Source organism: uncultured Veillonella sp., from assembly GCF_963543145.1.
GTDB lineage: Bacteria > Bacillota > Negativicutes > Veillonellales > Veillonellaceae > Veillonella.
Genome location: NZ_CAUTZP010000006.1, coordinates 57,672 through 104,005, shown reverse-complemented (window position 1 = coordinate 104,005; position 46,334 = coordinate 57,672). Strand labels below are relative to the sequence as shown.

44 protein-coding genes (1 of these 44 only partly in view) are annotated in these 46,334 nt (G+C 39.8%); 3 read left to right on the top strand and 41 right to left on the bottom strand.

Annotation, left to right across the window (positions count from 1 at the left end):
- Window positions 1–608: 608 nt before the first annotated feature.
- The 24 genes from secF to ylxM all read right to left on the bottom strand — a co-directional run bounded on the left by secF (window position 609) and on the right by ylxM (window position 19,705).
- Window positions 609–1,505 carry a protein translocase subunit SecF gene (secF, locus tag RWZ05_RS04405; protein WP_314642493.1) on the bottom strand — a complete coding sequence of 299 codons (897 nt, stop codon included), beginning with the start codon at window positions 1,503–1,505 and terminating at the stop codon, window positions 609–611.
- Window positions 1,502–2,776 (bottom strand): protein translocase subunit SecD, encoded by a 1,275-nt coding sequence (gene secD / locus RWZ05_RS04400; RefSeq protein ID WP_314642492.1) that lies wholly within the window; start codon window positions 2,774–2,776, stop codon window positions 1,502–1,504. The genes secF and secD overlap by 4 nt, the downstream gene beginning before the upstream one ends.
- Before the next feature lie 18 nt (window positions 2,777–2,794).
- Complete coding sequence (locus tag RWZ05_RS04395; protein WP_314642489.1) at window positions 2,795–3,361, bottom strand: 5-formyltetrahydrofolate cyclo-ligase; 567 nt, start codon at window positions 3,359–3,361, stop codon at window positions 2,795–2,797.
- Entirely contained in the window at window positions 3,361–3,651 is a 291-nt protein-coding gene (yajC, locus tag RWZ05_RS04390) for a preprotein translocase subunit YajC (protein WP_314642487.1), read from the bottom strand. The genes RWZ05_RS04395 and yajC overlap by 1 nt, the downstream gene beginning before the upstream one ends.
- A gap of 77 nt (window positions 3,652–3,728) precedes the next feature.
- A complete protein-coding gene (gene tgt, locus RWZ05_RS04385; RefSeq protein ID WP_314642485.1) occupies window positions 3,729–4,844 on the bottom strand; it encodes a tRNA guanosine(34) transglycosylase Tgt in 1,116 nt (371 codons plus the stop codon).
- 8 nt (window positions 4,845–4,852) lie between these two features.
- Window positions 4,853–5,878, bottom strand: coding sequence for a tRNA preQ1(34) S-adenosylmethionine ribosyltransferase-isomerase QueA (gene queA, locus RWZ05_RS04380; protein WP_314642482.1), 1,026 nt, complete (start codon window positions 5,876–5,878; stop codon window positions 4,853–4,855).
- Between the two features lie 11 nt (window positions 5,879–5,889).
- Window positions 5,890–7,686 (bottom strand): SpoIID/LytB domain-containing protein, encoded by a 1,797-nt coding sequence (locus RWZ05_RS04375; RefSeq protein ID WP_314642479.1) that lies wholly within the window; start codon window positions 7,684–7,686, stop codon window positions 5,890–5,892.
- A 2-nt stretch (window positions 7,687–7,688) separates the two neighbouring features.
- A complete protein-coding gene (gene ruvB, locus RWZ05_RS04370) occupies window positions 7,689–8,693 on the bottom strand; it encodes a Holliday junction branch migration DNA helicase RuvB (protein WP_314642476.1) in 1,005 nt (334 codons plus the stop codon).
- A 2-nt stretch (window positions 8,694–8,695) separates the two neighbouring features.
- On the bottom strand, window positions 8,696–9,304 hold the full coding sequence (ruvA, locus tag RWZ05_RS04365; protein WP_314642474.1) for a Holliday junction branch migration protein RuvA: 609 nt from the start codon (window positions 9,302–9,304) through the stop codon (window positions 8,696–8,698).
- A complete protein-coding gene (gene ruvC, locus RWZ05_RS04360; protein WP_005387349.1) occupies window positions 9,304–9,798 on the bottom strand; it encodes a crossover junction endodeoxyribonuclease RuvC in 495 nt (164 codons plus the stop codon). Before ruvC ends, ruvA begins: the two co-directional genes overlap by 1 nt.
- 205 nt (window positions 9,799–10,003) lie before the next feature.
- On the bottom strand, window positions 10,004–10,738 hold the full coding sequence (locus RWZ05_RS04355; RefSeq protein WP_314642472.1) for a YebC/PmpR family DNA-binding transcriptional regulator: 735 nt from the start codon (window positions 10,736–10,738) through the stop codon (window positions 10,004–10,006).
- A gap of 9 nt (window positions 10,739–10,747) precedes the next feature.
- A complete protein-coding gene (locus tag RWZ05_RS04350) occupies window positions 10,748–11,320 on the bottom strand; it encodes an RNA methyltransferase (protein ID WP_314642469.1) in 573 nt (190 codons plus the stop codon).
- 124 nt (window positions 11,321–11,444) lie between these two features.
- Entirely contained in the window at window positions 11,445–12,731 is a 1,287-nt protein-coding gene (locus tag RWZ05_RS04345) for a glutathionylspermidine synthase family protein (protein ID WP_314642467.1), read from the bottom strand.
- Window positions 12,732–12,745: 14 nt separating this feature from the next.
- On the bottom strand, window positions 12,746–13,306 hold the full coding sequence (locus tag RWZ05_RS04340) for a hypothetical protein (RefSeq protein ID WP_314642464.1): 561 nt from the start codon (window positions 13,304–13,306) through the stop codon (window positions 12,746–12,748).
- A gap of 11 nt (window positions 13,307–13,317) precedes the next feature.
- Window positions 13,318–13,749 (bottom strand): DUF350 domain-containing protein, encoded by a 432-nt coding sequence (locus tag RWZ05_RS04335; RefSeq protein ID WP_314642461.1) that lies wholly within the window; start codon window positions 13,747–13,749, stop codon window positions 13,318–13,320.
- A 39-nt stretch (window positions 13,750–13,788) separates the two neighbouring features.
- Complete coding sequence (locus RWZ05_RS04330; protein ID WP_314642458.1) at window positions 13,789–14,859, bottom strand: hypothetical protein; 1,071 nt, start codon at window positions 14,857–14,859, stop codon at window positions 13,789–13,791.
- 76 nt (window positions 14,860–14,935) lie between these two features.
- A complete protein-coding gene (locus RWZ05_RS04325; RefSeq protein WP_314642456.1) occupies window positions 14,936–15,589 on the bottom strand; it encodes an NAD(P)H-binding protein in 654 nt (217 codons plus the stop codon).
- A complete protein-coding gene (trmD, locus tag RWZ05_RS04320) occupies window positions 15,586–16,416 on the bottom strand; it encodes a tRNA (guanosine(37)-N1)-methyltransferase TrmD (protein WP_314642455.1) in 831 nt (276 codons plus the stop codon). The genes RWZ05_RS04325 and trmD overlap by 4 nt, the downstream gene beginning before the upstream one ends.
- Window positions 16,417–16,536: 120 nt before the next feature.
- Entirely contained in the window at window positions 16,537–17,034 is a 498-nt protein-coding gene (gene rimM, locus RWZ05_RS04315; protein ID WP_314642453.1) for a ribosome maturation factor RimM, read from the bottom strand.
- The gene (locus RWZ05_RS04310; RefSeq protein WP_314642451.1) at window positions 17,034–17,441 is read right to left on the bottom strand and encodes a YlqD family protein; all 408 of its coding nucleotides are present in this window, start codon (window positions 17,439–17,441) and stop codon (window positions 17,034–17,036) included. The genes rimM and RWZ05_RS04310 overlap by 1 nt, the downstream gene beginning before the upstream one ends.
- A gap of 14 nt (window positions 17,442–17,455) precedes the next feature.
- A complete protein-coding gene (locus tag RWZ05_RS04305; RefSeq protein WP_009352618.1) occupies window positions 17,456–17,683 on the bottom strand; it encodes a KH domain-containing protein in 228 nt (75 codons plus the stop codon).
- 21 nt (window positions 17,684–17,704) lie between these two features.
- Entirely contained in the window at window positions 17,705–17,968 is a 264-nt protein-coding gene (gene rpsP, locus RWZ05_RS04300; protein WP_004695565.1) for a 30S ribosomal protein S16, read from the bottom strand.
- Window positions 17,969–18,027: 59 nt separating this feature from the next.
- Window positions 18,028–19,380, bottom strand: a complete 1,353-nt coding sequence (ffh, locus tag RWZ05_RS04295) for a signal recognition particle protein (protein WP_314642447.1) — start codon at window positions 19,378–19,380, stop codon at window positions 18,028–18,030.
- Window positions 19,370–19,705, bottom strand: coding sequence for a YlxM family DNA-binding protein (gene ylxM / locus RWZ05_RS04290; RefSeq protein ID WP_105086219.1), 336 nt, complete (start codon window positions 19,703–19,705; stop codon window positions 19,370–19,372). Before ylxM ends, ffh begins: the two co-directional genes overlap by 11 nt.
- A 281-nt stretch (window positions 19,706–19,986) precedes the next feature.
- Here ylxM and RWZ05_RS04285 point away from each other — a divergent pair, with 281 nt between their 5' ends.
- Window positions 19,987–21,312, top strand: a complete 1,326-nt coding sequence (locus RWZ05_RS04285) for an FAD-containing oxidoreductase (protein ID WP_314642446.1) — start codon at window positions 19,987–19,989, stop codon at window positions 21,310–21,312.
- Window positions 21,313–21,434: 122 nt separating this feature from the next.
- Here the strand turns inward: RWZ05_RS04285 and RWZ05_RS04280 are convergent, their stop codons facing one another.
- Together RWZ05_RS04280 and RWZ05_RS04275 are read right to left on the bottom strand one after the other, a co-directional pair.
- Window positions 21,435–21,962, bottom strand: coding sequence for an ECF transporter S component (locus RWZ05_RS04280; RefSeq protein ID WP_314642443.1), 528 nt, complete (start codon window positions 21,960–21,962; stop codon window positions 21,435–21,437).
- Between the two features lie 210 nt (window positions 21,963–22,172).
- Window positions 22,173–24,347, bottom strand: a complete 2,175-nt coding sequence (locus RWZ05_RS04275) for a heavy metal translocating P-type ATPase (protein ID WP_314642440.1) — start codon at window positions 24,345–24,347, stop codon at window positions 22,173–22,175.
- Between the two features lie 342 nt (window positions 24,348–24,689).
- Here RWZ05_RS04275 and RWZ05_RS04270 point away from each other — a divergent pair, with 342 nt between their 5' ends.
- Window positions 24,690–25,355: a YigZ family protein gene (locus tag RWZ05_RS04270; RefSeq protein ID WP_314642436.1), complete on the top strand. Its 666-nt coding sequence runs from the start codon at window positions 24,690–24,692 to the stop codon at window positions 25,353–25,355.
- A gap of 11 nt (window positions 25,356–25,366) precedes the next feature.
- Here RWZ05_RS04270 and RWZ05_RS04265 read toward each other — a convergent pair whose 3' ends face one another.
- Window positions 25,367–25,555 carry a hypothetical protein gene (locus RWZ05_RS04265; protein ID WP_314642499.1) on the bottom strand — a complete coding sequence of 63 codons (189 nt, stop codon included), beginning with the start codon at window positions 25,553–25,555 and terminating at the stop codon, window positions 25,367–25,369.
- A gap of 196 nt (window positions 25,556–25,751) precedes the next feature.
- On the opposite strand from RWZ05_RS04265, the gene RWZ05_RS04260 reads away from it, so the two are divergent.
- Window positions 25,752–26,642 carry a LysR family transcriptional regulator gene (locus RWZ05_RS04260; protein ID WP_314642434.1) on the top strand — a complete coding sequence of 297 codons (891 nt, stop codon included), beginning with the start codon at window positions 25,752–25,754 and terminating at the stop codon, window positions 26,640–26,642.
- A gap of 276 nt (window positions 26,643–26,918) precedes the next feature.
- Here the strand turns inward: RWZ05_RS04260 and RWZ05_RS04255 are convergent, their stop codons facing one another.
- The 14 genes from RWZ05_RS04255 to lepB form a co-directional block, all read right to left on the bottom strand.
- A complete protein-coding gene (locus RWZ05_RS04255) occupies window positions 26,919–27,869 on the bottom strand; it encodes a dihydroorotate dehydrogenase (protein WP_314642433.1) in 951 nt (316 codons plus the stop codon).
- The gene (locus RWZ05_RS04250) at window positions 27,869–28,636 is read right to left on the bottom strand and encodes a dihydroorotate dehydrogenase electron transfer subunit (RefSeq protein WP_314642431.1); all 768 of its coding nucleotides are present in this window, start codon (window positions 28,634–28,636) and stop codon (window positions 27,869–27,871) included. The genes RWZ05_RS04255 and RWZ05_RS04250 overlap by 1 nt, the downstream gene beginning before the upstream one ends.
- Before the next feature lie 5 nt (window positions 28,637–28,641).
- Entirely contained in the window at window positions 28,642–31,842 is a 3,201-nt protein-coding gene (carB, locus tag RWZ05_RS04245; RefSeq protein ID WP_314642430.1) for a carbamoyl-phosphate synthase large subunit, read from the bottom strand.
- A gap of 1 nt (window position 31,843) precedes the next feature.
- Complete coding sequence (gene carA, locus RWZ05_RS04240) at window positions 31,844–32,911, bottom strand: glutamine-hydrolyzing carbamoyl-phosphate synthase small subunit (protein ID WP_314642428.1); 1,068 nt, start codon at window positions 32,909–32,911, stop codon at window positions 31,844–31,846.
- The gene (locus RWZ05_RS04235; protein ID WP_314642426.1) at window positions 32,908–34,197 is read right to left on the bottom strand and encodes a dihydroorotase; all 1,290 of its coding nucleotides are present in this window, start codon (window positions 34,195–34,197) and stop codon (window positions 32,908–32,910) included. Before RWZ05_RS04235 ends, carA begins: the two co-directional genes overlap by 4 nt.
- The gene (locus RWZ05_RS04230) at window positions 34,181–35,131 is read right to left on the bottom strand and encodes an aspartate carbamoyltransferase catalytic subunit (RefSeq protein ID WP_314642423.1); all 951 of its coding nucleotides are present in this window, start codon (window positions 35,129–35,131) and stop codon (window positions 34,181–34,183) included. Before RWZ05_RS04230 ends, RWZ05_RS04235 begins: the two co-directional genes overlap by 17 nt.
- Before the next feature lie 351 nt (window positions 35,132–35,482).
- Window positions 35,483–38,050 carry an ATPase gene (locus RWZ05_RS04225; RefSeq protein ID WP_314642420.1) on the bottom strand — a complete coding sequence of 856 codons (2,568 nt, stop codon included), beginning with the start codon at window positions 38,048–38,050 and terminating at the stop codon, window positions 35,483–35,485.
- 12 nt (window positions 38,051–38,062) lie between these two features.
- Window positions 38,063–39,010: a DNA-binding protein WhiA gene (whiA, locus tag RWZ05_RS04220; protein ID WP_314642417.1), complete on the bottom strand. Its 948-nt coding sequence runs from the start codon at window positions 39,008–39,010 to the stop codon at window positions 38,063–38,065.
- A gap of 15 nt (window positions 39,011–39,025) precedes the next feature.
- The gene (locus RWZ05_RS04215) at window positions 39,026–40,375 is read right to left on the bottom strand and encodes a YvcK family protein (protein WP_314642415.1); all 1,350 of its coding nucleotides are present in this window, start codon (window positions 40,373–40,375) and stop codon (window positions 39,026–39,028) included.
- Window positions 40,376–40,387: 12 nt separating this feature from the next.
- On the bottom strand, window positions 40,388–41,302 hold the full coding sequence (gene rapZ, locus RWZ05_RS04210) for an RNase adapter RapZ (protein WP_298695832.1): 915 nt from the start codon (window positions 41,300–41,302) through the stop codon (window positions 40,388–40,390).
- 12 nt (window positions 41,303–41,314) lie between these two features.
- Complete coding sequence (locus RWZ05_RS04205; protein ID WP_314642412.1) at window positions 41,315–42,127, bottom strand: Cof-type HAD-IIB family hydrolase; 813 nt, start codon at window positions 42,125–42,127, stop codon at window positions 41,315–41,317.
- Between the two features lie 310 nt (window positions 42,128–42,437).
- The gene (locus RWZ05_RS04200; protein WP_314642411.1) at window positions 42,438–43,673 is read right to left on the bottom strand and encodes a putative porin; all 1,236 of its coding nucleotides are present in this window, start codon (window positions 43,671–43,673) and stop codon (window positions 42,438–42,440) included.
- 611 nt (window positions 43,674–44,284) lie between these two features.
- The gene (locus RWZ05_RS04195) at window positions 44,285–45,544 is read right to left on the bottom strand and encodes an S-layer homology domain-containing protein (protein WP_314642409.1); all 1,260 of its coding nucleotides are present in this window, start codon (window positions 45,542–45,544) and stop codon (window positions 44,285–44,287) included.
- A 568-nt stretch (window positions 45,545–46,112) separates the two neighbouring features.
- Window positions 46,113–46,334, bottom strand: the 3' portion of a protein-coding gene (lepB, locus tag RWZ05_RS04190; RefSeq protein WP_314642408.1) for a signal peptidase I. Its footprint extends 363 nt past the window's final position; 222 of the gene's 585 nt are visible here — the last part of the coding sequence; its start codon lies off the right edge, out of view; it ends in the stop codon at window positions 46,113–46,115.

The window sequence follows — 46,334 nt, the reverse complement described above, 5'->3', positions numbered from 1 at the left end:
TCAATCATATGATTGATTACCTATCATTGTTCAGTTTTCAAAGATCTGTACCAGTTTCTACCATCTTCTTCCGAAGTGTTTCATCAACTGGCGACTTGATTATTCTATCAAGTCCAGCTTATTCCGTCAAGTACTTTTCAAAAACTTTTTCAGAAGTTTTTTATACTCATCGTTTGCGCTGTGTCCTAACGACTTGTATAAGTATAGCACAAATAAGAGAAACGTCAACACATAAAACCTTTGTTTTTACAATTTCATTTTAAATTCACCACAACAAATCATAAGCTTGCCTTAATTCCTTATTAATTCAGGTTTTCAATTGTATGACACCCTTTTTTCAATCACCTTAGTTCATTTTATTTTTAACTAACTTTCTCTAATTGCTACCCTAACTAAAGCTGTAAGAATATAAAGGTATAGATATCCTAATGTACTTGCTAGTAATACAAGTATTACATTACTGGCACCGACACTTATATCGAAACTTAAGAAATTTGTATTCTCTTTTCCCTTTCACCATGTTCCGTAGAATAAAAAGAACCTCTCTACATTGTATGCTAGAGAGGTTCAATACTTTCACCATTATTATAGCAAAAGCAATTCATATATTATTGTTGATTACGTACGTCGTTTTTGTTACGGCTCTTCCAGATAACCCATATGGATGTGGCTACACAGATAGAGGAGTACGCACCACTAGCAAAGCCGATGATCATACAAAGTGCAAAGTTCTTCGTTGTATCCCCACCAAACACATAAAGAGATACGCAGGCAAACATAACAGTTGCCAATGTATAGAAGCTACGATGAATACTTTGTGCAATAGAGGCATTTGCAAGGTCTGCAAATGTATCAGAACGTTTATGGGTATGTGTATTTTCACGAATGCGGTCAAAGATAACTACAGACTCATTCATAGAATAACCTACAACGGTCAATATAGCTGCCAAAAAGGATGCATCAATTTCCAATTGGAAATAAGAGAATACACCAAGTACCATAATCAAATCATGAAAAATCGCAATCAAGGCAGAGATAGCTACTTTATATTCAAATCGATAAGAAATATAAATCGCTAATGCCAAGAATGCAACGAGAAGGTTTATTAACGCATGTTCTGTTACTTCAGAACCGATAACAGCACCTACTGTTTCAATACGCTTAACAGTATTTTGACCAATATTTTTAGTCAAAGACTCAACAACGGCAGCGCTTTCACTAGATTCAAGATTACGAGTACGAATCATTACATCATTACCAGATGTATCGCCTGTAGTATCACCAGAAAGCTGAATTTGTGCATTTTCAAGATTGTATTCTTTCAAAACATCACGAACTTGGCTAACCTCTACAGGTTGTTCAAATACTACTTCAACAATCGTACCACCTGTGTAGTCGATACCAAAGTTAAAGCCTTTCGTGAATATCGATATTAAGCTAATGATTACAAGGATGGAGGAAATTGCAAACCACCAACGATGATGTTTAACTACGTTTAATGTCATTTGCGTTTACCTCCTTTCAATACTTTTGGTGCAAATGCGTCAGCACTTGTGCTTGGAGAAATATTCGCACCAAACCAGAATGGATGGTTTGTAAAATTACATTCAATTAACATACGTAATAAGAAACGGCTTACAATAATTGCTGTAAACATACTTACTACTACGCCCACACCTAAGCTGATAGCAAAGCCTTTTACAGGGCCAGAACCTAAAACAGTTAAGATACCAGCCGTGATGATAACAGATACGTTCGCATCTGTAATAGTTGCCAACGCACGGCTAAAACCAGCTTCCATGGCTACCCGCATAGATTTACCAGAGAATACCTCTTCTTTGAAACGTTCAAAGATAAGGATGTTCGCATCTACCGCTACACCCATGGACAAGATGATACCAGCAATACCTGGCAATGTCATTGTGGCATTAAAACCTTTGCCCAATACGAGCAATAAGAGCATAACATATACAAGTAACGCAATATTAGCCACGATACCAGATAAGCGATATAAAACAACTAAAAAAATCATGATCATCGCAATACCAGCACTGAAAGCTACTACGGATTTGTCTTTGGAGTCTTGACCTAGAGAAGGACCTACTGTACGCACCTCTAATACATTGATTTTAACAGGCAATGCACCAGAACGTAACAAGATAGCTAAGTCTCTAGCTTCTTCTAAGCTTTGGCTACCAGAGATAGTCGCTCTACCACCTGTAATCGCTTGCTGTACTACAGGATTAGTCAATTCTTGGCCGTCTAATGTAATTGCAATACGACGGCCGATATTTTTTGAAGTCAAGTCAGCAAACTTTTTAGTCCCTTCATCGGTTAATTCAATTGCAACAAGTGGTTGTTTGTTTTGACCTAATTCTTCTTTCGCATCTTTTAAGTCCTCACCAGTCATAACAGTTTGGCCTTGGTCATTTTTAAATTCCAACACCGCTGTTTTACCGATACGTTTAATCGCTTCGTCAGGATCTTTTACACCTGGCAATTCGATGATAATACGACGAGCACCTTCACGTTGTACTAATGGTTCAGATAAACCCATTTCATTAATACGACGCTCTAAGATTTGCTTCGCCCGTTCCACTGCATCATTGTCAGCTTTACCAGTTGCAGAATCCTCTGCTTCCAATACGATATGCGTACCACCTTGTAAATCAAGGCCTTGTTTCAATGAACCTGCTAAAGGTTCAATACAATACGCAAAGGTACCAATGATGACAGCAATGACTACTAAAAACTTGATAATAGCTTTACCGTTCAAAATAGTTTCTCCCTTCTACTATACGCAATGTATGACGCCTTGCTCTGTCACAATTTTGCTCATCCGTTGGTCCAATACATCCATAGGTATTGGTGTATCCCACAATTGTACAGACCAACATACGCCCATAAATGTACTTGGTGAAAGTTCCTTGAGAAATCGATCATAATACCCATTCCCCATCCCCATGCGACCACCTTGACGGTCAAAGCCAGCACCAGGCACTAAAATCAAATCCAAGTCATATGGATTAATAACCTCGTATGGCTCAGAGGGAATGCGTATATTTAACACACCCCGAGTGATAGATTCTAGAGACTTGAGACAAACTGCAATCATAGTCGTCTTATCAGTACATACTGGAACGTATACAGATTTACCATGTTCTAAAGCATGACGAATCACATCATCTAAATTAGCCTCTTTGGGCATCGCCAAATAGGCCATAATGGTATTTGCCGATATATATTCAGGACAATTGACAATCTGCTCTGTCAATAGAGTCGTCCATGTATTACAATCAGCAACGGATAAAGCAGCGCGCTGGGACTTGCATGCCCTTCGCACTGCTTCCTTTGTATTCATTATTTTTCTTCCTTATTTTTCTTGGAAAGTACGTTAGCCACTGCAGTACGAGCAAAGGTTAACTCAACCTTTTCAGATACTTGAACTTTTACTTTTTCATCATCAAGTTCTACGATCTCGCCATAAATACCGCCAATAGTAACGATTTTTTGACCTTTTTTCAAGCTACCTAACAAGTCAGCCCGTTCTTTTTGTTGTTTCTTTTGTGGACGCCACAACAAGAAATAAAAGATTACCACCATTAATAAAATAGGCCAGCTAGTTTGCAGCACTTGTAAAATATCTTCCATGTTATCCTCCTAGTTTAATAAATATGTATTTCTTTTCTAGTATAGCCACCTAACATAGATTTGACTAGACTTAATTATTATTTTTTGAAGCTATCCCAAAATTGCATTCTAAATTGAGGGAACCGATCTTCTAAGATTGCTTGTCGCATTTGACGCATAAATTCTAACAAAAAGTAAAGGTTATGATACGTTACGAGACGCAATGCTAATATTTCTTCCGCCTTATATAAATGGCGAATGTAAGCGCGAGAATAATTTTTACATGTATAGCATTGGCAGCTTTCTTCCAAAGGGCCCCAATCATGTGCAAACTGAGCATTTCGAATATTAAGGCGACCATTCCAAGTCATGGCCATACCATTTCGAGCAACACGAGTTGGATATACGCAGTCGAACATGTCTATACCACGTGCCACGCCTTCTACGAGACAATCTGCAGTGCCAACCCCCATCAAATAGCGAGCTTTATTTGTTGGCAATAGTGGTGTAGTATACTCGAGAACTTCATTCATCAAATCATGCGGCTCACCTACAGATAAACCACCTATACTATAGCCTTCAAAATCCATGGCTACTAGCTCTTCCGCACTTTGTTTGCGTAAGTCCTTGTACATGCCACCTTGAACGATACCAAACATACCTTGACGGTCATGAGCTTTACGAGCCTCTTGGCAACGATGAGCCCAACGGGTCGTACGCGCTGTAGAGCGCTTTACATAATCGTGATCTGCAGGATAGGGAATGCATTCATCAAAGGCCATCGCAATATCAGAACCTAATTGCTCTTGTACCTTGGTAGCCACCTCTGGAGATAGGAACTGTTTAGAACCATCGATATGAGATCTAAAGGTTACACCTTCCTCAGTGATTTTACGCATATCACCTAAACTGAAGACTTGGAATCCACCGCTATCAGTCAATATGGCTTGATCCCAGTTCATAAATTTATGTAACCCACCGGCTTCTTCTATTAGTTCAGGACCAGGCCGAAGGAATAAATGGTATGTATTGCTCAAAATAACTTGAGACCCCATCGCCTTTAATTCCTCTGGCGTCATAGTTTTAACTGTAGCTTGTGTACCTACAGGCATAAACATAGGTGTTTGGAAGGTGCCATGTGGCGTATGCAGTAAACCTGCCCGTGCCCCCGTATGAGGACATGTTTTTTGTAATTCATAAGTAATACTCGCCATGGTCCCTCCTAACGAATAAACATAGCATCGCCAAAGCTAAAGAAACGATACCGCTCTTTTACAGCCTCTTCATAGGCCGCTAAACAATGTTCGCGACCCGCCAATGCGCTAATTAACATTAATAATGTAGATTGAGGCAAGTGGAAATTCGTTACCAACGCATCAATCATCTTAAATTTGTAGCCAGGATAGATAAAGATTTGTGTGGTCCCACTAATCCCTTGCAATACCCCTTCATCATTAGTAGCCGATTCAAGAGTACGTACCGATGTAGTGCCCACCGCAATAATGCGAGAGCCTTTTTGTTTAGCCCCGTTAATACGGTCTGCTGTATCTTGTGACACTACGAAGAACTCACTATGCATTTCGTGATCCTCAATAGTCTCTGCCGATACAGGTCTAAAGGTACCTAACCCAACGTGTAAGGTTACAAACTCAAGCTCTACGCCTTTAGCTTTTATTTTTTCTAAAAGCTCTGGTGTAAAGTGAAGCCCTGCAGTTGGAGCCGCGGCAGAACCTTTCTCCTTAGCATATACCGTTTGATAACGATCTTTATCTTCTAACTTTTCATGAATATATGGAGGTAATGGCATTTCACCAATTTCTTGTATCACATCATCAAATACACCATTGCAAGTGAATTCAATAATACGACCTCCAAATTCAGTCTTATCTATTACGGTTCCACTTAAGCGATCGTCAAACTCTATGACTTGACCAACAGGACATTTTTTACCAGGTTTGACAAGGCATTCCCATCGGTTTTCACCACATGGCGTTAGGAGTAATACCTCAACCTTGCCGCCAGAGCCTTGACGATGGCCATATAATCTCGCAGGTATAACCTTCGTATTATTAAATACGAGAACATCACCTTCGTGGAGTTCTTCTAGCAAATCGTAAAAATGCTCTTTATGCACCACTTCACCCGTTACCTTATCCAAGGTTAAGAGTCGCGCTGTATCACGAGGCTCTACGGGGTGCTGAGCAATCAGTTCCTCTGGCAATTCATAATCAAAATCTGTAACTTTCATCGCAATCCTTATTAGTACATTTTCTTCAATGTAATGCCACTATAGTAGTGACGTAAAATAGTTTGGTAATAATTAGCATCCCCTGGAGTTGCGCGCTTAGCCATTTCTGCAGCGCCCCATTGAGACATACCAAGACCATGTCCCCAACCGTGGCCTTTAATATAAACAGTATCATTATTGCCCGTAAAGTTATGATATGCCTTACCCGTGCCTTTAGCAGGGTTGTGATTTACATAGAAATCAAATAGTGTAGATTTTAAACCTAAAATACTACGCAAGGAATCGCCATCTACCGTCGTCTTCCCAGAAGTGCCTATGAAAGTAGCACTTTTAATACGTCCAGACACACCTCGGTCAGATGTTTGTTGACCAGGTTTGCCAAGCGGAGTCAATTGAATACTCTTCAATTTGCCGACCCCTTTACTTGCTGCATTAAGCTTACTTTCAAGAGCCTGGCGAGAAGTTGTAACAGTCCAATTTGATGTAGATGTGCCAGTACTAAAATCCTTTACCCCTTTCAAGTATGGTACATCACTACCCCATACATTCACGCTATCCTCTGTATAGCCACCGCCATCCGAATGAAATAAAGCATTAATAGGACGTTGATTATATAGCATAACCATCCCCTTTGTTTTATTAACTGCATTCGTAGTAGCTTGCGTTTCACCACTGACACCATTATATACTTGATGATCTGTAGACGTACTCACATCATACAATTTGCCTTTATTTTGTTCCATCGTATGAAGAGCATACGTACGAGCTGCAACAGCTTGAGCCTCTAAGGCAGCTGCAGGCCAAGATGGTACTACCTCTTGTGGCACAACGCCGTATAAATAGTCTTCAAGCGGTACAGAATTGATAACCATCATTGTACCGTTATTAGCGCGTAATGTAAGACCACCACGATAACCTTTGCCTTCAAACAAGAATGGTGCATCACTACTAGTCGGTTTCAATGTAACTACTGTATCAATAGCCTTGCCATTGACAGCGATTTTACCACCTCGAACACCAATTGACGTGCCGCGATTAGCACTTATCGTACTAACTTGACTATTGCCACTATTCAACACCACCATATTAGCTGTAGATGTAACAGTAGCATCAGAACTACGGCTACCTAATAGAACACGTACATTAGGCACATGTTCAATTCGCTCTGTAGCAGGTGTCATCACAGAACCTACTTTATTACGAGTAATCACAGCTGTATTAGCTTGAATACTATCAGCATCCGTTGTTTTTACTACTTTAGGAGTAGTTTTTTTTGGAGCAGCTGTCTTTTGAGCTGTTGGTTTAGCACCCGTAGCTACAGGTTTAGCAACTGGCTTCGGAGCAGTTTTAGCAACTGGCTTCGGAGCCGTACCTGTAGGTTTTGCAGTTGCTGTTGATTTAGCAGTGCTAACTGTTTTAACAGTTGTTGTAGGCTTTGCTGCACTACTTGTTTTAACAGTCGTTGTCGGCTTTGCCACAGTACTTGTCTTTGCCGCAGTACTAGGCTTCGCCATACTTACCGGCTTAGCACTAGATTTTGCTACAGTAGGTGTAGCAGCAGACTTAGAAGTCGTTTTCGCTATAGGCTTTGCAGCTGGTTTCGTTACCAGAGGACGAAAGCTAGATTTCTTCGTCGTAGTTACTTTCGATACATTTGTACTAGATACTGTTGATTTCAGTGTAGGCTTTTTAGCGACTACTACATTTTTATTCTGCAATGTAGCCCCCTGTGCTACAGAAGCACCACCAATATTTACACCTAAAAACAATGTTGCCATTATCATCAATTGTAATCGTTTCGTTTTCATTGTCATTTCCCTGTCTGTGAAATACCTAAATGCTCATAGGCAAGCTTAGTAGCCACCCTCCCACGTGGTGTGCGTCCTAAAAATCCTAATTGCATCAAATATGGTTCATACACATCTTCGATGGTATCTCTCTCTTCGCTGATAGCCGCCGCAATAGTATCAATACCTACTGGACCACCATCATACTTTTCAATAATACACTCCAACACACGTCGATCGATTCGATCAAGTCCTTCTTTGTCTATGTATAAACGTTGTAACGCATCATCTGCAATACTTTGCGTGATAACCCCATCACCTATGACTTGTGCAAAATCACGTACCCGTTTAAGTAGACGATTTGCGATACGCGGTGTTCCCCTTGAACGACGCGCTATTTCGCTAGCCCCAGTTGGCTCAATTCCAATATTGAGTATTTCTGCGGCTCGAGTCACAATAAACTCTAATTCCGGCTGTTTATAATATTCTAACCGATTAATAATACCAAAGCGGTCCCTCAACGGTGCCGCTAAAGCTCCAGCTCGTGTAGTGGCACCGACCAAAGTAAACTTTGGCAAGTCAATGCGCACCGTTCGAGCACTTGGCCCCTTACCGATGATAATATCGATAGCATAGTCCTCCATAGCAGAGTACAATACTTCCTCTACGCTACGAGACAAGCGATGAATTTCATCGATAAATAGTACATCGTGATCATCTAAATTCGTTAGAATCGCAGCCAAGTCCCCAGACTTTTCAATGGCAGGACCAGAGGTTATACGAAAGTTAACACCCAATTCGTTCGCAATTATACCTGCTAGTGTAGTCTTGCCAAGGCCTGGTGGACCATACAGCAAAACGTGATCCAATGCTTCACCACGTTGCTTAGCCGCCTGAATATACACATTTAGATTACCTTTGGCTTCCTGTTGACCTACGTATTCATTAAAGAATTTAGGACGTAGACTATATTGCCATATATCCTCTTCATGCTCGCCATTTCCGACAAGGCGTACTTCTTCGTTCATCCTTATCGTCCTTTCCCAAGCTCAATCAAGCTGACCTTAATCAACTCAGATACATCGCGTTTACCATCATCTAAAGAGTCCACAATATCAGCCACATCCCGCTCAGAGTATCCTAATGATACAAGAGCTTCAATAGCCTCTCCGGCAGCGCCACTAGCAGTAACACCAATTGTCTGAATCGCCGCCGGTGACTCCGTAGAGATATGTGTCATTTTAGCTAACTTATCCTTTAATTCAAGAACAAGTCGCTCTGCAGACTTCTTGCCAATGCCAGGCAATTTAGTCAATTGCTGGACTTGGCCATTGATTACTGCTAATTTGAAAGCCTCCGGTGTCATGCTAGACAAAATACCTAACCCCACCTTAGGCCCTATACCGGAAACAGAAATGAGTAGAATAAATAATTCATATTCTTCTTCCGTCCAAAAGCCATAGAGTTGCATCGCATCTTCACGCACGTTGAGATACGTGAATAACGTTGCCTCATGGCCTTCGATCAATTGTTGACGCGTAGTGGTCGGCACATATACGCGATACCCTACGCCATGTACATCTACGTAACAAGACTCTTTAAAGAGATGTGTTACGATACCCCGTACATACCCTATCATTATACCAACCTCTTCAATCTATCATTGTGAGAACTATGAGCCGTACAGATAGCAACAGCCAATGCATCTGCCGTATCATCAGGCTTAATTTTCTCACGAATCCCCAAAATATTCATAGTCATATAAATAACCTGATTCTTATCAGCCTTCCCATAACCTGTAACAGCTTGCTTAATTTGTAAGGGCGTGTATTCATAGATAGGAATTCGTTGTTGCTCTGCAGCCAATAAAATAACGCCACGCGCTTGTCCCACCTTAATCGCCGTCGTTACATTACGATTAAAGAACAATTCCTCTACGCCAAACTTATCAGGCTTAAATTCCTCTAGAATATCACTTAGGTCATTAAATAAAATTTCCAATCGCTGTGAATCAGTTAATTCCTTAGGAGTTGTAATAGCCCCATAGGCTACCGGTGTTAATTTACTACCCTTCACGTCAATAATGCCATATCCGCATATAGCCGTACCTGGGTCAATACCTATAATTCGCACCTCAACCCCCTTAGTTTAAAAATGAGATAAGCTGTCGCCTACCTCTGTTACATAATCTATTTTATTATAACACAATACCACATCGAAATTCATGAATTTCGGCATAAAATTTTATAAGAAGTCTATTAGTTTTATTAACTTTTACAAAAAATTCTAACATCATCTAGCAATAGAAAAGGAGCACCCCTCCGAGTGCTCCTTTTTATTATTCTTCGTCGTCTGGCAAAATACCGTTGTGATATACGTTTTGTACATCATCAAGATCATCCAATACATCTAGCATTTTTTGCATTTTTACAGCATCATCACCAGTCAATTCAATTGTTGTATCTGGAATCATTGTAATTTTAGCTACTTCTGTTTCAATTCCCGCATCAGCAAGAGCTGCTTCTACAGCATCATAATCTTCAGGAGTAGTATATATTTCAAATACATCATCTTCTGACTTAAGATCTTCTGCACCAGCTTCAAGAGCTAGCATAGTCAATTCGTCTTCGTCATGACCTTCTTTATCGATAACGAATACGCCTTTAGATTTGAACATCCAGCCTACGCAACCGCTTTCACCAAGATTACCACCTTGTTTAGAGAACGCATGACGTACATCTGCGGCCGCACGGTTACGATTATCCGTCATAACCTCAACAGTAACAGCAACACCTGCAGGACCATAACCTTCGTATACGATTTCTTCGTATGCGTTCATATCCGTAGCACCGATACCTTTATCGATAGCACGTTGAATATTATCCTTAGGAATATTATTTTCACGAGCTTTTTGTAAAGCCAATTTCAAACGCATATTACCAGTTGGATCTGCACCACCCATGCGTGCTGCGACGGTAATTTCACGACCGATTTTCGTAGCCATTTTAGCTTTTAGTGCATCAGTTTTACCTTTTTTATGTTTAATATTTGCCCATTTAGAATGTCCTGACATAGACGCCTCCTATTTATTCCACCATGCTTCGCCCCGCAATCGATCAAGGATAATCGATACAGCACTGCGCACAGATAAGTGATTGTATTCACCGTGACCATATATAGGTTCTAAAATATAGTCAAAGCTTTCCATCGTTTCTTTTGTCATACCATAACCGGTACCAAATAATACTAACACAGGGCGCCCTTCATTTTCAAGATGTTCACGCATCCGTGCATAGGAAATTGTATTATCATAGGTCCGAGCATCTGTGGTGGCCACAATAGGTTTTGTTCCCTCAATGCCTTCGATCGTTCTTACGGCTACAGCAATAGAGTTCACTAGTTCTACACCGGTAAAAGCATCTTTTCGGTCCGGATTATAGGTAGAACCAAAGCCAGATTTCCAATGTTCCATAATAGTAGCTGCTAATTCTCGTTGAGCAGGTATATTATGAATAACAAAATATTTAGACACATCATACGTAATAGATGCTCTTGCAATATCGTGAATATCATAATTGGTAATGGCCGTCGTAATGACCTCTTTATGCTTGTTCATAATCGGATAATGAACAAGTCCAATATATAAGTTAGCCAATGCCTTATATCTCCTATAACCTAACAACAAATATAACCAATAGTAATACTAGCCTTACAGCTTTATGTTCCTCACCCTATAGGGTATGCACCATTAATTAACCTACATATATCCTACATAGTTATTAATCAATAACTAAAGGTAGAAAATAGGCTTCTGTACCAGCAATTTCTTCAGGAGAAAAACGGGCTCCCACAGCAGAGGCTTGGTCCCCAAGCATAAAGCAAGACAGCGTCAAGCACCCTTCTTTTGTACCACTATCTACGGTGTGAATAAACCGTTTTTGTTTAATAAAATCTTGGTACATAACCTTCTTACTATCACGACAAATAATGTCATCATAATTATCTACAAACTTTTCCATAAAGACCTTTGCTTGAGCGCCATGTTTTTCTACGACTTGTATATTACGTCCCTCACGGCCCCAGATTTCCTTTTGAATATAAAGGCCCTCATCGAGGTTAGGAAAATCACTTTCAAAATAGGACGGAGTCAAATAACGTTCAATAATATCTCGCTCAGGACTTGTAAAAAATTGATTAGTCAAATATAAGGCATACACCAAGGACATAAATGACTTATTCTGTAAGATGATTGCTTCTGGAGGATTAAATAAATTAAAACGCCCCTCATTATATAAATCTAAGAACATTTCACCTAACGGTTCCCCTGTTGCCGTCGTCTCATCGATCAACAATTCCATGGGATGCAAACGATACAGGTTTGATGCATGGCTACCATCAGGAAGTAAAATCCCTTCATCATCAATGACCATGTCATAAAATGATAAAAATCGTACATCCGCTTCAGGACAAGCGGAGTTCATCGTATTCATTAAAAACTTAGTAGTTCCTAAATCTTCTAAATAATCATGAAAGCAAGCAAATACAAAGGGATTAGGTCCACCACTTTTTACCGTATTATATTTACTATTTTCCACAGAAGTGCGTTCATAAACACGTTTCAAAAAACGTTCTAGCTCATCCCTAGCACCTGCATTAGGATGATCTTTATCGAAATAACGCGCGCCGATCTCATTAGCATAATAGCTTTCAATCAAAAAACAGGGGGTATCCGCATTAATTTCTACCATGCGTAATCGCCCCTGTGTATCGAGAACAAAATCAAAGCGAGACAGCCATGTAGGTAGGCCTAACGGATTTTCTCGGTGAAGATAAGGAATCAGATTTTCCGGCATATCCATATTGAGGGCAAACTCATCAGGTGCCTGCTGAAAGACCTTGGCAGCTTTACAAAATATCTGAAATAACATGCGCGATGCATGTCGTATTTCATCGTAGAATTCAGCAGGAAAGGATTGAATAGAAAGAGCAGGATATCGATCGTCGTATCCTTCATAATCTACAAAAGGCAGTATGCCCGTATCTAACTCATCAATATAGGATTGCATAGTATCGCCTCCCATCATGAGCCACCAGAACGTGCACCAACACTACCAAAGCCAGATTTTTGACCTATAGATGAGGCTTTTTGGCTTCTTCGTTTCTCATAGTCTTGATAAGTCCGTCTCCCCAAAGAAGTACGCACATTTGAACCTGATGCTGTATAAACAGAAGGCTCCTCATACGGTTTTAATGGGGCAGCCACGCGATAGGTCATAGTTCGTCCATCCATACGGGCTGTAGGCGGATTAAAGCCATGAAAAATATAGTAACCTGCTGCAATACTTGGCAAAAGGCTGGCTAAACCAGCATCCCACACTAAACTGCCATCCTTTTCTCGGTGAAAGGTAACGGATCGGTTATCATCAAACAACGCTGTTTCTTTACCGTCCCCATGATTCAATAAGGAGTAACGATTTCCTTGATTATCCTTTAATCGAACTTCTCCGTCATTTGCTTCCGGGTAGATTTTATCACATACGGCATAAGCGATGTCATTCCAGTATGAAGATACACCAACGATGCCCGCCACAGCGACAAAGGCCCCCGTGATGTATATGGTTTTCTTACTTGGCTTATACATAGGACACTCCCTTAGTGCACAGCACCACTAACAACGAGAGCAAGCCCTACAAAGATACCAAATACGAGGATACCAGCAGCTGTATTACCACGCATAATCTCTTCAGATAAATTATATTTACGATGCCATAAATTAATAAACATATAACCTGTTACGAATAGTACAATACCAAGAACAGCATAAACAATACTTGCTACTACACCGTGCAATAAAGAAGTATCTGCTGTCGTAACTACAGGAGACATGATAACAGCGCGCAATATTTCACCAATACCGATAAAGGAACCTGCCGATAGCCATGCTACAGCACAGTTACCACGTTTAATCTCTTCACTAAATTTACCAGGTACAAAGAAATCAATAACAGTGTTGGCCGTTAACATTAAGAAAATTCCAAAACAGGCATAAAAAATCGTCAATAATACATCAGGAATAAAGATCATGATAAACCTCCTAATATAGTCCCTTTATATTCATAGTCATCAGTTAAACATATAAGCCTTGTCGGCTTCATTAAGATTGTCTACCTTAAGGAATTTATCGCGTCCCCCGCTATCTTTCTGGCGAACCATATAGGCATAGGAATCAAGTACATGTGTCTTTCGCATTATACTATTAATGAGCTCCTGTTCCTCTGGCGTCAACTTTCCTGGTTCACATACCTTAACGAGGGTTTGGCCATCTACGTTAGTGATAATATAGGCAGACTTAGCATCATAAAATACAATGACTTCACGACCTTCTTGTAAGCTCTCACCTTCATTTTTAATATCCCCGTCTAAAGAATCAATTAAATCTAATGCTGTACTAACAGGGTCTAAACTAGAAGTATATACATATTCATTATCCGAATCTGTCTTTGTATAATAGACGGATGTATCATGCATATGCTCCTTTGCAGTATAAGGGAAGCCAAAGGTACCACGTACGCCATGCCAAGTAATGTCAGAATCCCAACTAACAAGGCACATCATAAATAATGCGCCGCATCCAAGGGCCATAGCAATTCCTTCTAGTCGTTCTTTCAGGCGTTGATTACGTTTCTTTTTACGAATAGCATTAGCAGCTGCATCATTACAAAGTTTAATATTCACCAACTGTACTCGAGAGCCTTCGGCAAACATTTCCTCCCCTTTGAACCAATTCTCTTCAAAGAATACACTAGCGCCGCCTTCACAAGGTAATTGATATTCCTTATACCCAGCTCGATCACCCACAGAGGCGCCACTATCACCATCTACGGCTACCACCTTTTCCAAACCGATTTGATGTAATGTAAAGCCTTTCGGTGCACGCTTACGATAGGATGTTCTAGATACAGTGCACCACTGATTATCATTGTACTCAATGGTAAGCCAGATCTTATCTATTCCCTCAACAGCCTCTAGACCATATTCATGCCAATAGTCACCAGGAGACTTTTGCATAGACGGCTTAGCCTTATAGGCTTGTTCCTGATCAGCTTTTGGAATAATCTCATTATATTTAATTTTTTCAGTTATTACATAACGGCTGCCCTGAACCTCAAGGACATCGTAACAATTAAACTCCATAAACAACCTCGTTAGAGTAGTAATAACCTATATACAGGTCTAAACTACTCTCTCTCCTAAACGGGATTTAATGAAATTAAGCTTTAAAGTAACCTGCACGTTCATGAATCGTTTCATTTTCAATAATAGAAATACCATATTGTTGCCCCATAGTAGCTGTTACAAGAACATTAGCTACATCAGCAGTTTTTACAGGCTCTTGACTCATCAATATACGTGCTTTATTGATGACCCCAAATACAGCACAACTAATACGCTCTACCAATTTAGGTTCTTCTCGAATCAAGGTAGCTGGACGAGCAATAACAATCGCTTCAAATGGAAGCTCTAAGATGACCTCTTCCAATTGCCCTTTCATGGACATATAAAAGAATTTCGATTTTGGATTCGCCCCTAAAGAGGACACCAATCCATATTTTTTTACTCCATTTTGTGCTGCAATGCGAGCCATTTCGTACTGGTAGGTATAATCGACTGTCCATTGCGCTTCTTTAGAGCCTGCTTGTTTACGGTTTGTGCCCATAGCAGAGAATAAAATATCCCCTGTTACTAAGTGTGCCCATTCACGAGGTTCATCAAAATTAACGATATGAACGGTTACCTTTGGAGATGTATACGTAACTTGACGACGTACAAATACATGAACTTCTTGAATTTCATGATTGTCAATCAATGATTCTACAATATGGCGACCTACTGCACCAGTAGCACCTAATACTAAAGCTTTCATACTTCACCTGTATCTCTTTCAGACTCTTCAGCAATAATCTCTTTTAAAAGTTTAACTTCTTCTTTTGTTAAAGGTCTTTCCAATAAATCAGGCCGCAATAATCGTGTCCGCTTCAAGGCTTCCTTTTGTCGCCACGTAGCAATATTTTTGTGATGACCGCTACGCAATACATCAGGAACAGCCCACCCTCTGAATTCTGGTGGCTTTGTATATTGAGGACATTCTAATAAAGGCTCATAAAAGGAATCCTCTTGGGCCCCACTAGCTGCGCCTAATACACCGGGAATCATACGAGCTACTGCATCGGCCACAACCATAGCGGGCAATTCACCACCAGTTAATACGTAGTCGCCAATAGAAATAGTTTCATCTACTAAATGTTCCTCTACACGATAATCAACGCCTTCATAATGACCACAAATGAGAACTATTTGATCGTACGTCGCTAGTTCACGTGCTTTTTCTTGTGTAAAAGGTTGACCTGCAGGCCCCATAAAAATAACACGACGTCGTATACTTTCACTAGGATTACCAATAAGGCTCATTTCATCACATATTTCATCTGTGGTATAGGCACTATTAATATTGCTATCATATTGAGCAATAACAGATTCTACAGCCTCAAAAATAGGAGGTGCCATCATAAGCATACCTGCACCGCCCCCATACGGCGTATCATCAACTTGACCATGTTTATTATGACTAAAGTCCCGAGGGTTAGTTACGCCCATAGATAAGCGTTCCGCTTCGATAGCCCGTTTTATGATGGAATGACTAAAAAAAGCATCAAAAAACTCAGGAAATAAAGATACGATATCGATACGCATAGACCGTCCTCTGTACTTATTAACTCACATAAACTCATTAGCATTATCTATATATAGCTATATTATATAACTTTTACCATAATATACCTATATGTAGATAAAATAAAACCGCCTAAAGGATTATATCCATTCAGGCGGATCTACGATCATCAATTTATTTTCCACATCGATGTCTTTAACGACCTCTTCAATGGCAGCAAATAATTGATCTGGTTCCCCATCTTTGGAAACCACATAGACATCATTAGCACCAGGTTGCAATACATCAGTTACTGTGCCAAGCACATTGCCCTTTGTATCTTGTACTTCAAGACCAATGATATCAAAGATGTAGTAGCGACCTTCTGCCAATTCTACTAAATCTTCACGACGAACTTGAATTGCTTTTTTACTAAATAATTCAGCCGTGTTACGATCAGGAATTTCTTTAAAGGATGCCAGTACAAATTGTTTATGAAATCGTGCGGATGCAACGTGGTATTCTTTACCATCGATGTAACAGGCATCCATATGCATAAACCGTTCCGGAAAATCGGTTTGAGGCATAATACGAAGATCACCCCGCACGCCGTGCGGGGCGATGATAACACCTATTGTGATGAAATCGTTATGCTTCATTATTGACGAAACGCAACGATTTTACCGTCTTCTAATAGGATTTCAGCGCCCATCATGGCATCCAAATCATCCCCGATTTTAACGGTAACTGTTTGCTCTAATGTACCTTGAGGAATTTCAGTTCCTAAGGACAAGCTTTGAGCGTCTTTCAATTTAGCTGTTACTTCTTCTTTGAAAGCCAAGCGTTTATTTTTCTCTTCGTCAATTTGTTGACGAATAGCAGTAAGACTTGTTGCATCAACTTTAGCTGCATCAGCCAAAATACGTTGGGCTTGGAACTCAATTGCTTCCAAATCTTTATTCACCATATCTAGGCGAGTCTCAAGATCAGACACAATTTTTGCTTTCAAGTCTTCTGTTACTTTTGCTTTTACTGCTACAGGGACACGTAATGTCATTTCTTCCATTGGAATACTCCCTTTTAGACAATATCAACAGATATCTTTTTGTTCTCTTTAATAGCCGCCGCTTTCACCACAGCGCGAATCGCCTTCGCAATTCGTCCTTGCTTTCCGATGACTTTGCCCATATCCTCTGGGGCTACGTGAAGTTCGTAAACTTCCATATTTCCCTTTTGGACCATGGTAACAGATACGGCATCAGGCTGCTTCACTAATGATTTCGCAATTAATGAAATTAATTCTATCATCACAGTATGCCTCTCTATTAATTACTTTTTAGCGTCAGCAAATTTTTGCATAACGCCTTGTTTTTTGAACAAGGAGCGAACAGTGTCAGTAGGCTGAGCACCTTTAGCTAACCAAGCCAAAGCTTTTTCTTCGTCTACATTAACGATAGCTGGTTGTTTAGTAGCATCATATTGACCAATAGTGTCAACAGGACGACCTTCACGTGGAGCACGTGCGTCAGCAACAACGATACGGTAGAAAGGAGCTTTTTTAGCACCTAAACGAGTCAAACGAATTTTTAACATGTGAAATTCACCTCCTTATACTGATGTAAATGGACAGGTTCAGCGCCCCTGCCCATGTATTACATAAACGGTAATTTAGGCATTCCAGGGAAGCCGCCCTTACCGCCACGTAAACTTTGCATGCGCTTCATCATCTTCCGCGCTTCCTCAAATTGTTTCAACAAGCGATTTACATCTTGTACTTGAGTACCAGAACCTAATGCAATACGCTTGCGGCGAGAACCATTAAGAATACTTGGATTTTCTCGCTCTGCTGCCGTCATGGATGTAATGATGGCCTCAATGCGGCGCACCTCTTTACTGTTCAAATCAAGGTCTTTCAATTGATCCTTAATTTGTCCCATGCCTGGCAACATACCAATAATATTTTGTAATGGCCCTAACTTTCTCACTTGGTTCATCTGTTTCAAGAAATCATCCAAGGTGAAATTGTTTTTCGCCATTTTCTTAGCCATTTCACGAGCTTCTTCTTCATCGATAGCGCCTTGTACATTTTCGATTAATGTTTTAAAGTCGCCCAAGTCGAGAATACGAGAAGCCATTCGGTCTGGATAGAATACATCGAAACCATCCATTTTTTCGCTCACACCAGTGAACTTGATTGGCAAGCCTGTTACAGCTTTAATGGATAATGCAGCACCACCGCGCGCATCACCATCGAGTTTAGTAAGAATAACACCGTCAACGCCTAATTTTTCATTAAACGTTTGTGCTGTTGTTACCGCATCTTGACCGATCATGGAGTCTACAACGAGTAGAATTTCATGAGGTCTAACAGCAGATTTAATATTAGATAACTCGTCCATGAGGACTTCATCTATCGCCAAGCGACCAGCTGTATCGATGATAACAACATCTTTCAACATATGCGTGCTTTGCTCTACCGCGCGACGGGCAATGTCTACTGGATTTGCACCAGGTGTTTCATCCGCAAATACGGGAATATCGATTTGCTTGCCTACAACTTGCAGTTGAGTAATCGCAGCGGGACGATATACGTCGGCAGCTACGAGCATTGGATGCTTACCTTGCTTACGAAGGTATACGGCCAATTTACCAGCTGTTGTAGTTTTACCAGCACCTTGTAAACCAACGAGCATAATAATCGTTGGTGGCTTACTAGAAATCATGATACGACTTTGTGTACCACCCAACAAAGCTGTTAACTCATCATTTACGATTTTAATAACCGTTTGCGCAGGATTCAAAGAACCGAATACCTCTTCACCGAGGGCCTTTTCCTTGATGGACTTTACAAAGTCCTTAGCTACCATAAAGTTAACGTCCGCCTCTAATAATGCAGTACGTACTTGACGCAACGCAAGATTGACATCATCTTCAGTAATTTTGCCCTTTCCCTTCAAGGATTGAAAGGCTTCTTGCAGTTTTTCTGACAAGCTATCAAATGCCATAATATCCCTCCATTTGCGCCAATACTTGTTGAACCTTAGTTTCAGCTAGAACCTCTTTAGGTAAGGTTTCTTTCAACTGTGAAAGCAGTCCTTCACGTTGTTCATATTGCTCTACCAAGTGCAACTTTGATTCGTAATCATTTAAAATGTGTCGTGCACGCTGCAGATTATCGTGTACAGCCTGCCGTGATACGCCTAATTCCTCAGCAATCTCGCCAAGGGACATATCGTCTTCGTGGTGAAGTTGTAAGGACATGCGTTGCTTATCCGTCAATAATGGCCCATAGAAATCTAAGAGCAAACTGATAAGTACTCGTTCTTCCATTTCGCCACCTCCATCACTGTCAAGTCATATTACTTTACATATGTTACAGTATAAAAAAAAATGTGTCAAGTAGAAATACTTAACACATCTTTTAATTCTTATATTACAACTAACATCTGATTCCATCCGCTAAATAGAAGTATTAATCAGCTGCCAATATTACTATATCAGATTTCAAACACTATAATTGATAATAATTTTTATTTTTTACTTTTATATCTGCAATAAAGTGCTATAATATAAATATCTAATATTTTCAATATAAAAACAGGAGGTATTGTATGAATACCAAACAATATGACCTTATCGTCTTAGGTTTCGGCAAAGCCGGTAAAACATTAGCAGCTAAATTTGGCTCTATGGGCAAATCTGTAGCTATGATTGAAGAAAATCCACTTATGTATGGTGGCACATGTATTAATATCGCTTGTATCCCAACTAAAACGATGATTATAGCCGCATCAAAAGGCTTATCTTACGATCAAGTGTTAAACCAACGCGACGTAGTTACATCTCGTTTACGCAATAAAAACTTCGGTATGTTAGACACAAATGAACATGTTGATGTATATACTGGACATGGTGAATTCATTAGTAATAAAGAAATCGTCGTTACAGCTGGGGAAGATAAAATCGTCTTATGTGGTGAAACAATTATTATTAACACTGGTGCTGTAGCGATTAAACCTAACATTGATGGCATCGACACAGCAACAGGCTTCTATAACAGCACAGAAATTCAACAATTATCCCCTCAACCAAATTCCCTAGGCGTCATCGGTGCTGGCCCTATTGGCCTTGAATTTGCCAGCCTCTACGCTAAACTAGGTACAAAGGTAACAGTGTTTAATATTGAATCTAGCATCTTAAAACGAGAGGAACCGATTATACAAGAATTAGCTAACGAGTACTTGGCTGAGCAAGGTATTACTATTCTTAATGATGTAAGATTAAACTCCGTATCTAATGATGGCAACACACCTGTTATTACTGCCAATGGTCATAACTATTCGTTTGATGCCGTTTTATATGCTACAGGTCGCAAACCAAATACAGCTAACATCGGTTTAGAACATACGGACATCGCTACTAACGAACGCGGTGCTATCATTGTTACTGATACGTGTGAAAGCTCCGTTCCTGGCGTATATGCAGTAGGCGATGTAAACGGTGGTCCTCAATTTACATATATTTCTCTCGATGACTTCCGCATTGTATTTGGTGCTCTTACAGGTAATGGCCAATACACATTAAAAGATCGTAAAAATATCCCTTACACAACCTTCTTAACACCGCCACTAGCTCGTGTAGGGCTCACAGAAGAGGATGCTATCAGCAAAGGATATACTGTTAAAACTAAAGAAATGCTCGTAGCTACCATGCCAAGAGCCCATGTAAACGACTATTTAAAAGGTGCTTTTAAAATCGTAGTAGATGCAGATAACGATTTAATCCTTGGTGCTACACTCTATTCCCAAAGCGCAGAAGAATTGATTAATTTAATTAAAATGGCTATGGATAACAACATTCCATATACATACTTCAAAAATCAAATCTTCACACATCCTACAATGGCAGAGAACCTAAACGACCTATGCAATTTTTAATCCTTTAACAGTCAGTATAAACGCTAATTATAAAACAATAATTAAACCCAAAAAGCCTTTAGACCCTAAAACGATTTAGAGTCTAAAGGCTTTTTTATGATTAGGCTACTACATAATAGCCATTAATTGTTAGTAAATAATCTACGTACTACTGTTTGTAATTTAGGTGTTAATACAATAGCTACTACAATACCTGCCGCAGATGTAATCAAGGAGTATTGAATTTTACTAGCTGCCACCGCGGCACTTTCAAGAACAAACCACCACGCTAGGAAGTAACCAAAAGCAGTCCAAATGGTCCCGATAATGAGAGCTACTAAAATACGACCAAAAGATGCTGTCGGTTTATTGATGGATGGAGGTAAGTAGCCTGCTGTCATGCCACCTACAATGAGACCTGCAATACCTTTAATAAAGAAAGAGAATACAATGTACTGTGTATGACCACCAAAGAGATCAAACATTGCAGAGCCAATAGCTGCACCTAAGCCACCATACAAACCACCGAACAGAATTGATGTCGTAAAGAGTGCTGCAGAACCTAAGTGTACCATCGCCCCACCGGGAATCTCAATACGAATTGTTGTCGCTACGGCACATAACGCAGCAATAAAACCGATATATACAATATCGCGAGTGTTTAATTTCATAATCTAGCTCCTCTCTTTTACATGAATAACTATATTCAGTATAACAAATCTCAATCAGTCTAAAAATACTGATTTCGTAGAAATTAAATATTACATCACACATTGAATATTTAATATCATTAAAACAAAGCACCTATACTGCTGTATAGGTGCTTTATAGATTACAATCGAATATTTCAAATATTATATGTTACAAAATGCAATTCAAAATTAAATCTTAGCTCGTTTCAAACGAAGGGAGTTACCCACAACGGTAACAGAGCTAAATGCCATCGCCGTGCCCGCAATCATCGGATTCAATGCACCAATAGCGGCTAGTGGAATACCAATGCAGTTAAAGATTAACGCCCAGAATAAATTTTGTTTTATGTTGGTCATGGTCTTACGACTGAGGCGTACCGCTTGAACTAATGTATGTAAATCGTTTCTTACGAGAACGATATCTGCCGCCTCCACTGCAATATCTGTACCACTGCCAATAGCAAAACCAATATCGGCAGTCACAAGAGCTGGAGCATCGTTGATACCATCGCCAACCATACCAACTACAAGACCTTTATCTTGCAATTCTTTTACCTTACTAGCCTTATCTTGAGGTAATACTTCAGCAATAACGTGATTAATACCTGCTTGTTTCGCAATATATTGAGCCGTACGTCGATTATCACCGGTAAGCATCCACACATCGATACCTTGAGACTGTAATTCTTTTACTACTTCAATAGTTTCTGGACGCAATTCATCCTCTACAGCCCACAAAGCACTAATCACACCATCAACAGCTAGAACAGATACAGATGCACCTTGTTCTTCAAAACGAAGAATATCGTCTTGAACCGCACTTAAATCGTAACCTAATTCAGTCATCCAACGGCTATGACCAAGCTGTACAGATACGCCCTGGTATGCCCCTTGTAAACCTTTACCTGGTACATCACCGAAACTTTCAAGCTCAACGGCTTTACCTTTATAACCACGATCTTCCCCGTAGTAGACCATAGCCTTGGCAATCGGATGAGATGTGCCACTTTCTAGAGCCATCATAATGGACATATTTGTGCTTTCATCACCATTGTAATTTTTGAAAGCCGTCACATCTAATACACCCTGTGTAAGTGTCCCCGTTTTATCCATAACGATAGCATCAAGTTTGCCTGCTTTTTCAAGATATTCTGCACTTTTGATGAGAATACCATGTTCTGCACCTAGCCCAGAGCCAACCATGATGGATGTTGGCGTTGCAAGACCAAGAGCACATGGACAGGCAATTACGAGGACTGCTGTAGCATTAATAAGCGCCACATTGAGGGAATCGCCTATTACAAAGTACCAAACAAGACCTGTTAGAACAGCAAGGCCAATAACGGTAGGAACGAAGTATTGTGCTACGATATCAGCAATACGTTGAATACTCGCTTTAGAGGTTTGGGCCTCTTCTACAACCTTGATGATTTGGGACAGCATTGTATCGGACCCAATACGCTTCGCTTCCATCGTGAAAGCACCACTCAAGTTAATAGTCGCTCCAATTACCTCGGAGCCTACTTGTTTTTCTACAGGCAAGCTTTCACCAGTAAGCATAGCCTCATCTACGGTAGAATAGCCGTCAGTAATTGTACCATCCACTGGAATTTTTTCGCCTGCCCGAACTTGTAAAATATCGCCTGCTACTACTTTAGAAGTAGGAATATCTACAAACTCACCATCACGCAACACATGAGCCGTAGCAGGTTGTAAGGCAATCAATTTTTGAAGTGCTTCAGAAGTACGCCCTTTTGCAATCTCTTCTAAGAGTTTACCAAGAAGGATAAAGGTAATGAGCCATGCAGAGGTTTCAAAGTATATACCATGAGGCCCTAGCTCAGGATGGAACTGCCAATTATAAATACTGAATAGATACGCCACAGTCGTGCCCATTACTACAAGCACATCCATTGTAAGGGCCCCATTCTTCACAGCACTCCAAGCGCTCTTATAGAACATTAGACCAGGACCGAACTGAGCAATAGTAGCCAAAATGAACTCAACCCATACAGGCAATGCTTCAATACCAAATCGATGGAGCGTCATATTCACCATCATAGGCACAGCCATACAAGCGGCAACTATTAATCGGATAATATGAGGCTTTAAATTAACCTTTTCTATTTCCTGCTTTGTTTCATCTGCCTCTTCAGCACCAAAGCCAATGTTTGTAATAGCCTCTATAATCTGTTGAGGATCTACTATAGCGCCCTCTTTATATTCAACGCTCCCCTTTCGGGTTAAGAGATTTACCTTTACAGACTCTACGCCATCTACTTTAGAAACAACGTTTTCAACACGCTTTACACAGGCCGCACAATGCATTCCCGTAATATCAAACTCTTGTTTCTTTTTACTCATAGTATCACTTCTTTCTAACAGTATATGTAAAGATATGCACCTTATAGCCATACAAGACATATCACCACAAACTTATAGTATATACAGCTTGTATCAATAGTAGAAACTTTTAAAAGATTCTATCATTTAACATATGAACACTCTTACATGAGTAATCATTCATACGTCTCTTATTAATAATAACATAAATTTTCATTACGTCAATATCCTACTAAATCTAGAGGACTATTCCTTTTTTATAGGGGAATTACCATGTCCCCACCTATACACAACATTCATAAATAGATTATAATAAAGTGATGATGATTAAACATAAACATTGATTCCAAAGGAGGTGAATATATGTCTGAATCAATTAGTCCTATAGTAGAATTTACTTCGGTAGCGAAGGAATTTCGCCATGAATATATTGTTGATAAATCACGATTTATCACAACTATATACCCTTGTACAACTGAAGAAGAGGCGCAGGCCTTCATTGGCCGCATCAACAAAGAGTTTTGGGATGCCACTCATAACTGTACAGCCTATGCATTAGGAGCTAAGCAAGAACAACAACGATCTTCCGATAATGGCGAGCCATCTGGTACAGCCGGCAAACCAATGTTAGAAGTGCTTAAGAAAACTGGCATAACCAATGTGGCAGTCGTTGTAACTCGCTATTTTGGAGGTATCAAACTAGGTGCTGGCGGCTTGATTCGTGCATATTCACACTCCGTTGCGGAATCCTTACGTCTTGCCCCTAAAGAACTACACACAACACGAACTCAACTACAAGCGACCATCGACTACTCACTATATGGCGCAGTAGAAAGATTTGTACAAGACAAAAAACTACATTATGAAGCGAACTTTGGTGAACATGTAACTGTAACTATCTTAGTACCTCCTACTGATGTGGAGGGCATACAAAAAGAGCTCCAAGACATGAGTCATGGAGCTGCTACTTGTACTATATTAGATGCTATTGAAGTGGTACTACCCCTAGATGAATCATCTAATCAATAGACACCAAATAATTAGTTGCCGTGGTTAACTAAACTTGTTACGCCTTGACCAAATTCACGACGTTTATCGTTAGTCAAAGGATGCGGCCACACGCGTTCAAGTTGTTTTTTACGACTTAAACCAGTATTGTGTGCAGTCATTAATCTACGTGCTTCCCAGTTACGAATTGCTTGACTTAATGTTCTTTTTACCACGCCCATAGCAGTACCTACTTTCTCAATCGCTGTCATTTCATCAAAATTTGTGATAAGGATAGAAAGTTTATTTTATATTTAATCAACTCACTATTTCCTTGTTGAGTATAGTATATATGCCATTTTATAAAATGTGAAATGACGGTTACTTAGTTCGTTATAATTTTTATTTATCTTATTATGTGTATAATAGGGAGATTCTATGGATACATCTTACTACCATAATTTTATTACCCTCGTTCAAACGGGCAATATGACACAAGCCGCAGAGATTCTTCATATTACACAACCAGCATTAAGCAAACAGTTGAAATATTTAGAAGCTGAGTTTGGAGCTCAATTAATCAATATCAAGCGCGGCCAACGAGGATCAAACTTACAATTAACAGATGCTGGTAAAATCTTCTATGAAAAGGCACAACAATTATGCTCCATTGAAGAATCTACATATAATGCTGTACAACAATTGAATTCACGCATTGAAGGTACATTGCGTATCGCTACCTCTGCATCACGTTCAACACCAATTGTGCAGCAATATTTACCAGCCTTCTCCATGAAATATCCATCTGTCCACTTTGAAATCTACGAAGGTCTTATGACAAATGTAGTAAATCAACTCATCAACGGTAGTGCCGAATTAGGCATTGCTAATATTCAGATGGTAGACACTGATAAATTTGATATTCTACTTACCCAAGAAGAACATTTATATGCTATCTTCCGTCGCGATGTATTCTGGACAGATCGAGAACATGATACCATTACTTGGGAAGACATCAAAAAATGTCCCCTCTCCCTTTCTGGTGGCTCTGTAAGAATGATTATGCAATCTAGCTTAACGGATATGGATCAACTGAATGCCATTGCTATCACTACAACTAAAAGTTCTGCTATTGAATGGGCTTCTTCTGGTCGCACTGTATCATTAGTGCCAATGGATGCCAAAGAATTAATCAACCATCGTAAAATGGCCCGCATCAAATTGCCAGAATTCTCTGGGGATTTCAAAAAGGCATTCATCACACTGAAAGGTCATGCCCTATCCCCTGTAGCACAGCAATTTATCGATTTCTACAAAGCTTATGTATAGTTCAAATGATACATAGTATTACCATCATGATATCAATAGTTCATACCACGGGGACCTATTTAGTTTTAGATACCCATACAATACATAAAAAAAGACCTAGTACATTGAACTGCACCCCAAAAATTGGACACAATTTTTGGAGGTGCAGTTTTTTTTATGTACTAGGTCTTTTTGCATCATATCTTATATGTCAGTAAAGCTTATAGTTGTACAATAAAACTTATGGTTGTTCAGTAAAACTTATGGTTCTGTAAGTTTACCATAGGTATGATTAGATTAATCTTGATGAACAGCACCTACAATATCAGTGATACTGTTTAAGTTATATTGTTCTACGTATTCACCCATCTCACGAGCAATACGAGAAATAGCCGTTGGATCAACCATCGTAGCCACCCCAACTTGGACAGCTTGTGCGCCAGCCATCATAAATTCAATAGCATCAGTGCCAGTCATAATACCACCAAGGCCCATAATAGGAATATTGATACCTTTATATACTTGATGCACCATGCGAAGTGCGACAGGCTTAACAGCTGGGCCGGATAAACCACCATAAATATTCCCCAACACAGGTTTACGACGATGGATATCTATGGCCATACCGAGGATTGTATTAATGAGACTTACTCCATCACCACCGCCAGCTTCTACAGCCTTAGCAATTTCCACTATATCAGTAACATTTGGAGACAGTTTTACAATGACAGGCTTATCTGTAACTTTTCGAACGGCTTTCGTTACTTGTTCTACCACCTTTGGATCTACTCCAAAGGCCATCCCTTCACATTCTACATTTGGACAAGATACGTTAACCTCTAAGCCTGCGATACCATCTACAGATAAAGTCTCTGCCATCCATGCAAATTCATCAATGGTGCCTGCAGACATATTAGCAAGCAATGGTACGTCATATTTCTTGAGGTCTGGTAAAATATGTGCAACAAAATGTTCTGCCCCAGGATTTTCAAGGCCGATACAGTTTAGTACACCAGATGGTGTTTCTGCAATGCGAGTACCTGGATTACCATGACGCCCTTTCGGTGTTAATCCCTTTACAGAAATAGCACCTACCTCATTACTAAGGTCTAAATAACCAGCATACTCTGGGCCATTACCAAAGGTACCAGATGCAGCAATAATAGGATTCTTCATCTTAATACCGCAATAATCGATAGCTAACTTTGGATTTGGCGTAACGGTGTTATTTAAATCGCGCTCACTCATTAAAAGAACACCTCCTCAGCTGGGAATACAGGACCATCTTTACAAACTTTATAGCGTTTACCTTCTGCACCATCACAACCGCAACCTAAGCAACCACCAGTACCACAGCCCATGCGCTCTTCAAGAGATACTTGGCATGGTACATTGAGTTCCTTAGCCACTTGAGCTACACCTTTCATCATTGGTGTAGGGCCACAAGTCATAACAGATGTGAAAGCATTAGCATTAATCAGCTCAGGCATAATCGCTGTTGGGAATCCTTTTGTACCAACGCTACCATCATCTGTAGTGATATGTACTGTAACAGGCGTATCTTTAAATAAGTCTGCCCAGAAGATTTCGCTTTCATTTCTAAAGCCGAGAATCACTTGTGCTTCTTCCCCTTCTTTCAAATGGGATGCGATGCATAACATTGGTGCAATACCTACACCACCGCCAACGAGAAGCATATTCTTAGATGTAACAAATGGTTCACCCAAAGGCCCTAAACAATCAAGAGTATCGCCTGGAACAAGGCGAGTCATAATCTCAGTCCCTTTACCTACGACACGGTACAAAAGGGTAATCGTACCCTTTTGTGCATCAAAGCCCGCATAGCTGATAGGACGGCGCAATAATGGTGCCGTAGAGTCCGCTACGCGAACATTACAAAACTGTCCTACCTTTGCTTCTGCTGCTTGTTTTGGTGCGTGGATATCCATAATCCACACATCAGAGCCTATTTGCTCATTGCGAACGACTTCGCCCTGTTCTACATAGCCACTCATGGTTATCACTCCAATTCAAAATCCTGTAACGCTTCTACAGTGTAATTTGCATTATTTTTACGATTTGCTACAACGCGCAATACTTCGCGTGCTGTATCGAGACTTGTTAAGCAAGGTGTACCCATTTCTACGGCAAGGCGGCGTAATTGGAAGCCTTCCCGTTCCGGGCGTTTCCCTGCAGTCAATGTATTAAGTACGAGATCCACCTTATCTTGACGAATATGGTCAGCACAGTTATCATCACCTTCAGAAATTTTGTTAACTATTTTACAGTCAACACCATGTTCCTTGAAGTATTTGCCTGTACCACCAGTAGCTTCAATGTGATACCCCAATTCGATAAAGCCTTTTGCCAATTGGCTCGCTTCCTCTTTATCGCGATCAGCTACCGTCATAAGAATTGTACCATCTTCTGGAATACGCATGTTCGCACCATTAATTGCTTTGAACAATGCTTCTGAATATGTACGACCAATCCCCATAACTTCACCAGTAGACTTCATTTCAGGTCCAAGAGCGATTTCTACAAGGCCCATTTTGGAGAACGAGAATACTGGTGCTTTTACAGCTACATATGGTTTATTAGGCACAAGACCTAATGGCAAGCCTAAATCTTTTAAGCTTTCACCAAGAGCAATGCGTGTAGCACATTCAACCATATTGATGCCTGTAACCTTAGAAATGAATGGTACAGTACGACTAGAGCGAGGGTTAACTTCAATTACATTAAGATCACCATCAGCCACGATATACTGAATATTAAGAACACCCTTAACATTAAGACCTACCGCAATACGACGTGTATAGTCTACGATTTGATCTATAATAGCTTGATCTAGATGCTGTGCAGGATATACCGCCATGGAGTCACCGGAGTGAACACCAGCGCGTTCGATTTGTTCCATAATACCAGGAATACATACATCAGTACCATCGGAAATAGCGTCAACCTCTACCTCCATACCAACCATGTAACGGTCGATAAGAACAGGATGCTCTTTAGAAGCCACTACGGCCTCTTTCATATATACGTCAAGTTCTTTATCGTTGTATACGATTTCCATCGCACGTCCACCCAATACATAGGACGGACGAACGATTAATGGATATTTCAAGTTTTTAGCAGCTTCTTGTGCCTCTTCATCAGAGGTTACAAGCGCGCCTACCGGGCGAGGAATACCAAGTTTTGCCAATAATTCATCAAAACGTTCGCGGTCTTCCGCCATATCGATACTATCTACGGATGTACCGAGGATCTTAACACCTCGTTCAGCCAATGGACCTGCCAAGTTGATCGCGGTTTGACCACCAAACTGAGCAATAACGCCAGCCGGTTTTTCTTTATCGATAATTTCCATTACATCGTCCACTGTTAATGGCTCGAAGTACAAGGAATCAGAAATATCAAAGTCTGTAGACACTGTTTCAGGGTTATTGTTAATCATGATAGATTGATAACCAGCTTTACGAAGTGCCCAAGAAGAATGCACAGAGCAATAGTCGAACTCTACACCTTGACCGATACGAATTGGGCCAGAACCAAGTACTACAACGGATTTTTCACCTAGTGGTTTAACTTCATCTTCTTGTGCATAAGCACTGTAATAGTACGGAGTTTTAGATTCAAATTCTGCAGCACATGTATCTACATATTTATATGTAGGAAGGATATTCCATTCTTTACGTTTTGCACGAACATCTTCTACGGTTGTATTAGCATAACGAGCGATAACAGAGTCAGTGAAAGAGTAACGTTTTGCTTTGCGCAATACTTCTTCTGTTAAGCCATGCTTAGCTAAAGCTTTTTCGACATTTACAATATTTTTAATCTTTTCAATAAAGAATGTATCAATTTTTGTAATGTAGTGAATTTTCTCTACACTAATGCCTTTGCGAAGTGCTTCTGCTACTACATAGATTCGCTCATCATCGACAAGATGTAAACGTTCAATGAGTTGCTCCATGGACTCATGTGCGATTTTCTTAAGCTCAATATGGTCTAAACCAATTTCCAAGGAACGGATGGCCTTAAGCAAGGACCCTTCCAAGGAACGGTCGATAGCCATAACTTCGCCGGTAGCCTTCATTTGAGTTCCCAAGGTACGGTCTGCCAAATTGAATTTTTCAAAAGGCCAACGTGGGAATTTTGTTACCACATAGTCAAGGGTAGGCTCAAAGCATGCTTTAGTTTCGCCTGTTACAGCGTTTGTAATTTGATCTAACGTCATGCCTACTGCAATTTTTGCAGCTACCTTAGCAATTGGATAACCTGTCGCTTTAGATGCCAATGCTGAGGAACGAGACACGCGAGGATTTACCTCGATAACAATATATTCGTTACTATTAGGGTTTAATGCGTATTGTACGTTACAACCGCCTTCAATTTTCAAGTACCGGATGATATCTACAGATGCAGTACGAAGCATTTGGTATTGAATATCGTTCAATGTTTGGCTTGGTGCCACAACGATGGAGTCCCCTGTATGTACACCAACAGGGTCGATATTTTCCATATTACACACGATGATGCAGTTATCTGCACTATCGCGCATTACTTCGTATTCAATTTCTTTCCAACCTGCAACGGAACGTTCCGCCAAAATTTGGTGGATTGGTGAAAGTTTCAAGCCACGGCGCGTAATTTCATACATTTCATCTTCGTTATGTGCAATACCGCCACCAGTACCACCTAAGGTATAGGCAGGACGGATAATGATTGGATAACCAATGCGATTAGCAAAAGCTACCGCTTCTTCAAGATCATTAAAGATATCAGATTCAGGAACTGGTTGGTTGATTTCCTTCATCGCTTCTTTGAAAAGCTCACGGTCTTCAGCTTGTTTAATAGCTTCTAATGTCGTACCAAGTAATTTTACACCATACTCAGCTAACACGCCTGCTTCAGACAATTGAACAGCCATATTAAGACCTACTTGACCACCTAATGTAGCCAATAAGCCCCAAGGCCGTTCTTTTTTAATAACTTCTGTTACGAATTCGAGACTAATAGGTTCTACATATACTCGATCCGCAATATCTGTATCAGTCATAATAGTAGCTGGATTGGAGTTAACCAACACTACTTTATAACCTTCTTCACGAAGGGAACGGCACGCCTGTGTACCAGCATAGTCAAACTCTGCTGCTTGGCCGATAATAATTGGACCAGAACCAATTACAAGTACTTTTTTTGCTTCTGATGTCATATTATTTTCCCTTTCTCATTAAGTCTTCAAATTCGTCAAACAAGTATAGATTATCAGTAGGTCCTGGGGACGCTTCTGGATGGTATTGAACGGAGAAAATAGGCAATTCTTTATGTCGCATGCCTTCTACAGTACCATCATTTACACTGCGATGTGTAATTTCTACAAAGTCAGGTAGAGAAGTATCATCTACTGCATAGCCATGGTTTTGAGACGTAATATATACTCGGCCTGTTCGTAAATCTTGTACAGGGTGATTAGAACCACGGTGACCAAACTTTAATTTAAAAGTGGAACCACCATACGCTTGTGCTAAAACTTGATGGCCCATACAAATACCAAAGATTGGCTTTTTGCCAAACATCTTTTTCACTTCTTCTACAGCATAGCCAAGATCTTTAGGATCTCCAGGTCCATTGGACAAGAAAATACCATCTGGATTACTTGCTAATACCTCTTCTGCTTTTGCATCTGCAGGGAATACTGTTAGGCGACAGCCTGCGGCTTCTAGAGAGTGAAGAATGTTTTCCTTCACCCCATAATCCATAACAGCAACGTGGAACTCTGCATTTTTATCGCCACGCATACCTTGCCATTTTGTAGTTACTCGCATAACTTGATCTGTTGGCAAGTCTTGTTTGAACAACTTTTGAATATCCTCCATAGGGTAATCAGAGCGTACAAGTACGCCCTTCATTACACCATGGTTACGGAGTACGCGCGTTATTGCGCGTGTGTCTACATCATAAAGGCAAGGGATGCCGTGTAAACGAAGGTATTCGCTAAATAAACCTTCATTTTGCCAATTAGATGGGAAATCACACAATTCTCCTACGATAAATCCTTTGCAATATGGTTTAGGGCCTTGAGTAATAGAATTCAAAGTACCATAGTTGCCAATTAAAGGATACGTTAATGTAATAATTTGATCCGCATAGGATGGGTCAGTCAAAATTTCCTGATACCCTGTCATACCAGTATTAAACACGACTTCCCCTATCGTTGGAGCACCACCTAATAAGGAACCTTCAAACACGGAACCATCTTCCAGAACTAACTTGCCTTTCATTGTAAGACAACACCCTCCTTCATAACTACTTTACCATCAACGACTGTAAGTTTTGCTTTACCTGTAACAGTCATACCATCAAAGGGGCTTACCTTACCTTTTGTATAGAATTTATTGCGGTCTACAGTCCATTCTTCAGTTGTAGAGAATACTGTAATATCCGCTGGTTTGCCAACCTCAAGAACACCAGCATCGAGACGCATCAATTCAGCTGGACGAGTACTCATATAGTACACAACTTGGTCAATGCTAAGTTTATCTGGACCGTAGGCATTTGTTATAACCGCTGCCAAAGATGTTTCGAGACCGCTGAAACCATTTGGTGCACAGCAGAACTCATGGTCTTTTTCTTCAAATGCATGAGGTGCATGGTCTGTAATAATCGCATCGATTGTGCCATCTTTCAAACCTTCTAACAAAGCTTGACGATGATCTTCGGAACGAATTGGAGGAGCCATTTTAAACGCTGGGTTATATTCGCGTAAATATTCATCAGTGAAAGATAAATGTTGGCTCGTAACTTCACAAGTTACATTAAGGCCTTTAGCCTTCGCACGACGCACCATATCGACTGTGTTTTTACTACTTACGTGAGCGATATGAATATGACCACCTGTCATTTCAGACAATAAGATATCACGTGCTACAGCCAAATCTTCGGCTACGGCAGGACGACCGGAAACACCTAGCTCATAAGATACAATACCTTCGTGCATATGACCATTTTTAGTCAATGTAATATCTTCCGCATGATCGATAACCATTTTATTGAACATGGAGGAGTATTCTAAAGCGCGACGCATGAAAGCCGCATTTTCTACATAGTGACCATCATCAGAGAATGCAACTACACCAGCTTCAGCCATATCGCCTAATTCAGCAAGCTCTTTACCTTCAAGACCTTTAGATACAGCGCCGATGAATTCTACTTTAACTACACCAGTAAGCTCTGCTTGTCTTTGCAAACCTCTTACTAGCACCGCATTATCTACTACAGGATTAGTATTAGCCATAGTTACAACACGTGTGAAACCACCTGCTGCAGCAGCTTGTGTACCAGAGTGGAAGTCTTCTTTCGCTTCTTGGCCTGGTTCACGCAAATGTGTATGAATATCGATAAGTCCAGGTGCTACAATAAGACCTGTCGCATCATATACTTCAGCGCCGTCTGCACTTAAATTTTGACCGATGGCCGCAATTTTACCATCTTTTACGAGAACGTCTGCTACTTCGTTTTGTTTTTTCGCCGGATTTACTACCGTACCATTTTTAATAAGCAAGCTCACTACCGTCACCTCCGATAATAGTTAAGTACAATACAGCCATACGTACAGCTACGCCATTGCGTACTTGTTCTTGAATTACTGATTGATCAGAATACGCTACATCTGGCGCAATTTCAAGGCCACGGTTCATTGGACCTGGATGCATTACCATTACGTCGTCTTTAGCTAATTTCAATACGTCGTTATTGATACCAAAGATTCGTGCATATTCTCTATTTGTAGGATATAGTGCAGAGTGAATGCGTTCTAATTGAATGCGAAGTACGTTTACTACATCTGCATTAGCAACTGCTTCACGAATATCATGGTGTACAGTAACACCTAGTTTTTCAAGTTCTGGATATACCATTGTACGAGGACCAGCTAGATGTACATCGGCACCCATTTTAGTAAGGCCGTAGATATTAGATCTTGCTACACGACTGTGCATGATATCGCCGATAATAACTACTTTTAAACCTTCAAGGGATTCTTTTTTCTCTAAAATAGAGTACATATCTAGCAAAGCTTGTGTTGGATGCTCATGAGCGCCATCACCTGCATTGATAATAATCGGATCAACTGCTTTAGTAGCATATAAAGGTGCACCTTCTGCGCTGTGGCGCATTACGATTGCATCTGTGCCCATGTAGGACATTGTTAATAATGTATCGCGGAAGCTTTCACCTTTACCCATGGAAGAGCCACTTGGAGAAAGATTGATAACGTCAGCCCCTAAATATTTGCCGGCTAACTCAAAGGAACTACGGGTACGAGTACTTGGTTCCATGAAGAGATTAATGATAGATTTCCCCTTCAAAAGTGGAACCTTCTTATCATCAGAAAGTACAATTTTCTTCATTTTCTTTGCCACATTTAAAATCAATTTGATTTCTTCAGGTGACACATTTTGCAAACCTAATAAATGTTTGCCTTTTAGGCTAACTTGTCCCATGATTTCCTCCTAACTCACGTAACAAAAAAGACCTTTTGCCCAGGGCAAAAGGTCAAATAGTTTGCACAAAGAAGCCCTTATGGGCGCTTCAACTATATTCCTTTTTCAGCCTCTCTGGACTAAATTAAAAGGTATTGTATTATGCAATGGTCTCTCGTACCATATACGCATTTTCTTTTTTTATTGTACTGAATCCACCTGTGAAAGTCAATGTAAAACGCAAAATTCATAAGGATTTTAAAAAGAGGACAAGCACGTGGAATTGCTTGTCCTCTCTATATTTAAACAGCCTTTAGCCCCTCACAATAGACTAATTTAACTTAGAAATTTTATCAATTGAAGTTAAACGCATTAGCCTAACGGATAAATTTTTGGAGGTTTTTGATCTTCATTTTGCTGTTCATTTTGTGGTGTCAATGGAACTACCGGCTCAGTTGGCATCGGGTTCACTTGCACATATTGCTGACCTTGTGGCATTTGAGGTTGTCGTTGATCACGACGGCGCGTATTTTGAGATGCCGTCGGTCTTGGTTTAGTTAATTCATCGATAGATACTGCATTTGGAATTGTTACATTTGATGTATCTTCATGAATATCATCAAGCTCTTTGAAGGATGGACCAGTCTTAGCAGTTTGAGCCGCTTTACGTTCCGCTTCAATTTGTTGACGAGCAAGCTCTGCTCGACGACGAGCATTTTCTTGTTGCTCTTTAACACGTTGAATTGCTTCAGCACGTTCTTTAGCTTTACGTTCAATTTCAGCTTGTGCCAACGCTTGTTGACGAGCTACTTCGGCCTTGCGTTCCGCTTCAAGATGCGCTTGGTATCGTTCCTCAGCAATACGGCGAGCCTCTGCAGCTTGTCGCTCTGCTTCAGCTCGTTCTGCCGCAAGTCGTTCTTGTTCTGCCTTACGAGCTTCTGCTGCTAAGCGAGCTTCCTCGGCCTTGCGAGCAGCCTCAATTCGTGCTTCTTCAGCTTTACGAGCTTCTTCAGCACGTTTTGCTTCTGCTGCAATTCGAGCTTCCTCCGCTTTACGCAATTCTTCCTGCCGTTTCGCTTCAGCAGCAACACGAGCTTCCTCTGCTTTACGGGCCGCTTCAATTCTCGCCTCTTCAGCTTTACGCGCTTCTTCTGCACGTTTTGCTTCTGCTGCTAAACGAGCTTCCTCGGCCTTGCGAGCAGCCTCAATTCGTGCTTCTTCAGCTTTACGAGCTTCCTCAGCCTTGCGAGCTTCCTCAGCTTGGCGTTCAAGCTCAGCCTTTCTAGCTGCTTCAATGCGTTTTGCCTCTTCGGCTTGGCGCATTTCTTCAGCTTTCTTAGCTTCTAAAGCTGCTTTTTCTTTTGCCGCTTGAGCTTCTTGAGCCGCTTTTAATTCAGCGGCCTTGCGATCAGCTTCGGCTTTTTCTGCCATTTTACGCTCAATTTCAGCATGTTTGGCTTCTGCAGCCTTCCGTGCTATTTCTGCTTTTTCAGCAGCTAATTTAGCTTCTTCCGCTTTCTTACGAGCTAATGCCTCTTCAGCCTCTTTCGCCTTTTTAAGTTGCTCTTCTTTTTTAGCTTCAGCTGCTGCTTTATCACTTAACTTTTTAGTTTCTTCATGAGCGATATTCTCTGCCTGCTTACTAGGTGTCAAAGTAGATTTTGTAGTATCTATAGCACCTTTATTGCTATCTTTGCCGCCTATAGGGCCTACCGGAATTTGCGTAGCCCCTTGAGTTGGATGACCTAAACTATCTTTTACATCCTTAGGAACATTAACAGCAATCGTTTGATGTTTTTGTGGATTCGCAAGAGATTCAGGAATTAACAGGAACCGTATCGGCAAGTTAGATGCCCCTGCAGGCATAAAGTTTAATGTTAATAAATCACCAGCGTTATAGTTACCCATGAGGCGACTATCTAAAATAGTCCCATCCCCAAGTGCAGAGATACCATCAGCACCACCAATATGATATGTCCGTGTATCTGTTTGACCACGACGAGCACCTTGTTGGTGCAATGCTTTCACCGTAAAAGAGCCAGAATAGGGGCCACCAAGAGGGTTAAAATATAATCTGAATGGTTCATTACCCTTAGTAGGAATTTTTAGTGTATAAGATACACCATAGTTACCACGATTGCGAACAAATGCTTTATTTTGCATTTCGTCTACACCGTTAATAAACATATCTTCACGGTCATTACCGATTTCTACAAAAGCACCGCCTAGTGCCGTATCAAATGGTGTAGTAACCTCCATATTACGTTTAGACCCAGTATAGGTACCACGCAACTGAATTTCATCAATAGGTAAATTTTTCGCCCAATGAGATGCATCTACAGCATCCATCCCCATAGGTAGCATCATAACACGAGCAAATATAGGCGCTTCCGTTTTAATATCTACAATCCCTGTAAATAATGCGTCTTGATATACAGGGGTATTCTCTAAATCACTAAAGATTAGTTGACGACCTTGTGGTGGAATACTCAATGAATATAATGGTTTAGCATTAGGGCTTTCATTAAGAGGCTGTTCTAAATCTTTACGCGACAAATCACGACCAGCCGCAAAATAATCAGGTGTAGCTACAGACTTTAACTGCCTCATTACATGGACTGTATTAGGATATGCCGTTTGATTTTCAAGGACAATAGCAATTTTATGAGGCTGATCCATTTCATTTACATGATAAAAATAGATACGCCCATTACCATTAATTGTACCTGCACTAAGCGTGCCACCTACAGGCCCTACGTATTCAGGGCTATCTGATAGGAGTAATGTATCCGTTTGAGACACCAATGTAGGTGGTAATGGAGAAAACTGAAAATATCCAATTGATTGTAAATCTATATCACGAGCCTCTACATGGCCTGTAAGAGCAGCCATGGCGGCCATAGCCGCAGCTACACAATATCTTGATTTATAAGAAAACATATATTATTACCTCTATATTTCTTCAAGCCCCATCGGGTCATATGTAAGTGCTAATGCTTCAATCTTTTTAAGACGGTGGCCAATGCCCGATTTAGACAATTTACCATCCATTAACTCTTCTAGCTCTTTTAAACTCGCTTCAGGATTTTCCCACCGTAGCCTTGCAACGATTCGCAATTTTTCCGGCAATTCTTCAATACCGATTTCTCTATCAATAATACGGATAGCTTTTACCTGACGTACCGCCGCATCTACAACCTTTTGTAAATTTGCAGTTTCACAGTTTACTTGTCTATTAATCTGATTTCGTACAGTCTTCATAATCCGTACGTTTTCAAATTCCATAAGAGCAGATTGAGCTCCCATAATTTGCAAGCAGTTCGTCACGGCATCGCCTTCTTTAAGGTATACTACATACTCTTCCTTGCGCTCCGTTAATCCAGCGTGAATGTGAAAGAGCCGCAACACATGGATAATCTCTCGTGCAAAATTTTCATTGCCCGTCATAAACTCTAGGTGATAATCACTTTGTGGTTTATTGACGGATCCTCCCCCCAGGAATGCCCCCCGTAAAAAAGCGCGTCGAGCCTCCATAGTCTTGAGCCAACTCCGAGGAATTTGTTCAGTTACAGGCCATAGTGCAAGGTCTTCTAAAGCTTGACGTCCCTCCATAGATGGTTCTACAGATAAGGTGTACATATTTTTCTTACGCAAGTTTAAGCCTTGTCGTACTAATACATTGGTAGGCAATTCATATTGTTTTTTTAATATGCCTAACAAGCGACGAGCTACTGCATTATTTGCAGTAGCTAATCTAATACCAACAGCACCCTTCATCCCAAGAATGATAGATCCACCCATGCGCAATAAACAAGATGCTTCAATTTTCATGGCCACATCTGTATCACTAGAGGATTCATATTGGCATAATTCATTTTTTACATCTTCAGCAAATGACATAGGTATCCTTTCTTATTAATGATCATCACGTTGGAGATAATACTCTAGAATATGTGGTTCAGTATCTGATTGCATGGCGTGAATAATATCCATAATTACTTTACCTAGCCGCTCAGGATCATGAACAGCTGGCTTTTTCGGACTGATTAATGTAGCTCGAATTGTACGAATTCCTTTAGCTTGTAACTTCTTAGTATCTAATGCCACTGGTTCAGAACCTACGGCACTATACTGTTCGACCATTTGAATTGGTAATGGACCATCATTAGCCAATACGGTATCCACAATGCCTTCACCGCCATGAGCAATGAGAGCCTCTACATGATCACTTAATGTATAACCCGTCGTTTCGCCAGGCTGAGTCATAACATTAGCAATGTAAATTTTATTGGCTTTACTGGCTCTTACATGAGAGGCAATCTTATCAGTCAATAAATTAGGAATAATACTAGTATATAAACTACCAGGTCCAAAAATAATTACATCGGCCTCATCGATAGCACGCAAAGCAGCACCTTCTGGTTTAGGCTGTGCAGGTTCACTATACATATGACGAATGCGTTTACCAGAATTAGGAATATTACTTTCACCTTCTACAGTAGTACCATCTGTCATCTCTGCTACCAACTTAATAAACTCTGTAGATGAAGGAATTACACGGCCTCGTACGCGCAACAATTTGCTTGCTGCTTCAAGGGCTTCCTCCACATCACCATCATATACTTGAGCAAGCGCTGTAATAAAAAGATTACCAAAACTATGACCAGATAGCTCATTTTCCCCTTCAAAGCGATAACGGAAAAGATTTTCCATAACCCCTTCTTGTTCTGCTAATGCGACCAAGCAGTTTCGCAAATCACCAGGGGCAATCATTTTAAAGTCTTCACGTAAACGGCCAGATGAGCCACCATCATCAGCAACTGTAACTATAGCAGATAAATTAGATGTGTGTGTTTTCAATCCACGCAACAAATTAGAAAGCCCTGTACCACCACCGATAACAACAATTTTAGGACCTTTATCTAAGCGTATATTTTGGAAGATAATATCCGACACCTTACTATCAGGATTAGGTAATACAGCACGAATAATCGTTTTAACAACCTTACTGGTACCGATTAACATAAGAGCGGCACCTATCGACAACATAACCGCACCTACAGCAATAAGTACATTATAATTGTAAAAGCCCGTCATATTATAGGAGAAGGCCAGTACAATATCTTCAAGAACAGCAAGCCATTGATAGTTAAACATCAATGAAATGCCAATGATTAAAAGACCTACACCACAACTAAAGAGGGCAAGCCAACGTTTAATATTTAGGCCCGGAATAAGCCACCGAAACCATCTTTTTCGTAACATAATAACCCCTATCTAGTTACCAAGTGTTTTAATCTCATGAGGATTATAATCTTCTTCTACATTGTTTTTCATCATATCTCGGTGTTCTACAGAAACACGATACCCTTTTTCTAAAAGATGTGAATATAATGCTTCTGCCATAGCCACAGACCTATGCATACCACCAGTACAACCAACAGCAATAATGAATTGAGATTTACCTTCTTGTTCATAATTAGGCACTAAAAAATCAATAGTATCAAAATAACGCTTTTTAAATTCTTCTGTAACCTCAAAGGAGTGAATATATTCATTAACTGCTTTTACGCGACCTGTTTTATGACGAAAATCGGGAATATAGAATGGGTTTGGTAAGAATCTTACATCCCAAACCATATCAGCATCTAGTGGAATACCATATTTAAAACCAAAGCTTACAACTGTAATAGACATGCCAAGGCCTTCATCCACTTGAGTGAAACGGGTTTTTAAATATTCTTTGAGAGTAGCAGTTTTCATATTCGTTGTATCAATAATGAAGTCTGCTTTATGACGTACAGAATTTAGAATCTGACGCTCCTCTTTTAATCCTGTAGTGATTAGTCCATCTGGAGCCAATGGATGGCTGCGACGACTTTCTTTATATCGTCTAATTAAAGTCTCATCAGTAGCATCCATAAAGACAATCTCATAATCCACTTTCATTTCTTTTAATATTTCAAGAGAAGAAGAAAGGGCTTCAAAAAATTCTCCCCCTCGGATATCTACCACTAGAGCAACACGGTTAGTCCGTTCCCCACCTTGACGACAAATTTCACTTAATTTAGGAATAAGTACAGGTGGAATATTATCAATACATAGATAGCCCATGTCTTCTAAAGCCTGTAATACCTGCGTCTTACCGGCACCAGACATACCTGTAACAATTAATAAACGAAATGCTTCCATAGTTTTACTCCATTATAAAAGATTCTCTTCGATCCAACGAGCCACACCATCTTCATTATGGTGACCGCAAATTGCATGAGCTACTGATTTAACATAATCTGTAGCATTCTCTACAGCTACTGAATAACCGGTTTCACTGAGCATTGATATATCATTCTCAGCATTTCCAAAGGATATAATATTTTCTAAACCAATGTGATTATCAAAAGCTAACTGTGCCAAAGCACGCCCTTTAGATACATTCGGTGCAATGATTTCTAAAAAGTCACTTTGACTGCGAACTAATGTAACTACATCTCCCACCAAAGGCGTTAAGGTATCAATAATTCTATCAATGCCTTCTACCGTATCGATAGCAATTAATTTATTAGGTTCTGATGTTAAGCTATATAAATCATCTCCTAAAAACTCTGCTTTAGCACCTGTTTGGGTTTCATAGAGATCAGCCTGCCATGTTTTATGATGGCATAATAAGTGATCATTCACATAGGATTGAATATGCCAATTATATTGTTTAGCTAAATCAAAAATACGATGTACTGCCTGAATGGAAACAGTTTGTTCAAATAGCTTACGCCTCGTTTCTAATTCTTGAATAAGACCACCTGAAAATAAAATCATCGGTACATTACCAAGCTTTAAGGCTCTGCCAATGGGTTTTGCGGTCTGGTACATACGCCCCGTAGCAATAGTGATAGCAATGCCTTTCTGCTGTAAGCGGTGTAACACATCTATAGTATAGTTAGATACCGTATTATCGCTACGGACCAATGTTTCATCACAATCAATAGCCACCATTTTAATATGAGAAAAAGAAGGATTCATCTATGCCTCCTTTACAGGAAAATCTAATACTCTTTATTATACCATTTATGGCTGTTATATACATAGAAATAAAGCTATTCCATCGTTGAAGTTAATTAATAATTATATCTAAAATATAGTGTTAAAATCTATTAGCAACTTTATCTTTTATAGGCTTCCATTAAGTATAAACTTCATAAAACAGCAAATGATTTATAATCATAAATAGCAAAATAAAAAGTATTATATCAATTTCACATAATTTTATATATTTTACGCATAATAAAAAGAGACTCCCGAAGGAGTCCCTTTTATATGGTTAACTATCAAATTAGAATTTGTAGTTAAGGTCTGCACGGTAGAAGTCACCGTATTCTGCACCGTCTTGATCTTTCCAGTTGAAGCCATAGTTAGCGGACAAACCAACATTGTTTTGCAATGCATAGTTAACGGAAGCCATCCAACCTTTAGCATCTGTAGTGTAGAAGTGGTTGTAAGTAGTATCAACGATAGGAGCGTTAGCTTTAGCATTGAAGTATTGAGCTTTAACGTCCCAAGTACCTTTTTTAGCGATGTTGTAGTTACCATAGCCAAGACCTGCAGTCCAAGCTTGAGAATCATCTACATTGGAGTCTTTCAACCATTCGCCACCAACCCAAACTTTGTCGAATTTAGCATCAGCGTTGAAACCGTAGATGTTTTTGTAACCATTAGAAGTATCTTGGTTTACACGATCGTAGAAACCGCCAACTGTAGTGTGGTTACCTAATTTACCGTTTAAGCCAACGTAAGTGTTAGTTACGTTTTGGTCTTTAGTCAATTTAGTTGTAGTAGCACCTTCTGCAAGAGCTTTATCACCAGATACCATGTAACCATAAGCTGCTTGGAAGTTAACTTTGTCGTTACCAGCATTGAATTGAGCACCGTCGAATGTGCCATCGAATGCTAAGCCGCCACCAATAACTTGGTTAAAACGACCAGCTTTCAAGGATACGCGTTCGCCGAATTTATGGTTAACATAAGCGCGGTCGATTTGAGCGTCTGCATTACCACCAGTAGTGGAGTCACCCAATTCGAAGTTGCCAGAAGTTACACGAACTACAGCATCAGTGCGATCGTTTACTTTTGCGTTGAATTGTACACGTGCACGAGCGTCGAATTTGGAGTTAGCATCTTCAGCATCACGGTAACGAAGGCGAGCATCACCAGTAACTTTTACGTTACCAACACGGTCTTCCAAACGAGCTACACGAACGCCCAAGTTGTTCAATTCGTTGGAGAATTCATCAGCCAAACGGTTGATCATAGCTTGTTGTTCAGCGTTAGCGCGGTCTTGGTTAGCCATAGCTTTAGCTACCATTTGAGCCATTTCGTAACGAGTGATGTTGTTTTGGCCTTTGAAAGTGCCATCTGGGTAACCGTTAACGATACCAGCAGCTGCTAATTGAGAAACTGCTTGGTATGCCCAAGAATCTGGAGTTACATCGGAGAATGGGTTAGCTGCGAATGCAGTAGTTACACCCAAAACTGCTGTTGCTGCAAAGATTGCTGCGAATTGTTTTTTCATAGTTGAATTCCTTCTTTCTGAAAAAAAAATAGAAAATAAAATGTTACAAGTTATAACATTCACATTCCACTCTGTTCTTCAGATTAAGAATTTCTGGGAGTGTCCACGTTTCCTCGCCACATTCTACATCGAAGTTCTTCGTTTTATGTGTTTGTTACTTCTTGTAGGGTGATATTAGCATAACCTAATTTTCGTGTAAACCCTTTTTTCTCAATTTCGTTCTCATTATTTAAAATTTATAATTTAAAATGCCTTCAAATTTAGATAATATCTAGTTTTATGAGGAATAATTTTTTTCAATAAAATTATTAAATTTATCAAGATTCTGTTTAAATGATATTATTTATCATCATTATTATTAAGTAAAACTAATTAATAAGCCCGCTATTAATAAATCGTTAAAGATTTTATGCAAAAATAGTTCATAAATACCTCATACAATATATTGTGTAATAAATCTGACTAAACACTAATTAATTCGATTTTCTCTCCTATATTATATATAAATTTATTTTACTATATATATACTATTATATACAAAATATATTATATAAGACTTTTATGCAACAAAAAAAGACTTCCGAAGAAGTCTTTTTTTGTTTGTGAGGGAATTAGAATTTGTAGTTTAATTCTGCACGGTAGAAATCGGAAAGATCATTACCGCTTTGGTCTTTAGAGTTGAAACCATACCCAGCAGATAAGCCTACGTTATCTTGTACTGCATAGTCTACGCTAGCCATGTAACCTTTGTAACCATTAGATGTATTTGTTAAGTCATATGCTTGATCCCAAGTGGAGCTTACGATTGGAGCGTTAGCTTTTTGGTTGAAGTATTGACCTTTTACATCCCATGTACCTTTTTTAGAGATATCATAGTTGCCATAACCAACACCAGCTGTCCAAGCTTGAGAGTTATCTACGTTAGAAGCTTTCAACCATTCACCACCAACCCATACTTTATCTTTACGGAAGTCCGCATTGAAACCGTATACGTTTTGGCTATCGGAAGCTACTGAAGAACCATTGTGATTCAAGTTGCCGCTAGATAATTTGGAGTAGAAGCCACCAACTGTAGATTCTTGACCAACTTTACCTTTAACACCTACATAGGCTACAGAAGGATTATCTGATTTGGAGTTGCCATCAGCAGCGCCGTCCATCATGTAACCATATGCACCTTGTACTTGAACTTTATCATTGCCTACATTCAATTGAGCACCGTCGAATGTATCATCGTACATTAAACCGCCACCAATTGTTTGTTGGAAACGACCACCTTTAGCGGATACGTTATTACCAAATTTGTGGTCTACATAAGCACGATCGATTGTTGCATCAGCGCCTTTAGTAGAATCACCAAATTCATAGTTACCTTTCACACGAACAACTGCTTCAGTTTTGTCATTTACTTTAGCATTGAATTGTACACGTGCACGGCCATCTGTTAAAGATTTACCATCGGAGTATACGCCGCTATCTTCAGAACCTTGTTGACGAAGACGTAAGTCACCAGTTACTTTTACATTACCTACGCGGTCTTCCAAGCGAGAAACACGAACGCCCAAGCTGTTTAACTCGTTAGAGAACTCATCAGCTAATCGATTAATCATAGCTTGTTGTTCTGCATTAGCGCGATCTTGGTTAGCCATTGCTTTAGCTACCATTTGAGCCATTTCATAACGAGTGATGTTGTTTTGGCCTTTGAAAGTGCCATCTGGGTAACCATTAACGATACCAGATTGTGCTAATTGGGATACTGCTTGGTATGCCCAGCTATCTGGAGTTACATCGGAGAATGGGTTTGCAGCGAATGCTGTTGTTACACCTAATACTGCTGTTGCTGCAAAAATTGTAGCAAATTGTTTTTTCATAATGAATTCCTTCTTTCTTATAAATAAGAATTTATATACGCAGAAGACATTCACTACATAATTAGTATCACTATGAAAGATCTATTAGGAGTGTCCACGTTTCCTCAACTAAATTATCTATCTTAGCTCAACCTCTTTGTGGTGTTGCCTTTCTGTGATGTGAATATACCACCACACCAAAAGTTTGTAAAGTATTTTACGCAACTAAATTTGATGAAATTTCGTTCATGAATAAAAATAAGCTTATAAACATAGATTTTTACTGTATTTCTTAAAATTAAATTTGATGCAATTTCATTTTTAGAATTTATTTTTTTAATTTTTTCATACAACTAACACGCCCTATTAATTAATTTTACTAATTTATAGTATTAATATTAAATATTTTTATTTATAAATATGTAGTTTACTATTCTTATTTAAAATATTTCCTTCTTTTAGCTTTATACAACTCTAAACGCCAATGCATACCTCTATATACCTTTTACAATATTTTAGGGTTATCATAATTTTAAGAAAAAAACCTATCTACGATGTTACTACATCAATAGATAGGCTTTTACCATTGTTAAATTGCATAGGATACAAATCCTAAAATATGATCTACAGGAACAGGGCCGATAAAACGACTATCGCTAGAGTGATTTCGATTATCCCCCATTACAAATACATGCCCCTCTGGAACTGTTACTGGCGTAGACCGAGTATAGTTCATTTTGGGCTCTTTAGTATATGGCTCTTGTAATTGTTCCCCATTACGCCATACATGACCATCTTTAAATTCCAAGAC

Excerpts from the sequence above, each read along its gene's own strand:
- RWZ05_RS04330 (WP_314642458.1), bottom strand. The coding sequence starts at position 14,859 with ATGGAGTTTAATTGTTACGATGTCCTTGAGGTTCAGGGCAGCCGTTAT.
- RWZ05_RS04275 (WP_314642440.1), bottom strand. The coding sequence starts at position 24,347 with ATGAGTAAAAAGAAACAAGAGTTTGATATTACGGGAATGCATTGTGCG.
- RWZ05_RS04375 (WP_314642479.1), bottom strand. The coding sequence starts at position 7,686 with ATGAAAACGAAACGATTACAATTGATGATAATGGCAACATTGTTTTTA.
- yajC (WP_314642487.1), bottom strand. The coding sequence starts at position 3,651 with ATGGAAGATATTTTACAAGTGCTGCAAACTAGCTGGCCTATTTTATTA.
- ruvA (WP_314642474.1), bottom strand. The coding sequence starts at position 9,304 with ATGATAGGGTATGTACGGGGTATCGTAACACATCTCTTTAAAGAGTCT.
- RWZ05_RS04340 (WP_314642464.1), bottom strand. The coding sequence starts at position 13,306 with ATGTATAAGCCAAGTAAGAAAACCATATACATCACGGGGGCCTTTGTC.
- rpsP (WP_004695565.1), bottom strand. The coding sequence starts at position 17,968 with ATGTTAAAAATTCGTTTGACTCGTTTAGGTGCTAAAAAAGCTCCTTTC.
- RWZ05_RS04260 (WP_314642434.1), top strand. The coding sequence starts at position 25,752 with ATGGATACATCTTACTACCATAATTTTATTACCCTCGTTCAAACGGGC.
- carA (WP_314642428.1), bottom strand. The coding sequence starts at position 32,911 with ATGAAAGGCAAGTTAGTTCTGGAAGATGGTTCCGTGTTTGAAGGTTCC.
- RWZ05_RS04305 (WP_009352618.1), bottom strand. The coding sequence starts at position 17,683 with ATGATAGAATTAATTTCATTAATTGCGAAATCATTAGTGAAGCAGCCT.
- tgt (WP_314642485.1), bottom strand. The coding sequence starts at position 4,844 with ATGGCGAGTATTACTTATGAATTACAAAAAACATGTCCTCATACGGGG.
- RWZ05_RS04335 (WP_314642461.1), bottom strand. The coding sequence starts at position 13,749 with ATGATCTTTATTCCTGATGTATTATTGACGATTTTTTATGCCTGTTTT.
- RWZ05_RS04395 (WP_314642489.1), bottom strand. The coding sequence starts at position 3,361 with ATGAATACAAAGGAAGCAGTGCGAAGGGCATGCAAGTCCCAGCGCGCT.
- whiA (WP_314642417.1), bottom strand. The coding sequence starts at position 39,010 with ATGTCATTTGCTGAAGATGTAAAAAATGAATTATGCCAATATGAATCC.
- RWZ05_RS04255 (WP_314642433.1), bottom strand. The coding sequence starts at position 27,869 with ATGAGTGAGCGCGATTTAAATAACACCGTTACGCCAAATCCAAAGTTA.
- RWZ05_RS04355 (WP_314642472.1), bottom strand. The coding sequence starts at position 10,738 with ATGTCAGGACATTCTAAATGGGCAAATATTAAACATAAAAAAGGTAAA.
- ruvB (WP_314642476.1), bottom strand. The coding sequence starts at position 8,693 with ATGAACGAAGAAGTACGCCTTGTCGGAAATGGCGAGCATGAAGAGGAT.
- RWZ05_RS04310 (WP_314642451.1), bottom strand. The coding sequence starts at position 17,441 with ATGGAAGAAATGACATTACGTGTCCCTGTAGCAGTAAAAGCAAAAGTA.
- RWZ05_RS04225 (WP_314642420.1), bottom strand. The coding sequence starts at position 38,050 with ATGTTTTCTTATAAATCAAGATATTGTGTAGCTGCGGCTATGGCCGCC.
- carB (WP_314642430.1), bottom strand. The coding sequence starts at position 31,842 with ATGACATCAGAAGCAAAAAAAGTACTTGTAATTGGTTCTGGTCCAATT.
- ylxM (WP_105086219.1), bottom strand. The coding sequence starts at position 19,705 with ATGGAAGAACGAGTACTTATCAGTTTGCTCTTAGATTTCTATGGGCCA.
- RWZ05_RS04345 (WP_314642467.1), bottom strand. The coding sequence starts at position 12,731 with ATGCAATCCTATATTGATGAGTTAGATACGGGCATACTGCCTTTTGTA.
- RWZ05_RS04285 (WP_314642446.1), top strand. The coding sequence starts at position 19,987 with ATGAATACCAAACAATATGACCTTATCGTCTTAGGTTTCGGCAAAGCC.
- queA (WP_314642482.1), bottom strand. The coding sequence starts at position 5,878 with ATGAAAGTTACAGATTTTGATTATGAATTGCCAGAGGAACTGATTGCT.
- RWZ05_RS04200 (WP_314642411.1), bottom strand. The coding sequence starts at position 43,673 with ATGAAAAAACAATTCGCAGCAATCTTTGCAGCAACAGCAGTTTTGGGT.
- rimM (WP_314642453.1), bottom strand. The coding sequence starts at position 17,034 with ATGAAGCATAACGATTTCATCACAATAGGTGTTATCATCGCCCCGCAC.
- RWZ05_RS04325 (WP_314642456.1), bottom strand. The coding sequence starts at position 15,589 with ATGAAAGCTTTAGTATTAGGTGCTACTGGTGCAGTAGGTCGCCATATT.
- trmD (WP_314642455.1), bottom strand. The coding sequence starts at position 16,416 with ATGCGTATCGATATCGTATCTTTATTTCCTGAGTTTTTTGATGCTTTT.
- RWZ05_RS04265 (WP_314642499.1), bottom strand. The coding sequence starts at position 25,555 with ATGGGCGTGGTAAAAAGAACATTAAGTCAAGCAATTCGTAACTGGGAA.
- RWZ05_RS04280 (WP_314642443.1), bottom strand. The coding sequence starts at position 21,962 with ATGAAATTAAACACTCGCGATATTGTATATATCGGTTTTATTGCTGCG.
- rapZ (WP_298695832.1), bottom strand. The coding sequence starts at position 41,302 with ATGGAAGCATTTCGTTTATTAATTGTTACAGGTATGTCTGGTGCCGGT.
- RWZ05_RS04205 (WP_314642412.1), bottom strand. The coding sequence starts at position 42,127 with ATGAATCCTTCTTTTTCTCATATTAAAATGGTGGCTATTGATTGTGAT.
- secF (WP_314642493.1), bottom strand. The coding sequence starts at position 1,505 with ATGACATTAAACGTAGTTAAACATCATCGTTGGTGGTTTGCAATTTCC.
- RWZ05_RS04195 (WP_314642409.1), bottom strand. The coding sequence starts at position 45,544 with ATGAAAAAACAATTTGCTACAATTTTTGCAGCAACAGCAGTATTAGGT.
- RWZ05_RS04230 (WP_314642423.1), bottom strand. The coding sequence starts at position 35,131 with ATGGGACAAGTTAGCCTAAAAGGCAAACATTTATTAGGTTTGCAAAAT.
- RWZ05_RS04270 (WP_314642436.1), top strand. The coding sequence starts at position 24,690 with ATGTCTGAATCAATTAGTCCTATAGTAGAATTTACTTCGGTAGCGAAG.
- RWZ05_RS04215 (WP_314642415.1), bottom strand. The coding sequence starts at position 40,375 with ATGTTACGAAAAAGATGGTTTCGGTGGCTTATTCCGGGCCTAAATATT.
- RWZ05_RS04250 (WP_314642431.1), bottom strand. The coding sequence starts at position 28,636 with ATGAGTGGCTATGTAGAACAGGGCGAAGTCGTTCGCAATGAGCAAATA.
- ffh (WP_314642447.1), bottom strand. The coding sequence starts at position 19,380 with ATGGCATTTGATAGCTTGTCAGAAAAACTGCAAGAAGCCTTTCAATCC.